The following is a 41,619-nucleotide window of genomic DNA, read 5'->3' as shown; positions in this document are numbered from 1 at the left end:
TGGTGCCATTGCGTGCAATCACATCCGGGCCTGCACTGCCAACCGGAATGACAATACCTAGGTCACCAATGATAATGTCGGTGCCATAGCCGGTCGAAATCGTATCCTGACCAATACCGCCCAGAATGATGTCATCGCCCGTGCTGCTACCGGTCGTGATGGTATCATCACCACCAACGCTTTCTTCAACCGTTTCGAAGCTGACAAGCTTGCCATCGGCATCACGTTTCAGTTCGGCAAGATCCCCCGAGATATAGTTGGTATTGCCTGCACCATTGCCGGTGCCTGTACCAATCGTGATCGTGTCATTGCCAGAACCACCCAGTACGATCTTGTTACCGTCACTTGTGGTAATGGTGTCGTTATTGGTCAAACCGATGGTGCCATTGCGGGCAATCACATCCGGGCCTGCACTGCCGATCGGAATGACAATACCGAGGTCACCAATGATAATGTCGGTGCCATAGCCGGTCGAAATCGTATCCTGACCAATCCCGCCCAGAATGATGTCATCGCCCGTGCTGCTACCGGTCGTGATGATATCATCACCACCAACGCTTTCTTCAACCGTTTCGAAGCTGACAAGCTTGCCATCGGCATCACGTTTCAGTTCGGCAAGATCGCCCGAGATATAGTTGGTATTGCCTGCACCATTGCCGGTGCCCGTACCAATCGTGATCGTGTCATCGCCGGAACCACCCAGCACGATCTTGTTACCGTCACTTGTGGTAATAGTATCGTTATTGGTCAAACCGATGGTGCCATTGCGGGCGATAACGTCGGCCCCAGCACTGCCAGCTGGAATGACAATCCCCAAATCACCAAGGATAATATCATTACCGTCGCCGCCGCTGATGGTATCCTGACCAATGCCGCCCAGAATAACGTCATTCCCGGCACCGGTTTCAATAATGTCGTTACCACCGGAAGATTCTTCGGCAGTTTCAAAAACCAGAACAGGATCTGCCGCCAGTTCACTTAACGGATCTTCAGAGCCCTCGGGCAAGGTAAATTCGCTGCGCGTGACTTTGGCATTATCACCTGCAATGTGGTTGTCGCCTTCACCACCATAAATGCTGTCATCGCCGCCACCGCCCAGCAGAATATCGTTACCTGCATTGCCATAAATGGTGTCGGCCGCGCCATTGGCAAAGTTATGCGCGATAATATCAGCATCGGTGCCATTAGCAGGGATCACGATACCAAGATCGCCCAAAATAACGTCAAGGCCATCATCACCAGTCAGGGTATCGGAACCGGTGCCGCCCATAATGACATCGTTGCCAAGCTTGCCATTGATAATGTCGTTGCCGCCAATATTTTCATTGGTGGTTTCGGCACGGGAAATACGGGTAACCTTGTCGCGAGTAACGGTGCCAATATCACCCAGCAGGGTATCATTACCTTCACCGCCATCAATGGTGTCGTTGCCGCCACCACCAATGACAACGTCAAACCCACTATCGGCATTAATCAGGTCGTTGCCACTATTGGTGCCATCTCGACCGGTGATGGTTGCACCAAGGCCGGTTGAAGGTTCGATAATGCCGTAGTCACCAAGGATAATGTCGGACCCGGTGCCACCCGTGATGAAATCACCAAACACGACAACATTGTCACCGCCATTACTGACCGACAGGGATTGTGTACCACCGCCGCCCAGCAACATATCGGTACCGGCACCACCATCGATAATATCGGAAGAGCCTTGCCCTTCATCGACGGTTTCAACCGAAATAACATCAAGGATCAAACTGGTCTGACTGCGCAGCAGACTGATATTATCGCCACCCACAACATCGCGGCCACTTTCGCCCGACAGGGTATCCGAGCCGAGGCCACCAATCAGGATATCGTTGCCGCTACCACCCTTGATTGTATCGTTACCCGTGGCACTGTTATTACCACGTACAAGATACTGACCCGATGTTGACCCCGCAGAACCCTGAACAAGGCCGGCATCACCAATCAGAATATCGTTATGATTGCCGCCCTCGATATAATCGTTGCCGATACCGCCAAAGATGATGTCTTCGTTATCACCACCATAAAGGGTGTCATTGCTGCCAATTCCCGGTGCGACATCCGTGTCGGCCGTAACCAGCATACCATTGGCATCAAAGGTGATGGTACCAGTATCGCCAAACAGAATATCGTTGCCATCACCGCCATTCAGCATATCGGTGCCAGCACCACCAAACATATAGTCATTACCATCATCGCCATACAGGGTATCATTACCCCCCTGAGATGATGAGGATTCCAGCGTAAGACTGGTGGCAGTAGAACCGGTTTCATCGCCAAACATGCGATCGACGCCGTCGCCACCATGCAACACGTCGTCACCCAAACCACCAACGATCAGATCGAAACCTTTGTCACCATAAAGGGTATCTTTGCCATCTTCGCCAAAGATGTCGTCGTTGCCCGAACCGCCATAAATAATGTCGTTACCCGCACCACCATGGATAATATCGTTACCCGACCCTGCATCGACATAATCATTCCCGGCCCCGGCATAAATGGTGTCGTTGCCGGTATCGCCGTAAATGCTGTCGTTGCCCGAGCCGCCATAAACCGTATCGTCGCCCTTACCTGCGCGAATAACAGCCGTGCCCGAACTCATGGTGCCGCCGCTGATCCCCTGACCATCAAGGCGAATAACGTCATTGCCCGCACCGCCATCAAGCACCATGCTTGATGTAATGCCGCTAAGAATGATCTTGTCGTCACCAGCGCCGCCAAAAGCGACAACCGATTTTACATGGTCAAATGTCTGGACAACATTATTAAACAGGGACGACCAAACCTCGATCTTTTCGTCACCGGCGGTGCCACCGACATGCTTGAGATAGAAGGTTTCGTCACCATCCTCGGTGTTATCAACCAGACGATCACCCGCATGGGTACCCATGTTAACTGTGAGCGTTCCGCTATCATCAAGATTAGCCAGAACAGGCGCACTTGGCGGATTCAAATCCCAGGTAAAGATGGTGGCCTTGAAAATGGTAATATCAAGTTCAAAAACCGTGACATTCGTAAAGAGCAGATGTGCCGTAACATCGGCAATTGCGGCAACCCTGATATAAAGTTCACCATGAATATCAAACAGATATTCAGGTGAAATTTCCATCAGGCCAAGGAACTCGGATGCGCGCAGTTTGCCATCATCGTTCGGATCGTTGATATCAAACGAAATCGTCGTACCAAGAGCCAGCTTCAAACCACCCGATGCTGAAATAATCCCGGCGTTCAATTTGACACTGGCAGAGCCGTAGATTTCACCATTCACGACAACTTCGGGAATATCCTTGCTGCCCTGATGCAGGTCCGAAATATAGAAACCGTCAAACAGGGAAATCGGATCGCCACTATCGACAAATTCGGCGAGGCCATGCAGGTCATAACCGCCTGCAAGGTCAAAGGTTACTTTAAAGTCAGTTCCAATACCGATCTCAAGCATCAAAAGCGGCGGATAAAGCGGATACGGCCAGCTTTTGTTCAGATTAAATTCGAGATCAAACTTCGGAAGATCAAAATGGAACAGTTCGACTGCATCAGTCTGGCCGGTTAACAGTTTAAGCGGCAGATTGTTGTCTGTCAGAATTGGTAATGAGAAAATGTTGACCCAGGTTTCCTTGGTCAAATCATCAAGTAACCCGCCAGAAACGCCCATTTGTGCTTTGACAGCATCAAAATTGCCGAATGCGTAATGATCGTAATCAATGGCATCGGCAAGATTGATACCTTCAACGCCATTCGGATTATTCAGAACCGCATTGCCATCATATTTAAAAGTACCAAATTCGGCACCAATAGCATTATCGCCACTGGCAGACTGGAACTTTTTAACCTGGTCAATAAGATCGATCAGGTTATCAAGCGTTGCAATAAATCCAAATACGCCACCGTTGGTCGCCCCGACAGAACGCGCCATGTCGAGAATGGACATGCTGCCAATAACCTCGGAAATACCGGGGATCGGCGAGGTCAGGAATTCAACAAGCGGACGCAACGGGTCCAGCATTTCATCGATGGTCTCGAAGATCGGCATCAGGATATCATTGATGATCCCGGCCAGATTCATCGTTACATCGCGATATTCCAAACTCCCATAATTGGCAACGGCTTCCGTGCCATCGCCAAACTTCTGATGGAAATCAAAATCGACATAAAGTTCATGCGAAATTTCGGGCAAACCGACACCGGAAGCAGCACCGGATGCGGAACTATGAACATTGAAGTCGAGCTGACCTTCAGCATCGAGTGTTGATGCAAACAAATGGTCAACACTGCGGACTTCCGCAAATGTCAGACGGCCATCCTGTGTCCGATCGTTGACATCAATATCGTTGCCAGTCGTGCTGCCCTGGTCCGGATTAATATCAAAAGTGACCGTACCGGCAAAGGCTGACGCCTTGTCGGTAATATCCGAGTTCAGAATGCCCTGACGGCCTTCTGCATCAAGCCCTGCGAAATCAAGATTAAACGACAGAACCAGTTCGTCAATGGCACCGGTTTCAACGAAGAAACCCTGAGCCGCATTGATACCGAAATCAAAATCAAAATCCATGCCCAGTTCAAGATTAACCATCCCGCTTGAGACATCCAGCCCAAGTCCGGCAATGCCCAAATCTTCGGCAAGGCTTATATCCTGATTATAGAAGTCCCAGTGAATGTCGGTTGAAAAGCGCACCTCGTCACTGTCAGCGTCGTAGGTGGCAATAACGTCGACATCCTTGTTATGATCCGAACCGTCAACAGCGCCGATCTGCTTGAGCATATTTTCCAGCGCGGTTTCAACGACCGTTGTGGTCGGCACAACAAGCCCCGGATTATCATCCTGGAAATCCTGAATGGCTTCCGATATTGCGTCGATCAGGCCTTCATGCAGATCTTCAAAATAATCAGCAGCCACGCCAAGCGCATCGCCAATAAAGGGCAGGTCAAGTTCAAGCAGACGACTTTCGAGCTGCCCTTCAAGCTGGCTTAGGAAATAATCAAGACCGTTAAGAAGCAAACCGGGGCTATTAAGAATGCTTTCAGCATTCAGGCTATCGGCAATATCGGCACTGGAAACCGAAATGGTTTTCCCGTCGCCAAAATAATCGCTGATTTCAACGCCGACACCCGGGTTAAATTCTACCCCGCCAATGGTTAGCGGCAAGTCGGCCTTTACGGCAACGTCAGAATCAACATTTACGATATTGGAAATATCGTTGCTATCAAGTTCACTGAAATACAAACGCTCATCGGCATCTGAACCGTTATATTGATCATTCAGCGAAAGTTTGAGATGCGCCGGGCCGGAAACGGCAAAACCGTCTTCACCCGCCACAGCACTGCCTGAAATCCCCCCCAGTGCGACCGATCCTCCCTCAACCTTGCCGGTAGTCGCCCCAAAATTGGTGTTGAATGTCAGGTTTTCGGCCGAAACTGAAATATCAAGGCTGACACCGGTATTAGAGGTATCGAGGAAGAAGCGCTCGTTGGTGCTATCGGCATAAAGGCGGGCGCCGGTCAATACACGTTGGCCATCCACCACAGTGGATTGCGTGCCAGCAATACCCAAATCTTCAGCAGCGGTTGAACCATTAATGGATTTAATGATCAGGCCCGGTTCGGCGCTGCTGGCCGCGACATCCGACAGTTGCAAAGTCGCCGATCCACCCAGAACATTGGTATCGGCACTAAAGGAAATATTATGGGAACCATCGATCGAAACCGAAACCAGATTGCCAAGTGCAGCATAAACCGGCACCGAGCCCTCAATCCCGGACATATCGCCGGTACTGACAAAGGTTTGAGCCAAGGCATTCTGGAGGGCCTTTTCAAAGGCGGCTTCGGTCGTGCGGGTTTCGTCGGCATCAAGATGCACAGTAACGGCCCCGGCACCGTTTACAGACACGGCAAACTCAAAGGCACCCGTTGTATCAAAATCATTGCCCAATGACCCTGAAATCACCGATGCAACATCATCACCATCCATGCCAAGCCCATCCAGCCCGGACGGAATAGAAGAGGCATCTGCCGTAGTCAGATCGGTAAAGACCAGACGGCCATTTTCGTCAATATCAATGGTCAGTTCACTGTCTGAAACACCGGCATCATTCGCCGCCTGCTTGATGCCGGCAAGAATGTCAGAAACCGTTGCGCCGGTTTTAACCAAAGCATCGAGGTCAACTTCAAACTTTTCGCCATTTGCCAACTTGACAGAAAGGTCGGTCTTACCGGATGCATTCGTGCCAATGCCCTGCCCGCCATTAATATTGTCAACAGCCGTGTTACCTGTGGCGGGGGTACTGTTTTCTGGCTGGCTTAAACGAAAACCAAGAGTCAGACCAACCGTTGCCGCCGCAGTTACGTCAACAAGGCCGGTTCCATTGACATCAACAATGTCGGAAAGCCCGCCCAGCAGGTCTTTAACTGCGTCGTCCCCGGCCTGATTGGCAAGGTCGCCGATGGCAAGATTTAAGGATTCCGAGCTGCTGACATTGGCTGGACTATAATTGATGTCGATCATCAATGCCGTGCCATCATCGGTCAGATGAACATCAATACCATTGCTGCTGGCATCCATGCCAAACGCTGTTTTAAGCGCTGTTTCAAGATCACCCAGCCCGGATGCCGGATTGTTTTTGAAAGCCAGAAGACGGGCTTCGATATCGCTTGCAAAATCCAGAAGATCTGTTGCACTCATACCAAGCAAGGGCAAATCTGCAGCCAGAATGGAACCAGCATACTGACCATTGATATATTCAAGCGCAGTTTGCAGACCTGCCAGGATATTATCGATGTTCAGATCGGTCAGGGCCGCAACGTTTTCATCTGCCAAACCACCCAGATTAACTGTTGGTGTCAGGTTTTGCAGATCACCAATGCTATCAAGATCGCCAAGCGTGATGGTGATATTACCCACATCAATATCATCAAGAACATCACCGGAAATGGCAATATTTGTGAGGGTTAGCTGGGCATACGGTTGATCACCATTACCCGAACTGTAATGAACATCGGCAATATTGGAAATGGCGCTGTCATCGCCACCATAGGCGGTTGTTAAAACATCCCGCGCCGTTGTGGTATGCGGTGTTTCTGAATCAGATTCAGCATAAGTATTATGCAGGGAAACAACCGAATTAAGCGAAACGGAACCACTGCCATCGGCTGTAAAATCGATCAGCCCGACACGACCGGTCGCATCAAGATTTGAAATGGTCAGCTCGACATTTACCGCGGCATTCAAGTCCTGAATGCCAAGATGGTTCGCGTAACTATCGCCATGCAAGGCAGAGCTGGTAATACGGGAAACAGTTTCAGCCGAGTTTGCCTGGTTACTGCCTTCAATACCCAGGTTAAGACCAACCAGCGAATTATTAATCGAGGTAACCGAAAGATCAACCGCATCCATCCGCAAGGTCGAATTCAACAGATTGCGTTCGCTGATTTTCTTGGTTGCTGCATCGATAACATTAGTGATGGTGGTCGCCACCTTCATCACCGACTTGCCATCGTCATCCCCAATGGTGACATGGACGATATCGCTATAGTGTTTATCGGCCACACCGAGTAAATCTTCGGGGACATCAATGGCCGCCAAAGCCGAATTAATGGCAGCGGCAAAGTCATCGGCAGTGGTTCGCAACCCATCAGCTGCGATATTAACAATGACCGGCGCAAATTTACCAACTTTCAAAATAAAGCTGGTCGCAGCGCCAAAATCGGCGTCATCGGCAATAACACCCGACAAAACAGCCGACGGGGTAGACGAAGTCGTATCGCTATAGGCGTTTGAATCCAAATTCAGGCCGTAATCGCCCGCATTATCACTGGTGCTTGAGGAAGAATCCTCGATGGTAATGCGGAAGGTATCGGTATCAAGCGACACATGAAGGTCGCTATCAAGCGCATCAAGATGACTGACAAGCTCGGCGACGGTCCAGGAAGCATCCACATCAACGGTATACTGGGTACCATCGCGCATGGTGATCTGAAGGTCATCCAGGCCATCTTCAGCAGTAACAACACCATTGCCATCAAACAGGCCCGACAGCGCGGGTGTGCTGTCGCTCCAGTCAACGCTACTGCCCAAGCCGTGCATATCAAACAGCAAAGTGGCGGAAACACCCATCACGGAATGCACCGACATGTCGGCACTGCCGGTCAGGTTATCAAGATCGCCAAGTGTTGTGCTGGCGTCAAAATTGATGTCGCCGCTATAGGTCTGGGTATCACCATAGGAAATATCCATGGCCAGGGAGCCATCGATAAAGCGCAAATCAAGCGCCTGGATCATCTCTGCCGCAGTACCGGTAAAGCCCAACAGCTCACCCGTTTGCTGCGAAAACTCGACAATATCGGTAAAGGAGGTTTTTCCTGCCAGGCTACCAACTTCCAGCGTCGCCGGGGTATCGGTGCCGGTTTTGGACGCAACAAAAACCAGTTTGCCATCTCGCTGGGAAACCGTAACCCGGTCTTTAACCGACGAGGTTGCCAGGGCCGCACCAATTGCCGTTGCCAGATCAGTGATATTGTTAATGGCATGTTCATCGCCATTAACCTCCGGATCGGGATCAACATTGCCCAGGGCAATGTTCACTTCTTCCCCATCCACGGTTAAAACAAATGTCAAACCATTATTGGGGAACGGGTTTTCGTCAAAATCAATAACGTCGCTGACCAGCTCAACCGACGAGTTTCCGTCATTGGCCGAGGCACTTTGATCTTCACTAAATCCGATCACCCCAACTTCCGACCCCAGTTGATCAATAATGTGCTGCATCTTTGCTGCAAGATCAATGGCATCGCCAATTGTCAGCCCGTCGGTAAAGGGCAAGCTAACGTCAAGAACGTCCCCTTGATCAATGCTGTCAACAACACTGACAAAGTTCGTCATGATCGACAGGAAATCCCTGGCATCAAAATTCGACAGAAGTTCCAGTTCCGAATTCATCGAAACACTGACTTCTTTATTCACCCCCACAACGTGCCCGGTCACAGTGATATCGGGGTTATCACCAACATCGATGCCTGCAATACCGGCAGCCGGGCCTTCAAGGGTCAGCGGCAGACTTGCCAGAACGGAATTATCGCTACCATTATTTTGCGCGCTGACCGTCAGAACGCTCGACAAATTGGAAATTGATGACAGCTGCGCCGTCGTAAGGTCATCAAGATGCCCGCTATCCGCTGCATTTAATGTAACAGAATAATTGATGCCGCCCTGAGTGGAATCATTTGCCACACCACCAACCGTCAGCGGAATAATGCCCAGGGTAAGTTTATGACCGGTCAGATCCTGATCAACACTACTTTGCAGGCTAAGGCTATCAAGACTGAAGGTTATTGCGGATGATTCATCAACGCTTTTATCAATCTTGATCGTGAAATTAATGTCGAAAGTCAGTTCCATCTCGCCATTGGTATCAAGCGAAATGTTGTAATCGTGGTTTGGGTCGTCCACGCCAATGGTAAATTCGCGATCAATCGTCTGCGACATCGATACGGCGTAAACTTCCTTTCCGTCGACTGTCGTATGGGTAATGTTTAGCGTGCTGTCGCCATCTGCATAATAACCGGAATCCTTAAAAAAGGTCTGCCAGTCAGTTTCAAGATTGGAAAGCTTATCATCCGGGTCACCCTGGCCGTCATATTGAATAATCTGGCTTAGCGGATCGATAATATTCTGTTTGAAAATATCACTCAGGTCCGCAAGGGCACCTGCACCCGAATTTTCATCCGTACCAAACACCATCGGCAACGGATCGGCAAACAGATCATGCCCTTCCAGATTATCCAGCAGGTTTTCAACCTGGGTCAGTGCATCGCTAATATCATCGGCGTATTTTGCTTCCAGCGGATCAGCTGACAGCAGGATACGGGGTTCAATCGGCTCCACATGCAGGCGCCGCGTATGGCGAACCGGTACGGCCATCAAGGCGGCATGGCTAACTTTCACGTCACGATCATGCTTACGCTTGTTCGAAACCCAGTCCCGGATTGTCCGCATAGAATGAAGCCTTTTCCCAAATAACACCGAGACCCCTGCATTCGCACCCCTGCGAACGTCACTATACCATAGTGGTGCCCCGTCTTTTTTGTACAATAATGCTATTGAAAACTGGACTCCAAAAATCTGACAAATACTGACAGATTTTCACGGTGGGTGCAGAATCTATGTGGCGTCGAAAAAACGGTGAACTCCACTTAATACATTGAAAAATATAATTTAATTTTTAGACATTATTGCTCTTCGTCAAAAAATCACACTCATAGCGGCAACACAAAAATTTTTACCATTAGGTATTAAGACAGCCGGAAACATACCTATACATACGGGGTGAAATGCCATACTTAACCATCATCCTGCATAGCATTTTCCCCTGAAAAAAGTGTCACCACCTATCTGAAAGTTAACGAAAATTATATCTATAGCGCGGGCTAACCTGAATTTATTGCCTGTTGCGTCGTTAAAAACACGACGCTATCGCAACCGCGCAAATATTCATGAACAGCACCCGGAATCACTTCACTGCCACCGCAACAAAAAATGGGGCACTCAAACGAGCGCCCCATTGATTGTTGTAATCCCGGATGATCTTAACGGTTAATCACGTACCACCAGCACCGAACAATTGGCATGTCGAACAACACGCGCTGCATTTGGCCCCAAAAGATAATCTTTCAGTTCCGGGCGGTGTGCGCCAATAACGATCAGATCACAGTTGGTTTTTTTGGCAATTTGTAAAATCACCTCATACACCGTGCCCTGGCCAACAATATGCTGCACCTTGATATCAGTCGGTACATGTTCGGAAACGAATTCGTGCAGGCGTTCGTTATAGGCGGCCAACACCTTTTTTTCATAACCTTTGGGAAAAAACTGCCCAACCATCGACATGCCAACCGTGGGAACAACGGTTAGAATATGCAACCGTGCCCCTTCATTTTTGGCTTCACGAATGGCTGCGGGCAGAGCCTTTTTCCATGACGAATCATGGTCGAGGTCGATGGTAACAAGGATATCCTTATACATCCTGATCCCTCCTTACGCTGTGCCGGTGGCGGTATGACGATGACGGCGGCGCTGAATGAAAATGATCAGCCCCAACAACAGAAATGCCGGCAAGAAGAAAACTTCCTTGGGCATTCGGTCAGCCTGCAGTTTGATCGCCGTGATTTCAAAGTCAAAATCAAGGCCAACCTTTTCCGCCGGGCCGCCAAATACCACGTCATCAATATAAATACGGCCATCTTCGTTACGCACCGCAATCCCGGCATTGTACAGGCGATCCTCGCCCGATGCCTGCGGCCCCAACGGTAGCATTACCGATTTTTTAACTTCATCACCTTCAAGGCTGGTTCCTTCAACATCAATGCGTAAATTGGCATTGGCTGGCAAGGTCGCAACCTTTTCGACGATTTCAGTCGGGTTTACGTTGTCATAGGCTGGTTCAACCATATCAAGCCAAAACCCGGGCCGGAAAAGGGTAAAGGCCACCAGCAACAACGCGGCACTTTCCCACAGACGTGACCGGGTAAAGAAATACCCCATCGTTGCTGCGGCAAAAACCAGCATCGCAATGATCGCCACCGCAATCACCCATATCGCCTCGAACACATGATCAATACCAATCATCAAAAGCTGGGTATTGAACAGGAACAGAAACGGCAATACCGCCGTACGCATGCTGTAGAAAAAGGCCACAAACCCGGTTTTCATCGGATCAGCCCCGGATATTGCGGCTGCGGCGAATGAAGCCAATCCCACCGGCGGTGTCACATCGGCCATAATGCCGAAATAGAACACAAACAGATGCACCGCGATCAACGGCACGATCAGTCCGTTCTGCGCACCCAATTCCACAATCACCGGCGCCATCAGGCTTGATACGACAATATAGTTCGCCGTAGTGGGCAAACCCATGCCCAAAATCAGGCTGATAAAGGCAGTCATGATCAAAATCAGCATCAGGTTACCACCCGATACGATTTCAACAAATTCCACCATCACCTGGCCGATCCCGGTAAGCGAAACTGTTCCGACAATAATGCCCGCCGCTGCGGTCGCAACACCGATGCCAATCATGTTACGCGCGCCGGTGGCAAAACCATCCACCACATCGACAAAACCATTGCGCAATTGCGCCATATAATCCGGCTGCTTACGAAAAAATGCCTTCACCGGCTTTTGCGTCAGCATGATGAAAATCATCAGGACTGTTGCCCAAAAGGCAGACAAACCAGGTGATTTCAATTCAATCATCAGGAACCAGACCAGGACCACAACCGGCAACAAATAATGCAAACCGGCTTTTGCCGTTTCACCCAGTGCTGGCAGTTCCACCACGGGCTGGTTGGGATCGTCCATTTCCAGATCCGGATATTTCGAGGCATAAAAAAGCCCGGCGAAATAGACCAGCGCACATTCCACGGCAACAATCCAGCCAACGCCATTGCCAAACAATTGTTGCTGCCATTCAAGCACGTAGTAAACCACACCCGACAAAATCACCAGCGAGCAGATAAAAATCAGCGAGCGCAGCAGGCTTTGTTTGAGGTTAGGTGCGTGACGACGCGGCAAGCCCTGCATGTTTGCTTTCAGGGCTTCAAGATGCACGATGTAAATCAGCGCGATATAGGAAATGGTCGCTGGCAGGAACGCATGTTTGATAACTTCGGGATAGGGAATACCGACATATTCCACCATCAAAAAGGCAGCTGCCCCCATCACGGGTGGCATAATTTGCCCGTTTACCGACGATGCCACTTCCACCGCGCCGGCTTTTTCACCTGAAAAACCAACCCGTTTCATCAGTGGAATGGTGAAAGTACCGGTAGTAACAACGTTGGCGATCGACGAACCTGAAATAAGGCCGGTCATTGCCGAGGACAAAACAGCAGCCTTTGCCGGGCCACCGCGCATATGCCCCAAGGCGGCGAAAGCAACCTTGATGAAATAGTTGCCCGCCCCGGCCTTATCAAGCAGAGAGCCAAACAGAACGAACAGAAAAACAAAGCTGGTGGAAACACCAAGGGCAATCCCGAACACACCTTCGGTGGTGAGCCACTGGTGCGACATTGCCTTGGAAAAACTGGCCCCGCGCCACTGCAAAACATCGGGTACCCAGGCGGCATTGCCAAAAAAGACATAGGCCAGAAAAATCAGAGCAACGCACATAAGAGGCGGGCCAAGGGCACGGCGGGTTGCTTCAAGCAACATGACAAGGCCGACACCTGCAACCACCAGGTCCATCGTTGTCGGCAAACCGGGGCGACCGGAAAGCTCGACATAGGCGATGTAAATATAAGCAGCACAATAGGCACCAACCAGCGCCTGAACCCAGTCAAGAACCGGGATATATGAACGTGGTGATGATTTTAATGCCGGATAAGCCATAAAGGCCAGAAAAACAGCAAAGGCCAGATGAATGGACCGTGCTTCGGTCGAATTAAAAACACCAGCGTGAAAAATGTAAGGCAAAGGTGATGCCAGCCATAGCTGAAACAACGACCATGCCACAGCAACATAAAGTAAAATTCTAGCTGTGATACCTGTTGGTTGGCGTGCGCCGGTATCGGTTTCGGCAATCAGGTCCTGAAGGTCCCGATCCTTTCCGTCATTGACGCTTTGTTCATTCGTCATGTTTTTTCCCCGGTCAAAACGGCTTGGCCGTTCCAAATTCACCCAGAAACTGCTTGATCCCCGCCAGTAAAGGCAAGGGACCATAAGCGGACATATTTTTGGTTTCTTGAAATTTTAACGTCCGCGCAGAATAGAACAGACAGACAAAACGGGAGACACAAGTGCCTCCCGCTTCCAGGTCGGCCTTACATCAGGCCAGCTTCCTTGTAGTATTTAACAGCGCCGTCATGCAGCGGAGCAGACAGACCGTCTTTGATCATTTCTTCTTTTTTCAGATTTGCAAAAGCCGGATGCAGCTTTTTGAAATCGTCAAAATTTTCAAAAACCGCTTTGACAACGTTGTAAACGATGTCGTCGTCGGTTTTGGTCGAGGAAACGAAGGTCGCGCCAACACCAAAGGTTTTAACGTCGTCCGGGTTACCGCGATACATGCCACCCGGGATGGTGGCGACACGATAATAGGGGTTGTCAGCAACCAGCTTGTCGATTTCCGGGCCGGAAACATCAACCAGAACCGAATCACAGGCAGTGGTTGCTTCCTGGATCGAACCCGCCGGGTGACCAACGGTGTAGATCATGGCATCGATTTTGTTGTCGCAAAGGGCCTGGGACTGTTCAGCCGGCTTGAGTTCGGATGCCAGCGCAAAGTCGTCAACCGACCAGCCTTTGGCCGCCATAACAACATCCATGGTGTCGCGCTGACCGGAACCCGGGTTACCGATATTGACGCGTTTGCCTTTCAGGTCATCAAAAGTTTTGATGCCGGAATCCGCACGGGCGACAACGGTGAACGGCTCGGGATGGATCGAGAAAACAGCGCGCAGTTCCTTGAACGGGCCCTGATCGGCGAATTTGCCGGTACCATTATAGGCATAATACTGAATGTCGGACTGTGCCACACCCATATCAAGTTCACCAGCACGGATGGTGTTGACGTTGTAGACCGAACCACCAGTAGATTCGACCGAACAACGGATACCATGATCCTTGCGGCCTTTATTAACCAGACGGCAAATCGCGCCGCCAGTCGGGTAATACACACCCGTAACACCACCGGTGCCAATGGTGATAAATTTCTGTTCAGCAGCCGAAGACTGGCCTGCAAACATCGAAATGCCCGCCAACGCAACCACGGCACTTGCAATAGCAACAAGTTTTTTCATCAGGATTGTCTCCCTTTACACCCTGTTGGAAATATTCAACTGCGCCAGAAGGCAGCAGAAGAATTTCGATGAGGCGGCTATCATTACTAATAGCCGCCCCGATTTTCGGGACTATATTTAAAGCTGTGGTATTATGAACCCAACAGCTGCGAAAGTGGCCCTAATTCACTTCCTAACTGTGAAGCCGATCACACTTTTTTTATATTTTCGCAATTACCACACCGGACGAAGCAACTTGCGCGCCATATCGGCATCTGCAACTTTACGTCCCAGCATGGCAACACCCTTTCGGGCCTGATCGATCAAGGCGGCATTATTCGGTGCCATTTCCCCGTTAACCATTTGAATATTATTTTCAAAACCGATGCGGGCATGCCCACCCAGGGCGACGGCAGCCATGGCACAGGCATTTTCAAACTGACCAAAGGCACACATCATCCAGTTTGACACCAAAGCGGGCTGTTCGCGCACAACAGAAGATGCCACAAACCCCAACAAATCGACCGGGCTGGATTTTTGCCCGACGGTATAACGCCCCAACACATAAAGCAGGGGAAACCCGGCACCCGGAATAATGCCACGCGCCACCAGATCAGCAAAACGGCTGATGTCTTCGGGGGCGTATAAAATGAATTGCGGTCGAATATCGGCATCCCGCGTAAAGGCAAAAAAATCAGCCAGGGCGCGTTCGTCGCCACCCTCAGGTGCAATTTCACGAATTGCCAATGACACCGCCTCAGGCACCAGTTCGCGGACCATCGCCATTTGCTGCTCAGCATTATAAATGCCAACCGCCTCGCTGGTGACCTGTATCAACAGGTCATCCCCGACAGTGTTACGGATTTCAGCAATTGCCTCGCGGTAACGTCCGGTATCAAGGCTATGCCCACCATTATCATCGCGCACATGCAAATGAATAACAGATGCCCCGGCATCGCAACATAAACGCGCCTCGCGCGCCAAATCTGCTGGCGTTATTGGCAAATTGGGAAAATCGACCGGTAATTTGCGCGCCCCGTTGGGGGCCACAGCAAGAATGGCAGGAATATCAGCATAACCGCTCATATCAACCCCTCGGCGGTAAATACCTGGTCTACCGTTTGTGAAAACAGATCAACAATGTCGCCAATCTGGTTTTGGGTAATGATATAAGGGGGCGCGAACAACACATGATCACCCCGCTGGCCGTCAATTGTGCCCCCCATCGGGTAACACATCAGACCATTTTCAAAGGCAGCCTTTTTGATTTTAGCGTGGATTTTGCGCGACGGTTCAAACGCCTCTTTTGTTGCACGATCTGCAACAAATTCGACCCCGCGAAACAGGCCGCGCCCGCGGATGTCGCCAATATAGGGATGGTTTCCCAACCGCGAGGCCAATGCCTTTTGCAAGTTTTCGCCCTGATCAACCACGTTTTCCAAAAGACTACGCCGGCGAATGGTCCGCTGGGTGGCAAGTGCTGCAGCACAGGCCGTTGCATGCCCCTGATAGGTGTGTCCATGCTGGAAAAAACCGGTGCCATTGGCGATGGCCTTATGAATTTTACCTGAAACAAGCACGGCACCAATCGGCTGATAACCTGCACCAAGGCCCTTGGCAATGGTTTGCAAATCGCCGGAAATGCCTTCCTGCTCAATCGCGTGAAGCGTTCCTGTACGCCCCATGCCACACATCACTTCGTCCAGGATCAACAACACGCCATAGCGATCACAAATTTCGCGAATGCGTTTAAAGTACCCCGGCACGGCGGCAACGGCGCCGGAAGTTGCTCCCACAACCGGTTCTGCGACAAAGGCAGCAACCCGGCCTGTCCCCAGTTGCAAGATGACCTCTTCCAATTCATTGGCAATACGCAGGCCGTAATCTTCGAGGGTTTCATCATCTCGCTGATCGCGATAGGCATAACAGGGCGATACGTGACTGGCATTAATCAACAAGGGTTCAAACTGGCGACGGCGCCACATATTGCCCCCGACAGAAAGCGCCCCCAGCGTATTGCCATGATAACTTTGCCGCCGGGCAATCACAAATTCGCGGTCCGGCTCGCCAATTTCCAAAAAATACTGCCGCGCCATTTTTAACGATGCTTCAACTGCTTCTGAACCACCGGAAACAAAATATACCCGTTCCATCCCGGCCGGGGCATGAGCAATCAGATCATCGGCCAGTTCTTCCATCGGATCGGATGAAAAGAAACCTGAATGGGCATAGGCCAGTTTCCCTACCTGATCAATAATAGCAGCCCGCACATCGGGGTCAGAATGGCCGAGACAGGAAACCGCAGCCCCACCTGATGCATCCAGATAACGTTTGCCATTCTCATCAATAATATAAATGCCATCGCCCGAAACCGCACGCGGCGGTTGAACCAAACTATTGCGGTGTAAAACATGTGACGTCATGATCGATTGTTCCGTTTGGGACCGGAGTCCTGCCAGTATGTATCAAAAACCGAGAGCTGTTTTTCAGCCACGGCAATTTGTTGCAGTGCCGCCTCGCCACCTCGTGCCACCAGCAACGTAACCAGTGCCTGCATGATGGAAACAGCGGCTGTAAAACTTTGAAAAAACGACGGGGACGCATCCGATACCACCAGATTAACACTGGCGTGACGCACAAGCGGTGAAACATCTGAATCGGTAACGCTGATTACGGTCGATTTTTGCGCCAAAGCATAGTCAACCATTTGCAGAGTATCGTTGGTATAAGGGCTAAGACATACTGCCAGCATTACATCGCGCCGCCCCATGCCGCGCAGTTGATCGCCAAATGTGCCTGCGGCACCATCCACCAATGTTAAATTATCGCCAAACAGGCGATAAGCATAAGCAAACTGAAATGCCGCAGGAAACGCTCCGCGCCGACCAAGGACAAAAACCCGGCGAGCGCCTTCGATACAGGTGCAAGCCGCGATCAGGGCTGCCCGCATTTCAGGGCCGTATGAGCGTGCAAGGTTGCCATGTTCCTGATCCAGGATTTCGTCAATCAGGGCATTTTCGCCGCCAGTAACGACATCACCATGGTTCATTGCCATTTCATCGGCAACCCCGCGATGCTGCAATTGCCGAGCCCGCCCCGCATAGCTGGCGGGCATGTCTCGCAACCGGTTTTGAAAACCAAGGCGAAATTCCTGATACCCCCCGACATCAATGGTTTTCATCAGACGAACGATCGTGCTGGGTGGAACATCCGCCGACTGGGCAAGGGCACGCATCGATTTCAGGGCCACATCATCGGGGTGATCAAGCATATAGCGCGCAGCCCGCTGTAATTGCGGGCTCATGGCACCATAGTGCGCAATCAGCCTTTCCCGAAAATCGGTATATGCCCTCATCAGCCCTTAAGCTCCCTGTCATTCTGGTAAAATTACGCCACAGAATACGGCGCGAAACAACAAATGTTTCAATCATGAACAAAATGAAACATTTGTTTCTATTATTGTTCCATTTTTTACATGTCTTATGTAATTAAAATTACATAAATTCATGCGCTTATTATCATTTTACCGGTTTTTATCATCCATTTGGAATGATCGTTTTTGTTTCATTTTCCAGTCAATTAATCGCGCCTTGATTGCCATAGCGGCGAATCGGATCTTAAATTCGCACCGTGCGTTCGGGGAAACGAAACCCTGTAGCGCATCGTCGGCCCCGACAAAAGAAATCCACAACGCACTTTGAAAAAACCTGTGCTATTTAACTGACAGCAACCTGTGTTGGTGCCACATATGTCCTGACAACAGCAGGACCCAAGAAATATTTTCAACCGCTTCCATCACAAAATCAAACCCGGGACCGGGTTTCTGCGGCACGGTAATCTGCTCGTCGCGGGCAATAACCGGGTTATCAATAAACTCGGCAAAATTCGCGATGTCACTGGTTGGAAAATATTCGACAAATCTGGCCGCAGGCCATGCCGCCACCAGATAAACATACAGGGTTTGCCATCCTGATAATCTGTCACGGAAGGTAGGGCGACCCATGGCATCAAGCATCAGGGTAGTGTTATCACCCATAAAACAACAGGCGGCTTTAACGCGGCTCAGGTCCTGGTTCCCGGCCAATTGTTGCTCTTCGCAACCGGGTTTTGGCCAGTTGCAGCAATATCCAGGCAACAAATTGAATGTAGTCGGCACATCGCGGACATTATCTGTCCGCGATGTGCTGATAGAATTGATTAGTCGCCAATAGCGAAAAATGTCATTTTACAGATAGTTACGCTGCCCTTGCACCAGATTGGCCAACAGGCGAAAGGCACCCGGCACACATTTATCAAGCTGATGATGCAATATCAGGCTGGTATGCGTATGACGCCCCTGCCCGATTTCGGCGGTAATCAGGCCTCCTCGCAACGGGGCTTCGCCTGCATCGGAAACCGAAATTAACGGCTGATAGGCATCATCCCATTCCGCGGCGAAATAAAGCCCGCGTTCCTTATCCCAACCTGCCCAGTCTTCGGCACCAATCTGATTTGGTCCGTTTAATAACGGATGATCCGGCAGCAGTATTTTAACCGGCGCGGCAGGGTTGGTCACCCGCCAACGCAGCGACGGCGAGCCGATTTTTACCGGGCGGGGTGGTGTCTTATTGATATCCCAGCCGTCCCCGGGGCGATGATAAAGGGTTAGCAAATGCCCGCCCTGCGCCACAAATTCATGTATTTGTGGAATTGCCAATGCCAGATCCTGACGCATTCCAAAGGCAAAAATACCAACGACCAACGTATCATATTGTGAAAGGTCACCGGCAAGATCACTAGCCGCAAGGTTGGTTACATTCAACCCCATACGCGCCATCCAGTGTCCGACATTATCGGCCCCGGCCCCGATATACCCAATCCGGGTGTTTTCAGGCAGGGTTAAATCCAGTGCCAAAACCCGTAATGGCTGACGGCAATGATAAATCAGTTTGCTGATATGGGGGTAATCAATGGCAGTTTTGGTTACCAGCGGCATGTTATCGCGCACAGGCAAAATATCATACAAACCCGCCGACATATCCGCCGGGGCCGCAACTTCAAATTCGTTACGGGCCGTTGCAGTAACCTTCCAGCCAGCCGGAACCTTAAAATCCAGTTCGTCGACTGTAACATTGTGATCCAGTGTCATCAGCCATGTACGTGTTGATGCAGCCAGAGGTGCAATGATTGCATCTTCTGCCCATTGACCTTCATAAGCTGGTACGATTTGCACTGTTTCAGCCAAATCAAAGTTACGTTCAATTATCTGGCCATTACAATTTGCCCGCATTTGCAAATAAAGCGGGCCATTGCCATGGGCAGCAAAAAACAACCGCGGATAAAGCGATCCTACCGGGGTGTTATTACCTGCCAAAACTGCCAACCGGATGTGCCCCGCCTCCTGCGTTAGCAATCGGGTTGCAACTCCATCACGAACAACAGGAACAATTTCGATATTTTTCAATTCATTATTAGATGAAAAACGAATATCGACTATCGTTTCTCCGTTTGGCTGCAAGAATGGGTTTTCGATACTGCTGTTGACTTTAACCTGCATTGTTTCAAACAGGGCAATTGCAATTTCCTGGTTTTTACGGGCCAGCCTATGTCCATGCCGGCTGGCGAAATCATTTGGCAGGATGGCCTTTGCCTGCACAAGCCCGGCGTAAGCGCCTAGCAAAAACACTTTAATTGCTGCACGGTCGGGAAAGGCCGCAATCGCACGGTCCAGTGCCGTTTGAACAGTATCCAACAATACCGCGACATCGGGCGTGCATGTGTCACATTGCGCTAGATCACGCAATGTTGCAGGCAGATTATCGGTAATATCGGCTTCTTTGCGGCCACCTTTCCGGTGTAAATCCCATCGGGATTCCGGTCGGTAAAGCCATTTACCCATACCCTGTGAATGATGACAGGCGCGCGACCATTGACCAATTTCATCATAGCTGACGCCGGTAACAACGTCGTCGTGATCAGCACAAAGCGAAACAGTCACCGGTGGTGGCGGGACTTCATCGTCATAGGCATCGCTTGCACCCGACCATGCCGGTAAATAAAATTTGGGCACCTTCCACGGTGCAAGTCCATCACAATCATAAACCGGGTCGGCGGCAAGGGCCACGGCGCGCTCGGCGGCCAATGTCATGGCGCGGTGATGGCCATGTTGCCCCGGTACATCAAGAAATGTTGGAATAACAATATCCGGCTTCTCACGGCGATAGGATCGGACCATTCGGTCGATCAGCAAATATTCACCCCAGCGTTCCAGGGTTTCTTCGCCATTTTTCGAAAAGCCAAAGTCATTTATCGGGTCGTCCGGCCCGTGCCCGACCCAGTAAATATCACAATCAAGTTCACGGGCAGCCTGCTCCATCTCACGGGTTCGAAGCGCGCCGAGCGCCCCCTGCCGTTCAGGCCCTAAAATATTCTGTCCACCCTCGCCACGTGTCGAACAGGTAACCACCACCCGCATGCCCCGACCATAACGCAAATACGCCACCATTCCGCTTTGCTCGTCATCGGGATGCGCACCGCTATGCATTACCGTAACAACCGATTTCAACCGCGATAGCGCACGATGTAAGCGAATAATCGCCGGGTCCGATTTCTGACGGGTCAGGCGTTCTCGATCATTAAGCAAGGCGGTTCTCCTGTCAGGCAACGGGGTGGTTCACTTTGGTATCAAGTTTCGGGGTCATGATTTCCCACAGGGGCAGCGTCGCGGCACCCAATGCCGCGGTCAGTTGCCCTGTATGACCCCGCATCAGGCGCGGCTGGGTACGAACAGCGCGGGTTGATACCGACATGGGCAAGGGATTGATACGTGCGATCAATTCGTCAACAATTTCGTCAGGCAAAGCCCCGCCCAGAATAATGGTTTCAGGGTCGAGGATATTTTCAAGCGTCGATAACATTGGTGCCAGATGCAGGCTGGCTTCGCCTAGCCATTCATCCATTACAGGGTCGTTATCGCGGTACAATGTTTTTAATCCGTCGAAATCGGGTCGCTCGCGCCCGGCGCGGCTCATTTTCTCGTACAGCGCATATAAGGATGCATACCGTTCCAGGCAGCCACGTTGCCCGCACGTACATTCACGCCCGCCTGGCAATGAAACCGCATGGCCAATTTCGCCCGCATTGCCATAAGCCCCGCGATATGGCCTTCCTTCATGGATAATGCCAAGACCCAGCCCCGCGCCGAAATAAACCAGCCCAAAAGATGAAATAGACTGGGCCGCCCCGAAAAACCGCTCGCCAACGGCGGCAGCCGAAGCATCATTTTCCAATACAACATCTTCGCCGGTGGCTGACGATAACAATGTGGCCGGGTTTTTCCCCTGCCAGCCCGGCAAGGTAGTCGGGCCCACAGATGTCATGCCGTCAATTTCAAACGGGCCAGGCATAACCAGGCCAATGCCCTGCAGGCGTTCGGGGGCAATGCCGGTTTGCCCGCGCAATTTGGCCAGTTCTTGCAAAATAATCGGAATAATGTGGTCCGGGTCGGTATTTTCAACCTGTATTACCCGTTCCGCCCGCAAAGTGCCGACCATATCAAGGGCAACCAGCACCAGATGGTCGGCCGCAATTTCAATGCCAACAGTAAAGGCACCATCGGGATTAACAGCAAACTGAATGGGCGGCTGCCCCCGACCGGACCGCAAACGCCCCTTTTCGATCAGCAAACCGTCGGCCACCAGTTCATCAACAATATTGGTTACCGCCTGGGGACTCAGATGGGCCAGCTTGGCAATTTGCGTGCGTCCCATCATCCCGTGGCTGCGAATGGCATCAAGCACCACGCGCCGATTGTGGCTACGGCTGCGTTCCGGGTTATTGCCAATCGGCAGGGGGGTATTTTCGGGAATATTGCGGGTTTTTGGCACGTTTGGTGTCCTCCTTGGGCTATCATTTGCGCCCCATTAAAATAAATCAAGTAAATTATCTTATTGACAGAGCCCGTCGATCAGGCTGAAGCTATAGAGGATCAGGGTTGCCCAAATCGGGGCTTATGCGCGTCAAAAAAGCCAAAATCAATGTTGGGGAACCTTTCAGGGGCTTTACATAACTGGAGACGACAATGCGTAAATATCTTGCACTGACTGCAATTGCAGCCGGTCTTTGGGGGGCAGGTGCATCACAGGCCCATGCTGTTGAAATTGAATATTGGCAGTATCTGTTTGATAGTCGCGTCACCGCCATGAACGAACTGATTGACCGGTTCGAGGAACTTAATCCTGATATCACGGTCAAGCAAACAACCTTCCCCTATGCCGATTACCAGACCCGCCTGGTCGCCGCGAAAGCCGCAGGCAAAAGCCCTGAAGTCATGCAGTTGTTTTACGGCTGGCTGGATAAATTTGCATCGGGCAAGCTGTTGCAACCGCTTTCCGAAGACATGTTTCCCAGTGCTGAAATCGAGAAAGACTTTTTCCCGATTGTGACGGCGATGAAACGCGATGGCAAATATTACGGTTTGCCTACCGCCGTTCGCTCGCTTGCATTGTTTTATAACAAAAAGCTGTTCAAGGAAGCGGGCCTCGACCCGGAAAATCCGCCGCAAAACCTTGATGAACTGGTAAAAGCAGCCCAAGCTACCGTTAAACAGGATGGTAGCGGCAATATGATTTCGGCAGGTATCACCCTTGATATGGCCGGACAGGACCAGCATTGGTGGCGTGAAGTTCTGGTACGTCAATTTGGCGGCGATCCGTACAAAAACGATTACACCCAGGTCAATTACAATGATGAGGCCGGCAAAAAGGCGCTTGAATTTTATACCGGCCTGCAAACGGACGAAAAAGTCGGCAAAGTCGGCTTTATGGATGAAGGACAGGCTGCGTTCCGTGCCGGCCTTGCTGCCATGACGATTGACGGCACCTTCCGCCTGGGATCATTTTCATCGATCAAGAATTTTGACTGGGGTGTTACCGAACTTCCCGCCAATGCAGATGGCCTTCGTTCCAATTACGCCAGCTATTTTGCCAATGGCATTGCCGCCGGTGTTGAAGGTGAAAAACTTGAAGCCGCTGAAAAATTCCTGAAATTTGTTTCTTCAAAAGAAGCAATGGATGTGTGGTTAAAAACCGTGGGTGAACTTCCGGCCCGCCGCGAAGCGGCCATGACCGATGAAAACCTGAAAGATCCGATCTATGGTCCGTTCCTGAAGGGCCTTGATTACGCGCATACCACTCTGTTTGTTGATGAATCAGCCCAGCGTCAGGTTTCGATCGACATGGTTAATCGCGTTCTGTTGCAGGACCAGGCCCCGGCTGAAAGCCTGAAGCAGGCGGCTGAAGCCGAACAAGCCATCATTGATCACAGCAAAAAATAAAAGATAGGGTCAACGCCATGACCTCGGCCAATAACACACAGGTTGCGCCCCCCGCGGGGCGCAGCCGGAAACGCCTGCGCATGCAAACCAAACGGGTTTTATGGGCATGGGGGTTTCTGGCACTGCCGATCATTTTCTATTCATGGATCCGTTTTTATCCAACACTGGATGCCTTCTGGCTGTCCTTTACCGACTGGGATTTGCTAAGCGAACCCAATTTCATCGGTCTGGACAATTACCGACATCTGTTTAACGATCCGCAATTCTGGCAGGTCTTTAAAAACACCTTCACCTACCTGCTGGTCGGCACACCGCTTAGTCTGTTCTTTGCTTTCATCATTGCCTATTTCCTTGACCGGGTGCGGTTTATGCAGGGCTTTATTCGTGCCCTGTATTTCCTGCCGTTCCTGACCACGGCATCGGCAATGGCCTGGGTCTGGCGCTGGTTCTATCAACCTGTTCCGATTGGCATTATCAACGGTTTTCTATCTGATTTCGGCATTGCCCAGCAACCGTTTATCCGGTCAGTTGACCAGGCATTGCCATCGGTGCTGGCAACGGCGATTTGGGCCGGTATTGGCTTTCAAATTGTCATTTTCATGGCCGGACTTCGTGCTATCCCGCAAACCTATTATGAAGCTGCGCGCATCGACGGGCTGGGTGAAATGGCAATCTTGCGCAAAATCACTCTCCCCCTTTTAAAACCGACCACTGTTTTTCTGGTGGTGTTTTCCTCGATCGGGTTTTTGCGAATTTTTGACCAGGTTTACAACATCACCACCAACGATCCCGGTGGGCCGTTAAATTCTACCAAACCACTGGTTCTGATGATTTATCAAAGCGCATTCTCGTCCTATCAAATGGGCTATGCCGCAGCACAGACAGTGGTTTTATTCACCATTTTGCTGGTTGTTTCGCTGATGCAGCTTTGGGTGATGAGGGAACGTTGAGATGAGCACGACAATTTCAGAAGGCCTGATGCAGGCCAAAGCCCACCCCGGACGCATCATAACCTGGGCTGTTCTTTTGATCGGCGGCCTGATCATGATCACCCCGATCCTGTTTATGTTTGGCACATCCTTTAAGGATGCCAGCCAGGTGTACGACATGCGCCTGTTTCCCGAATATCCCACACTGGATAACTATATTCAGGTCCTGTCGGACGGACGCTTTTTGCGCTGGTTTGGCAATTCACTGGGCATTGCCACCACCGTCACCCTGTCCAACGTCTTTTTTGACAGTCTGGTGGGCTATACCCTGGCGAAATTTGACTTTCGCGGACGCTATCTGATCTTTCTCGCCATTCTGTCAACATTGATGATCCCCACCGAAATGCTGGTGATCCCGTGGTATCTGATGGCAAGCAAGCTGGGCTGGATTGATACTTATTGGGGGGTAATGTTCCCCGGCATGATGACGGCCTTTGGCACGTTTTTAATGAAGCAGTTTTTTGAAACCGTCCCCAATGACTTTCTTGAAGCCGCACGCATTGACGGCCTGAATGAATTTCAGATCTGGTGGAAAATTGCCCTGCCACTGGTCACCCCTGCCCTGTCCGCCCTTGCCATTTTCACGTTTCTGGGTAACTGGACAGCCTTTTTCTGGCCGCTGATTGTGACAACCAGTCAGGAATTTTACACCCTGCCCGTTGGTCTCACCAGTTTTGCCATCGAGCAATCCATCCAGTGGGAAAAGATCATGACCGGTGCTGCCCTTGCCACCATTCCCACCCTGATTGTGTTTCTGGTTCTGCAACGCTTTATCGTGCGCGGCATCATGCTGGCCGGGTTGAAAGGATAAGACCGTGGCAAAAACACCTTACACCGATCACACCACATTTCCCGATCCCGTCTATAAAAACACGGTTCTGGGGCCGTTATTTGATGGCGCACGTGACCATTTCGCCCATGATTTTCAGCGCATAGACCGCGCCCATCTGGTGATGCTGCGCGAACAGAAAATTCTGGGCGACGATCAGGCTGGCAAAATTGCCAATGCCCTTTTGGCAATTGAACAGGAAATTGACCCGGCAACACTGGTTTATACCGGCGAGGTCGAAGATTTTTTCTTTTTGATTGAGAAGGAATTAAAAACCCGCCTTGGCGCGGATTTAGGCGGGCGCCTGCACACGGCCCGGTCCCGTAACGATATCGATCATACCCTGTTCAAATTGCAGCTCCGTTCCAAAATTACCGGGTTGCTGGGCAAAATCCTGACATTGCTTGAAACCGCCATTAACAAGGCCGAGGCCGAAAAAGATACCCTGATTGTGGCCTATACCCACGGTCAGCCGGCCCAACCCACCAGCTTTGGCCATTATCTTTCTGCCCTGATCGAAGTTTTGCTACGCGATGCAAAACGCCTGCTTGATGCGCTGGCGACAGTCAACCTGTCACCGATGGGGGCAGCGGCCATTACGACATCGGGTTTTAACATTGACCGGCACCGGATGGCCGAATTATTGGGGTTTGATGCCCCCTTGCGCAATTCATACAGCTGCATTGCCGCGATTGATTATGTCAGCGGCACTTATGGGGCGATCGAATTGCTGTTCCTTCATCTTGGCCGGCCAATACAGGATTTTCAATTCTGGTCCAGTTTCGAGGTCGGGCAGCTTTATGTACCCAATGCACTGGTGCAAATTTCGTCAATCATGCCGCAAAAACGCAACCCGGTGCCGATTGAACATATGCGCCTGCTGGCGAGCCAGACTTTTGCCCGTGCACGCGGCATGATCGAAATCATGCATAACACACCCTTTACCGACATGAATGACAGCGAAGGCGAAACCCAGGCATTTGGCTATCAGGCCTTTGCCACGGCAGGCCGTGTGATTGACCTTATGACCAGCTTTGTTTCCGCCGTTCAAATCAACGAAGACAAGGTTTCGGAAAACATTCGCAAATCCTGCATCACGATTACCGAACTGGCCGATGACCTGGTGCGCAATGAAGGTTTATCGTTCCGCGAGGCCCATGAAATTGCCGCCCATGTGGCCAAAACCATTGTGGCGGTGAACGGTGATTTAACAATTGATGGCTATGCCCCGTTCAAACAGGCCTTTGTCCAAAGCACCGGCCGGGAAACGAAAATGGATGCAGCGCGGTTTGCAACTGTGGTTTCGGCCCGCCATTTTGTCGCCGTGCGCGACCGTTTTGGCGGCCCCGGTGACACAGCCATAACCGAGGCACTTGCATGTTATCGCGATACCTTATCAAACCTTCGCGCTGGCCTTTCGGCTTATATCGAGCGCGCAAAAGATGCCGATAAACTGCTTCAATCAGAATTCAATGCCTTGCCGGGAGCCAGCGCATGACCGAAATTCAACTGGAAAAAATCACCAAAAAATATGGTGCCATTGAAACCATTCACGGCATTGACCTGACGGTTAAGGATGGCGAATTTGTTGTTCTTGTTGGCCCGTCGGGCTGTGGCAAATCAACCACATTGCGTATGATTGCGGGGCTGGAACCGATCACCGGTGGTGATTTGCGCATTGGCGGTGAAGTTGTAAACGAACACGAACCCAAAGAACGCAACATCGCCATGGTTTTTCAGAACTATGCGATTTATCCGCATATGTCTGTCCGCCAGAATATCGGCTTTGGGCTTTATACCGCCAAAATGTCAAAAGCCGATAAAAACAAACGCATCGAGGAAACAGCCGAAATGCTGGGTCTGGTTGAATTACTGGACCGTAAACCATCCGCCCTTTCGGGCGGGCAACGCCAGCGTGTTGCCATTGGCCGTGCCATGGTACGCAACCCGGTGGCGTTTTTGTTTGATGAGCCGCTTTCCAATCTCGATGCACAGTTACGCTCGCAAATGCGCATCGAAATCAAACGCCTGCATCAGCGGTTAAAAAGCACGATTGTTTATGTCACCCATGACCAGGTTGAAGCCATGACAATGGCAGACCGAATTGTTGTCATGCGAGATGGTTATATTTTGCAAAGTGGCTCGCCGACCGATCTTTATGAAAACCCGTCTGACATTTTCACAGCCCGGTTTATTGGCAACCCGTCGATGAACATGATTAGTGCAATTGCCACGCAAAACGGTCTGGTTGCACAAAACGCCAATGCTGTTTTGTCTGTTGCATCGCCCAAAGTAGCCGTAAACAGCAATGTTTCGGTGGGGGTACGGTCCCATGCCCTGACGGTTGGGGAACCTACTGATAAAACCGGTCTGACCCTTAACGGGGAAATACTGGTTCTGGAACCATTGGGGTCGGAAACGCTGGTGCATATTGATACGGCAGATGGTGTTATCATTGCATCGGCCCCTGCCCTTCATCAGCTGGCCGCGGGTCAAACTGTTTCTGTCACAGCTAATGTTGAAAGCCTGTATTTTTTTGACAGCGACAGTCAGAAGGCTTTGATGCGCCCATGAATACAAAAACATCTCCTCCCCCTGCCCCACACAATACCGGCGGCGTTTTGTGTATTGGCCGAACCTATTGTGACTTGCTGTTTACCGGTGTGGAAAATATGCCGGTTCTTGGCCGCGAGGTTTTTGCACAAAACCTCGCGATTGAGGCTGGCGGCGGTGCGTTTATCACGGCTGCACATTTACATCATTCAGGTCGCCCGGCAGCCCTGCTCAGCCGGGTTGGCACAGACCCGCTATCGGCTGTTTTAAGGGCAACACTGGAACAAAGTGGCATTGAGTTACAATTTTTGGAAATTTCCCCCGATGCCGGGCCACAGGTGACGGTTGTAACCATTCAGGACAATGACCGTGCCTTTTTGTCTCGCCGGGCCGGGGAAGCACGTCCGGCGACTTTATCAAAGGCCTGGCAATGGAAACAAGCCCGCCATTTGCATATTGCCGAATATGCAACATTACATGAAATCCCGGATCTGGTTGAACAGGCGCGTGACTGTGGATTGACCATATCTCTGGATCCAAGCTGGGATGAAACCCTCATTCACGGGAGCCAGATCCTTCAAAACGCGGCCGGGATTGATATTTTTATGCCCAATCTGGAAGAAGCCCGTGCGATAACCGGGCAGGAGAACGCTTTGTCTGCCTTAAAGGTGTTGGCTCGGTCTTTTCGTATTGTCACCTTAAAAATTGGTATGGGCGGGGCATATATTGCGGTAGAGGGCGATATTCTGCACCACCCAGCCCCGTCGGTACAGGTTGTGGATACAACCGGAGCTGGCGATGCCTTTAATGCGGGTTTTCTGGATTTCTGGTTAAAAAAATTACCCGCAATAGAGTGCCTGAAAGCAGGTATTGAAGCCGGTAGTAAAGCTGTGCAAATGGCCGGTGGAGCAAGCAACTTGTCATCCCGTCACCATGTCGTGGCTTAGACTTAGGTGCGTCGTTTAATCTTGACGTTTTTTTAAATTCGCATTGTCGGGCGCCATCACATGTTGACGGGTGCCCGGCTTGCTGTCCCATCTATGCTATAGGGCAATTATCCTGGCAAAATTCTGCCATTTGTAGTCATGCCTGCCTAAACTTTCTCATAGTCACTATATGGTGAAACATGCCTGTTTTATACGGGTGTGTTTTTTGTCATGATCAATTGGCAAGCATGCCAAAGCATTGCTAAAATGATAAAAATTCTTTTTTAATGAATTTCCCCAGCCTGCCAGGCTCATGCAGGTGCATGACCTTGGCGCAACACACAGGACACTGGCGTGGAAAAAAAGCAGTTTTTTGAAGATTACCGTATTGGCCACATCCGCCACAGTCCTGCGCGCACCATCACAGAAACCGATATTGTCGTACATGCAGGTCATACCGGTGATTTTTCCCCACATCATATGGATGCGGAATATGCCAAACATACACCGTTTGAACGCCGCATTGCTCATGGCACGATGGTTTTTGCATTTGGCATTGGTTTGGCAGCACAATCGGCCAACAACCCGGGCGCGTTTTCATCGGGTTACGACCGCATACGGTTTGTCCGCCCTGTTTTTATAGGCGATACACTTAAATCAAGGATCACGATTGGTGATTTGAAAACAATGGCAGATAACCCGGATTTCGGCGAAGTAATTGAACAAATTGATGTGGTAAACCAGAAAAACGAAACCGTTCTAACGGCAAGCCACGTTTTAATGGTTGAACGCCGTTAAGCCACTGCTTGATAAACCATTATAGCTGACTTGCATCAAATGATGGGCAAAGCTATTTTTTGGTTTTCAGCCAACGTTACGTGATCAATTTGTACATTATCGTCGTTGCATCAAATGTATCTGTAAAAGGATCCTTGGCATATTCGGGAATGGTTCCAACTGTTTGATAACCCAATGTGCGATATAAAGGTTCGGCATGGTCGCCTGTGCGCGTATCAAGGGTGATCAGGCGACGTTGATGCTGCCGGGCTGCATCTTCCAGGGCGATCATTAGCGCTCGTGCTATGCCTTTACGACGAAATGCAGGATGCACCAATAATTTGGCAACTTCGGCACGGTGAGGTTGATTGGGCGGTGTATTGCAATCAAGCTGAACGCAGCCGGCAAGCTGTCCTTCAATTTTGGCAATAAGTAAAATTCGGCTCCCGTCAAGAACGCCAGGCAACACCTTTTGATGCCAGAAGTCTTTGGCTGCATTAATTGTGAAGGGCTGAACAAAACTGATGCTGGCTCCACTTTGCACGCAGGCATGAAGCATTTTAGCAAGAGCGTCGATCTGTATTTGCAGCTGTGTCCCGTCATAGCTATCAATTTCAAGCGTGCTTATTTTCGTCATGTTTGTCTCACAGAATGAATAGCTGGTAACGGGCAATTTGATCTGGTGATGTTTGGAAACTGCTTGAGCCTGATAGCTGATAGCGCAGACAATCACCCTGGTTCAGTACATATTGTTTATCATCAAGTGTCAGGGTTAGTTTCCCCGCCTGCATGACAAGATGATGCTCCAGCCCCGTTTGCGGCGGCTGGGCGTATGTTATCGTGGTATCGGCTGGTATGATGCACTCCAGCACTTCACCTCTCAGACGCCCTGTAGGAGGTGATAGTGAACGGCGAATAAAGCCGGTGTCAGGATCAGTCCAGATTTCCTGATCGTTATTGAGGATCAGAGGCGCAAAATTATTTTCTTCGGCCATATAGATCAGCCGGGATAATGTAATTCCATATGTAGAGCATAACCTGGCGAGCAAGATGGTGGTGGCACTGACGTCCGCTTTTTCCAGCCGGGAAAGGGTTGATTTGCTGATACCGCTATTGTTTGCCAGAGTTTCAAGCGTCCAGCCGTGGTTTTGGCGCAGTACCCTGAGCTGGGTCGCTATTTTGATATCTAAGCTGTTTTCAGGCGTTTGTTCCATATGTGGGATTTATTCCCAAAAATGGAACAGCGCAAGCCTTTTTTTTATTGGCAAAACGTTTTGATGATAACGCGGACAATTGGGTAATTTCTGCCTTTGTGTTGCCCGTGATGTTTGCCAAGTCGTTTTATTCATTAACAAAATATTAATCAGAATATAACGTCCCTGCCCTTAGATTTGTTATATGAGTTAATAAAGAGTGTTAGAGTAAAGTTAGATAAGTTACGGATGGCAGAGACTCCTTTTTGTTTTCAGGAGTCCGGGGCAGTTAGACGTCCGCGATGTATCGATTAATTGTCCGCGATGTATCAAATATCACGTCCGCAAAAGCACGACCGCAAAGTATCGAACCTTTGTCCGCGATGTACCGATCTTTCGTCCGTGATGTGCTGTTGACTATCAAAACTTATCCACAGGACGGGTTACATATCGATACTGCGGTTGGCAACATACCGTTCGCAGAACGCCATGAAGGCCTTTTCAGGGTCCTTGATGACCAGCTGGTTTCTTTGGCTTGAACCTGCCCATTCGCGCTCCAGATGGTCTATGTCCCACTCTGGAAAGCGCTCACGGGCATTGTTGATGACGTGGATCGATAATGGCTTGGGGCGAAAGCGTGTATCGCCGATTTCAAACAGTTTATCGGGGCTTTCTTCGGCCGGATTGGCTGCTGCTTCGATCGGTTCGTCACTTTGCGGACGTATGGGGCGAACCTCCAGCATCCATTCCTTGGGGTTCCGGCTTTTGAAAGCACTGTCAAAATCGGCGGATTTGCCCATTTTAAGGCTATAATCGGGGATATTGGCATCAATGATAATTTTGCCGAGGTCAGCCCGGAATTTGCGTTCTTCGCGGTCTGATCCGCATTTTTCTTTAAGCGACGGAATGCTGATCAACCAGCTGCGCTGTTGTCCGCAATGTTTGCGAGCCAGTTCGTAAATGCGCCTTTCAAGGCCTTTTGACAGATCGAAATACCGTGGACTGATGGTCAGAACCCGGCGGTCAATGACGATGGCTTTGAACATCCATTCATTCAGGGTTACTTCCACCCCGGCCATCATGGACCGACCATTTTTTGTTTTGCGTTCAATGATGCGATAGCTTTCAATCCAGCCAAAACCGGAGCGGATTTTGTCATTGCCTGACTCAACGTTTGTTCGCACGCGTGTGCCGTCAAGTCGTTCCAGCATATCAAGAAAAAGCGTATAGCCGCGTTTGGATGTCTGGCGTTTTGTCGACCGCAAAAAGTCGTGCGCCGCGAAGGTTATCTTGCGATCGCTAACCTTCTCTCCGCGTTCCAGCTTTTCATTAATGATCGACCCCAGATACATCAGCAGGTCTTTGTCATAGATATTTGCCATGCCTTTGGCACCGGGCTCGATACGAATATCAACCCCGCCCCGGCTATAATGAAATGGGGTCCGGCGTGGCTGCTTGGTCAGGGAGAACCATGGATGTTCCATCAGCATCCGGTCGTCCTTGAACGGCGCACCGTCGACCAGCTGATCCAGAAAAAGATCTACCTGTTGAGAACTCGCCACCTGTAAACCCTTTTCCCTTTTGTCCGCGTTGTGACGAGTTTGGTCAAATCTGCCCGATATATCAATGTATTGATTCGTATTTGTCCGCGATGTACCGAACAAAAATGTCCGCGTTGTGACGAGAAAAACGAATGCTAGCGGCTTGAATATTCGGCATTTCACGGTCGTATTCATCAGGACCGTGTTTGGCCGATTTTTTTAAGGCCCTGTTTCATTCGTTTTGAGATGCAGTTTTACGGTTTTGTCCGCGTTGTGACGAGCAGGTTAAAGCGTGCCGGTTTACATTTTGGTAGTCAATTTTATTAAGTTGCTGATATTAAATGATTTTTGTTGTTAAACCGATGCTTTAAAAAGTATTTCCAAATGTTTAACGTCGATTTGTCCGCGTTATAACGAATCGTTTCCGGGTCGAATCGGTACATCGCGGACATGATAGAATGCAGCTAAAGACGAAGTGGACGACATTCTGAAGGCAATGTCGGGAAGGTATGAGGACATTTGGCGTAAAAATGGTCCGCGAAATGCCGAAGATGTACCGCAAGAATACCCTGCCCTGGAGGGGATAACGCGGATTTCGGGATTACTATCCGCCGTAAGGAGATTTCGGGTGTTTGAAGAAAACTTTAGGTCTTCAGAACCAGTTATCGGCATGGTTATCTGGCAGATTACGTCTTTAATATCGAAATCGGCCAATTTAGATGCAGGACGATATAGTGCGATTTTGGTTGGGGCGAGTTTAAGCGGAGGATTGTTAACCTACTCCGTTTTAATAAAAAAACGGCAGTTCTGTAGGAAAACCGCCGTTTTTAGGGTCGTTCGGAGATGGCATTGTGTTATGGAATTGTCCGCGATGTTACGAACTTTTAATCTTCTTCCATAACCTTGCGTTGAAGCTCGATTCGGTCGTCAAAATTGCTATCAAGGTCCCGACAGAAGCGGATTAACGCCTCGCGCATAAAATCGGCTCGGGTATATTCCTCACCTTCCGGTAACGGGTCGTTCTTCTGCAAGTTAGCTTTGCGTTTGCGAACCAGCATTCGTATGACGTGATCAACGGCCTCGTCCACTTTGGTTTCTATTCGCAGCAAACCGATATATTCCTTGCCGGAATGGATATCGCGGACATTTGCTGCGGCTGAGGCCGGCGCCGTGGCTGGTGTATTGAGAGGACCCGATGCTTCCTGGTCTGGTGCTGCCGCTTCTGTTGTTGCATGTTCCTGGGCGTCAGCGATGTCAGCAGCCGTTTCGTCCGGGCTCCAGATTTCGGCAAGGTCTTCAGGGCGCGGAGGAACTTTTTTAACGCGTTCACGGCGGGCGAGACGGGCGAAATTCGGTTTGGTCGCCATTACGCGTCCTCCTTGTTCAGACGGTTTAGCAGTTCAAGTAGAAAGGCATACATTTCATCGGCAGCATTGCCCCGCTGATAGCGCGTGATTGGCATGCCAACCGTTTGGGATTCCTGAAATGCTACCCGCTTGCCAAGCCTGGCTTCAAATATTTTGTCGCGAATTCCATAATAGAACTCGTCAGGGTCGACCCCCTCGCCCCGCATCAGTTCAATATAATCTTTTTTGATTTTGGAACTGTTATCGACGTCATTGAGGATGACACCGAGCAGGTTAAGGCCCGGATTATATTTGCGTTTGAACCGGGTAATGGTTTTAACCACATTTTTAATGGCATCAGACGAATATTCATCGGCATTGGCTGGGGACAATACATAGTCTGCCGCCATTGCTGCGGCCGTCACGTGGTTGCCTGGCGTTGGCGGGCAATCGATAATGATGACGTCATAATCGGTTTGTCGGGCGAGGTATTCGTCAAGTTCCAGCAACAGATCATGCTGGATGCCCATTAAGGCAACAAGGTTTGTATTACCGGTATTTAAAGCAAGGTTTTCGCTGACCGGCAGAGGTTTGACACGCTCATTGGCGTTTGAAAAAATGGTCATGGAGTTGGCGCGATCAACGTCGGTATCGTTAAAAACCCGATCATGTTGCAATTCGCCATAGCGTAAGGTTGTTTTGGTCAGGTTTCCTTGCGGATCAAGGTCAACCGCCAGAACTTTCAATCCTGCTTCAGCAAGATGGACACAAATCTGAAAAGTAAGGGTGGTTTTGCCGACACCGCCTTTTTCATTAAGGGTGGCGATTACCATGGGCCCTTTTGCCCGTACCTGTTCAATCAGATCCGACGGCAAGTCGTAATTATAGCGTGCCATTTGGTGTTCCTTGACCTCGTTGGTTCAGCTTCGGCCCTGGTTGGTAACCGGATTACGTATATCGATCTTTTGAAAGTCGATAATCGACATACGTAATCCGAAATGTGATTGGCGGGGATTCGATTTATGCGAATTCGTAGATACGAAAAACGCTTGATCGTGCCGCGGTTTTCGGTGTTGCGTTTCTTGCCTTTCCGAGATTGTCGTTTTCGTTTTTCGAAAATCGAATTATCGATAATGCACTTTTTGGTAATCGAGAAAGCATCCTTCGTTTTCCGGTCGTTTGATTTTTGAGTTACGGTTTCCCGAAAATCAAAACTCGATTACCCGATTCACGTAAAACTCAAATTCGAGTTTCGTACATTCATTTTCCGATATACGAGTATCGTTACTCGATCATCGAAAATCCATCTTACGAAAATCGTAACACGATAATTTGCTTTTCGATTCTTCCTAAATCGTTCCTCAATTTATCGATGATCGTATCACGACCAACCGATATTTGTAAATGTGAATTTCGTTTAAACGTATCACGATTATTCAATAAACGTTTTTCGAATATCGTTTAATCGGTTGTCGAAAATCGTGACGCGGCAATCAAGTTTTCGATTTACGTATATAGATTATCCGATATCCGTGTCACGGTTACACGGTTACACGGTTACACGGTTACACGGTTACACGGTTACACGGTTACACGGTTACACGGTTACACGGTTACACGGTTACGCAATAAACGGTCAATCATTTTTCGATTATTCCGTTTACGTTTATCGTCTCACGTAGAAACGATAAACGATAAACGATAAACGATATTCGTTTTTTTAGATTCAAGTAATTGTTTTTATTGATTTTATTGCTTCAAAATATGTTCTTTTGCCCGCGAAATAGGGTGCAAGCATACGGTAAAATCCGTTCGGTGTCATGCCGTTTAGCCTGATTACCTAAAATTTTGGGCCGTGCCTGTGGTGTGGGTGAGGGCGGCTGTGTCTAAAATGTTCCAGGTGGGTGTTGGCTTTGACACAAATTTCCACGCGAGTTGGTGTAGGGGACTATTTTACATGTTGTCGGTGACAGGTTGTTAAAATCACAACCAGGTCATCAAGTGCATATTGCTATAAAAGGGCGAGCTTACATTTGAAGTAACACGTCAAGAAAGTAATGACCGCCAAGCTTTCCCCGCGGCCCGGGGGATACAACACCAGCTTTCAACAGGCGTTTGATCTGATAATGGGCGGCTTGTGGCGTAATGTTACAGTCTTTAATTATGTCAGCAACACATATGCTGCCGGTTTGAAAAAGATGTGTGTTTATTTTGTCAAGGCTGGTGCCGCGCCCCTGTCGCGCCAGATGATCGGCATGACTCCATTTTTCGTTTATCAGCCGGTCTATGTCGGCAAGTTTAGTTAGTGATGCGGCAAGAATATTAACGGTGAACTGCCGTGCCACACGTGACGGTGCCTTTCTTGCCAGAAGTTCGGCAATTTTTGGCAGATGGCGGGTTAGTGCATCGCCTGTAATGACAGGTAGAAATAATCCCTGGCAGAAATGACTGATGAGAAAAGGGACCATGATACGAGCGATCCGATTCCAGTAAGCAGCCTGAGGATCGCTTATTTCGATCTGCAAATGCCGGGTCGATGTAGGAAGATTAAGGTCAAGGCTGTCAAGGCGGGCCTGATTCATCACATCAAGCACTATATATAATGCGTCGGCCGCGCCAATTAGCCCGGAATCTGGTGAAATTTCCATGATACGGCTGTGAAGTCGTTCGATAGTATTTTCGGGAACAGGGCTGGGAACGTGACGATCGGCAACAATTTGTCGCCATTTGTCCGTTTGTCCGGGCTCCAGCCAGTTACGCGAGCGTATGCTTGACCGTGTTGCAATATGGATAAGTAATTCAAGGCTTAAGGGTCTGTGTCCGGTGTTGTAACATGATAAAAGAGTTTCAAACACATCGGCGGCCCCGCTGAGGTTTTCAAAATGGGCGGATGTTTCGCCAAGATGAGCATAAAACTGCAGTAATCTGCGCGGAGTTGCGCCGCGTCCCTCGGCTGAAACAGCTTCACAGGCATCGGCAAGTGCTGCGCCAACGCCAACGCGCATTTTTCTATCAGGATTGCTCAGCCGTTCGGAAAGTTGGCCAAGAACTCGTTCAGCTTTCAGCGCTGTTCCCACATAATCAGACGTATCGAGATTTATATGAGCCGGGGGAGGGGCTGTTTCAACGGCTATGTCTCGGTATAGCTCGTCAGTCTCCATTGCAATCTTTTGCCTGTCGTCAGCCAGGTTCTGTCGCAGTTTGTCTAACGTCTGTTTGAACGAATTTTGCTCCAAATGATGTCCCTCTACCGCTCCCGATTTATGCTTTTAACACAAAACTTTAATAAGATATTTTAAAAATAACACGTCCCTTATTTTGATGATCTCAGTGGTTAAATGCAAATCATCTTTTTCGCAGGATCGATCCAGGTTATTTCAGGGTTTTGTACGGCCCTCTTTGGGCCTTGTTCGGAGCGCGATAGCCACTTGCGGTGTGCTAATTGCCCGAAATAGCAAGCCTGCCAGTAACGAACATAAAGCATATGGGCATTAGATTAATGTTTCGTATGTGCGGCATGTTCGCAGAGGGCGTTATCGCGAAATTCAGCATAGGGTAAAACAGTTACCGCTTTCTTGCGATAGAGTCGCAATGAGTGACCGGAGCATTTTCTTGCCCGGCTGTACCAGATGCCGGGGGTAAAGAAAGCACCGCCGGTTTCCGGTCTTCTTATGCTTGGTGTAGAGCCGGGAAATAGCCGACCGGATTTGCATGTCCTGCCTTGGGAGGCGAACGGGATAAGCATGCTGTAAAAAGCGTTCAGACTGCAAAATGCCAATAGGATAGGGGCGGTGAAAGTCAGAGTTGCCGAGATGCCGGAGGGCGTTTTGCGGAGGTGTTGAAAAATGTGGCCTCAATTTACTGGTCGAAACTGTTCGGTGTTTGACGGACATCACCATTATCGATTCGCCGGGAAAAATTACCCGATTTATTTTGATTAAGCTTTTGGACGGCGCTGATTCGAGGCGGCATTAATATTGAAGAAGAAAAATTTTGCGATCAATTCGCAAATGAAACCATCGATTTGCCGTCGTTTTCAGAGACTGTCCATAACGAGACGTGATCTTCAAATTCACATGTAAAATGAGTAAAACTATCCAAAAGTGTTACGGCGCAAGAGTTTGAGTATGGGCAAATTTTGGGCGAAAATTAGGGAAATTAATTCAATATTTAAACAAAAAACATTTGATCTTATAGGTTTGACCATAGACTCAAGTATGTGGCGAATTTGTCGGGTTACTCGCACGTAAAAAAAATGTACTGACTCTCTTATAGAGGGTATAGCCAGTTTATACCTATATGATAGTATGTATGTTGCTCTGCATTGGCTTAGCCATTTCGGAGAATACAACAGCGAAATGCCGTAAAAGGTTTTGGGGTTACATTAGGCGAAAAGCATCGCTTTTGGCCAACTACTTGGGTTCTTGGGGGAATCGCGTGAGAAAAAATAGCCTGGTCCTGTGCCGCCAAAGTGCGGTAGCCGCCACATGTGCGTTATTCGTATTGGGTATGGTTTCCGAAGTTTCGGCCCAAACCGTACCCTCGCAGCTACCGTCGGGGGCAGAGGCGGGGCGTGATCTTGCCAGGCCGGACCTGCCGAAGCCTTCAGATACGACAGGCAGCATTTCGGTGCCGGGTGCGTCAGCAGTTGAAGTTCCGGCCGGGGCGGAAAAAGCCAGCTTTGTTTTGCATTCCTTTGAAATTGAAGGTGCCACGGCCTTTACACCCGAAGAACTGGCACCGCTTTACCAGGACAGGATGGGGCAAACCATCACTGTGGCGGATGCCTTTCAGATCGCGGCCAATATCGAACTTAAATATCGTAATGCCGGTTATGTCATTTCGCGCGTGGTGGTCCCCCCCCAGGAAGTCACCAATGGCGATTTCAAAATCCGTGTTGTTGAAGGTTTTATTTCCGACATCGTCGTGCAGGAAGATGTCGGCCCGGTTAGCGAGGCGGTGAAACGATTGCTCGCACCCTTGATTGGCAAAACTCCGGTGACGGTTGATGAAATGGAACGGCGCCTGCTTTTGGCCAATGATCTGGCTGGAATGACCGTGCGCGCCACCTTGAAACCATCAGAAACCGCGCCTGGCGGTTCGGAAATGCTGGTCGAGGCGGATCGTGTTGCCCGTACGGCGACACTGTCGGCCGACAATCGCAATTCGCCTTATTCGGGGAATGCCGAGGGGTTGGCTGCGGTGCAGTTCAATTCCTTTGGTACCCATGCCGACCAACTGGCGATTCAGACCCAGCTTTCCTCACCGATTGAACGGTCTTGGTCGCTCAGCGCCAATTATCAGGGCCTGTATTCCGAAGATGGCCTGATGCTGGGGTTTAGTTCCAGCTATGGCCGTTCACGTCCGGGGAAAGAACTTGAAGCCCTGGAAGTCAACAGTGTGGTGATGGCCGAACGTGCGATTGCCACCTATCCGCTGATCCGTTCGCGGTTACAGAATTTGCGTATTTCGGGTGAATATGAATATCGCGCGATTGATACAGATATTCTTGATAATGAATTTAACCAGGACCGCCTGCATATTGCGCGCGCCGGGATCAGTTATGACTTAACCGACAGTTTCCAGGGTATTACCGCCGTGCGGGCCACCGTGCATCGCGGGCTGGATGTGTTTAATGCAACCGACAAGGATGACCCGCTGGGGTCACGCGCTGATGCCGGGGGCTCCTTTACCAAGGCGACCGTCGATTTAACCCGTGTGCAACAGGTAACAGACCGGGTCAGCATGCTTTTGACCGCAACCGGGCAATATGCGGTTAATCCTTTGCTGGCGAGCGAGGAAATGGCGTTGGGCGGGGCCAACTATGGCCGTGGTTTTGACAGCAACGAATTCTCGGGTGACGACGGCTGGGCGACATCGCTTGAAGTGCGGTATTCGCCCGATCTTCCTGAAATATTTCCTAACGGTGTCCAGTTTTACAGCTTTGTTGATAGCGGGCAGGTTTGGGATATCGACGACAATGTGTCCCATGAACGCACCAGCGCGTCGTCCTTTGGCGGCGGTATCCGGGTGAATGTTCTGGAAAATCTTTATGCATCGGCAGAAGTGGCCAAGGGGTTTCGAAAACCGACGGCGGATTCCTCCGCCAAGCCCCAAGCTTTCTTCACCATTTCAGCCAAATTTTAAGTGCGGGTCAAATTCATGAGCAAGAACAGCTTTTCCAATCCGTCACGTCGTCCTTTGAAATCAGCCCACAGCCGGTCATCTGCGGTGCGCGCAACGGGTGAGGCTCTGGCCCCCGCGCGCAAGCGTTCGGGTAAAGGGCTGACGCCGTTTAACATTCTGGCCGGTGCAACTGCGTTGGGTTCGTTCTTTTATGCAACGGCCCATCCGGCACAGGCCCAGTCGGCTTTGCCTCAGGGCGGAACGGTTGTGGGCGGGGATGTCAGCATTGCGCAGCCGTCTTCTGATACGCTCAATGTGGTGCAGGGGTCGAACTCGGCGATTGTAAACTGGCAAAGCTTTAACGTTGGCAGTGGCAATACGGTCAATTTCCAGCAGCCCGGCTCCAGCAGTGTGATTTTGAACCGCGTGGTCGGTAATGATCCTTCGGCTATTTTTGGCACCATTACCGCCAATGGCACGGTGATGCTGGTCAACCCCAACGGGGTGGTGTTTGGCAAGGGATCGCGTGTCGATGTGGGGGGGCTTGTTGCCACCACAGCCAATATCCGCGACGCCGACTTCATGAGCGGTAATTACAATTTTGACATTGCGTCGGCCAATCCGTCGGCCAGCATCGTCAATGCCGGGGATATCAGCATTCGCGATGCCGGTTTGGCCGCTCTTGTGGCGCCGAATGTGCAAAACGCGGGTGTGATTCATGCGCGCCTGGGCAAGGTCGCTCTTGGCGGGGCGAAAACCTTTTCGCTCGATTTCCATGGCGACGGGCTGCTTAGTTTTGGTGTGGGATCGGACGTCGATTCAGCCCCGGTTGGGACAGATGGCAATCCGGTTGACGCGCTGGTCAGCAATAGTGGTTCGATCATCGCCGATGGCGGCGTGGTGTCGATTTCTGCGCGTGCGGTCAAGGACGTTATTGATAACGTGATTAACACCAGCGGTGTGATCCAGGCCAACAGTGTTTCAAGTGCCAATGGCAGGATTATTCTGTCTGGTGGCGACAACGGCACCGTTGTCGCCAGCGGCAGCATCAAGGCGGCCGGCGATGATAGCGGCGAAACCGGCGGCAGCATTGTCGCCACCGGTGAAAAAATTGCGGTTGCCAGCGGCGCCAGCATGGACGCCTCGGGCGACGCAGGCGGTGGCCTTGTGGCGATTGGCAGCGAAGGCGACGGCGCCAAAGGCCGGGGCACGGGCGCGTGGTCCAACACGGTCAGCATT

At 50.3% G+C, this 41,619-nt stretch carries 25 protein-coding genes (1 of these 25 cut by a window edge); 9 read left to right on the top strand and 16 right to left on the bottom strand.

The genetic code is table 11. The features are described from left to right. The 10 genes from J4E05_RS23315 to J4E05_RS23270 all read right to left on the bottom strand — a co-directional run. Window positions 1–10,009, bottom strand: a 10,009-nt coding sequence (locus tag J4E05_RS23315) for an LEPR-XLL domain-containing protein (RefSeq protein WP_349600750.1), incomplete at its 3' end; no start/stop codon positions are given. Window positions 10,010–10,606: 597 nt separating this feature from the next. After that, entirely contained in the window at window positions 10,607–11,035 is a 429-nt protein-coding gene (locus J4E05_RS23310; protein WP_349600747.1) for a universal stress protein, read from the bottom strand. Between the two features lie 12 nt (window positions 11,036–11,047). Beyond that, the gene (locus tag J4E05_RS23305; protein WP_349600744.1) at window positions 11,048–13,645 is read right to left on the bottom strand and encodes a TRAP transporter permease; all 2,598 of its coding nucleotides are present in this window, start codon (window positions 13,643–13,645) and stop codon (window positions 11,048–11,050) included. A 185-nt stretch (window positions 13,646–13,830) separates the two neighbouring features. Continuing rightward, complete coding sequence (locus J4E05_RS23300) at window positions 13,831–14,808, bottom strand: TAXI family TRAP transporter solute-binding subunit (RefSeq protein WP_085591287.1); 978 nt, start codon at window positions 14,806–14,808, stop codon at window positions 13,831–13,833. Between the two features lie 213 nt (window positions 14,809–15,021). Continuing rightward, the gene (locus tag J4E05_RS23295; protein WP_349600741.1) at window positions 15,022–15,873 is read right to left on the bottom strand and encodes a beta-keto acid cleavage family enzyme; all 852 of its coding nucleotides are present in this window, start codon (window positions 15,871–15,873) and stop codon (window positions 15,022–15,024) included. Further along, a complete protein-coding gene (locus tag J4E05_RS23290; protein ID WP_349600739.1) occupies window positions 15,870–17,210 on the bottom strand; it encodes an aspartate aminotransferase family protein in 1,341 nt (446 codons plus the stop codon). The genes J4E05_RS23295 and J4E05_RS23290 overlap by 4 nt, the downstream gene beginning before the upstream one ends. Beyond that, window positions 17,207–18,142 carry a MurR/RpiR family transcriptional regulator gene (locus tag J4E05_RS23285; protein ID WP_349600737.1) on the bottom strand — a complete coding sequence of 312 codons (936 nt, stop codon included), beginning with the start codon at window positions 18,140–18,142 and terminating at the stop codon, window positions 17,207–17,209. Before J4E05_RS23285 ends, J4E05_RS23290 begins: the two co-directional genes overlap by 4 nt. A 357-nt stretch (window positions 18,143–18,499) precedes the next feature. Beyond that, window positions 18,500–18,823, bottom strand: a complete 324-nt coding sequence (locus J4E05_RS23280; protein WP_349600735.1) for a hypothetical protein — start codon at window positions 18,821–18,823, stop codon at window positions 18,500–18,502. A 189-nt stretch (window positions 18,824–19,012) separates the two neighbouring features. Beyond that, the gene (locus J4E05_RS23275; protein WP_349600733.1) at window positions 19,013–21,409 is read right to left on the bottom strand and encodes a PIG-L family deacetylase; all 2,397 of its coding nucleotides are present in this window, start codon (window positions 21,407–21,409) and stop codon (window positions 19,013–19,015) included. Window positions 21,410–21,422: 13 nt separating this feature from the next. Beyond that, complete coding sequence (locus J4E05_RS23270) at window positions 21,423–22,652, bottom strand: ROK family transcriptional regulator (RefSeq protein WP_349600730.1); 1,230 nt, start codon at window positions 22,650–22,652, stop codon at window positions 21,423–21,425. A gap of 194 nt (window positions 22,653–22,846) precedes the next feature. On the opposite strand from J4E05_RS23270, the gene J4E05_RS23265 reads away from it, so the two are divergent. From J4E05_RS23265 to J4E05_RS23235, 7 genes are all read left to right on the top strand, one after another. After that, window positions 22,847–24,100: a sugar ABC transporter substrate-binding protein gene (locus J4E05_RS23265; RefSeq protein ID WP_085591276.1), complete on the top strand. Its 1,254-nt coding sequence runs from the start codon at window positions 22,847–22,849 to the stop codon at window positions 24,098–24,100. Between the two features lie 17 nt (window positions 24,101–24,117). Then, window positions 24,118–25,050: a carbohydrate ABC transporter permease gene (locus J4E05_RS23260; protein WP_085591275.1), complete on the top strand. Its 933-nt coding sequence runs from the start codon at window positions 24,118–24,120 to the stop codon at window positions 25,048–25,050. A 1-nt stretch (window position 25,051) separates the two neighbouring features. After that, window positions 25,052–25,900, top strand: a complete 849-nt coding sequence (locus J4E05_RS23255) for a carbohydrate ABC transporter permease (RefSeq protein ID WP_349600725.1) — start codon at window positions 25,052–25,054, stop codon at window positions 25,898–25,900. 4 nt (window positions 25,901–25,904) lie between these two features. Then, entirely contained in the window at window positions 25,905–27,416 is a 1,512-nt protein-coding gene (gene argH, locus J4E05_RS23250) for an argininosuccinate lyase (protein ID WP_349600722.1), read from the top strand. Continuing rightward, a complete protein-coding gene (locus J4E05_RS23245; protein ID WP_349600719.1) occupies window positions 27,413–28,492 on the top strand; it encodes an ABC transporter ATP-binding protein in 1,080 nt (359 codons plus the stop codon). The genes argH and J4E05_RS23245 overlap by 4 nt, the downstream gene beginning before the upstream one ends. Beyond that, on the top strand, window positions 28,489–29,418 hold the full coding sequence (locus J4E05_RS23240) for a carbohydrate kinase family protein (RefSeq protein ID WP_349600718.1): 930 nt from the start codon (window positions 28,489–28,491) through the stop codon (window positions 29,416–29,418). Before J4E05_RS23245 ends, J4E05_RS23240 begins: the two co-directional genes overlap by 4 nt. A gap of 333 nt (window positions 29,419–29,751) precedes the next feature. Then, window positions 29,752–30,195 carry a MaoC family dehydratase gene (locus tag J4E05_RS23235; protein ID WP_349600715.1) on the top strand — a complete coding sequence of 148 codons (444 nt, stop codon included), beginning with the start codon at window positions 29,752–29,754 and terminating at the stop codon, window positions 30,193–30,195. A 76-nt stretch (window positions 30,196–30,271) separates the two neighbouring features. Here the strand turns inward: J4E05_RS23235 and J4E05_RS23230 are convergent, their stop codons facing one another. The 6 genes from J4E05_RS23230 to J4E05_RS23205 form a co-directional block, all read right to left on the bottom strand. After that, window positions 30,272–30,811: a GNAT family N-acetyltransferase gene (locus J4E05_RS23230; RefSeq protein WP_349600713.1), complete on the bottom strand. Its 540-nt coding sequence runs from the start codon at window positions 30,809–30,811 to the stop codon at window positions 30,272–30,274. A 7-nt stretch (window positions 30,812–30,818) separates the two neighbouring features. Further along, on the bottom strand, window positions 30,819–31,388 hold the full coding sequence (locus tag J4E05_RS23225; protein WP_349600710.1) for a helix-turn-helix domain-containing protein: 570 nt from the start codon (window positions 31,386–31,388) through the stop codon (window positions 30,819–30,821). A 422-nt stretch (window positions 31,389–31,810) separates the two neighbouring features. Continuing rightward, on the bottom strand, window positions 31,811–32,929 hold the full coding sequence (locus J4E05_RS23220) for a replication initiator protein A (protein ID WP_246832945.1): 1,119 nt from the start codon (window positions 32,927–32,929) through the stop codon (window positions 31,811–31,813). An 863-nt stretch (window positions 32,930–33,792) separates the two neighbouring features. Then, the gene (locus tag J4E05_RS23215; protein ID WP_349600707.1) at window positions 33,793–34,275 is read right to left on the bottom strand and encodes a hypothetical protein; all 483 of its coding nucleotides are present in this window, start codon (window positions 34,273–34,275) and stop codon (window positions 33,793–33,795) included. Beyond that, window positions 34,275–35,150, bottom strand: coding sequence for a ParA family protein (locus J4E05_RS23210; protein WP_349600704.1), 876 nt, complete (start codon window positions 35,148–35,150; stop codon window positions 34,275–34,277). The genes J4E05_RS23215 and J4E05_RS23210 overlap by 1 nt, the downstream gene beginning before the upstream one ends. Window positions 35,151–36,281: 1,131 nt before the next feature. Continuing rightward, window positions 36,282–37,490, bottom strand: coding sequence for a winged helix-turn-helix transcriptional regulator (locus tag J4E05_RS23205; RefSeq protein WP_349600702.1), 1,209 nt, complete (start codon window positions 37,488–37,490; stop codon window positions 36,282–36,284). 1,201 nt (window positions 37,491–38,691) lie between these two features. Between J4E05_RS23205 and J4E05_RS23200 the strand changes: the two genes are divergently transcribed. Both J4E05_RS23200 and J4E05_RS23195 read left to right on the top strand, forming a co-directional pair. Next, window positions 38,692–40,401: a ShlB/FhaC/HecB family hemolysin secretion/activation protein gene (locus J4E05_RS23200; RefSeq protein ID WP_349600699.1), complete on the top strand. Its 1,710-nt coding sequence runs from the start codon at window positions 38,692–38,694 to the stop codon at window positions 40,399–40,401. Window positions 40,402–40,416: 15 nt separating this feature from the next. Continuing rightward, on the top strand, window positions 40,417–41,619 hold the beginning of the coding sequence (locus J4E05_RS23195) for a filamentous hemagglutinin N-terminal domain-containing protein (protein ID WP_349600696.1). Its footprint extends 12,741 nt past the window's final position; 1,203 of the gene's 13,944 nt are visible here — the first part of the coding sequence; the start codon lies at window positions 40,417–40,419; its stop codon lies off the right edge, out of view.

This window comes from Thalassospira sp. NFXS8 (genome assembly GCF_040148805.1).
GTDB lineage: Bacteria > Pseudomonadota > Alphaproteobacteria > Rhodospirillales > Thalassospiraceae > Thalassospira.
This window is presented reverse-complemented; position numbering and strand designations above follow the sequence as displayed.

Excerpts from the sequence above, each read along its gene's own strand:
- J4E05_RS23230 (WP_349600713.1), bottom strand. The coding sequence starts at position 30,811 with ATGACGAAAATAAGCACGCTTGAAATTGATAGCTATGACGGGACACAG.
- J4E05_RS23295 (WP_349600741.1), bottom strand. The coding sequence starts at position 15,873 with ATGAGCGGTTATGCTGATATTCCTGCCATTCTTGCTGTGGCCCCCAAC.
- J4E05_RS23210 (WP_349600704.1), bottom strand. The coding sequence starts at position 35,150 with ATGGCACGCTATAATTACGACTTGCCGTCGGATCTGATTGAACAGGTA.
- J4E05_RS23255 (WP_349600725.1), top strand. The coding sequence starts at position 25,052 with ATGAGCACGACAATTTCAGAAGGCCTGATGCAGGCCAAAGCCCACCCC.
- J4E05_RS23300 (WP_085591287.1), bottom strand. The coding sequence starts at position 14,808 with ATGAAAAAACTTGTTGCTATTGCAAGTGCCGTGGTTGCGTTGGCGGGC.
- J4E05_RS23305 (WP_349600744.1), bottom strand. The coding sequence starts at position 13,645 with ATGACGAATGAACAAAGCGTCAATGACGGAAAGGATCGGGACCTTCAG.
- J4E05_RS23260 (WP_085591275.1), top strand. The coding sequence starts at position 24,118 with ATGACCTCGGCCAATAACACACAGGTTGCGCCCCCCGCGGGGCGCAGC.
- J4E05_RS23280 (WP_349600735.1), bottom strand. The coding sequence starts at position 18,823 with ATGGGTGATAACACTACCCTGATGCTTGATGCCATGGGTCGCCCTACC.
- J4E05_RS23245 (WP_349600719.1), top strand. The coding sequence starts at position 27,413 with ATGACCGAAATTCAACTGGAAAAAATCACCAAAAAATATGGTGCCATT.
- J4E05_RS23240 (WP_349600718.1), top strand. The coding sequence starts at position 28,489 with ATGAATACAAAAACATCTCCTCCCCCTGCCCCACACAATACCGGCGGC.
- J4E05_RS23265 (WP_085591276.1), top strand. The coding sequence starts at position 22,847 with ATGCGTAAATATCTTGCACTGACTGCAATTGCAGCCGGTCTTTGGGGG.
- J4E05_RS23310 (WP_349600747.1), bottom strand. The coding sequence starts at position 11,035 with ATGTATAAGGATATCCTTGTTACCATCGACCTCGACCATGATTCGTCA.
- J4E05_RS23215 (WP_349600707.1), bottom strand. The coding sequence starts at position 34,275 with ATGGCGACCAAACCGAATTTCGCCCGTCTCGCCCGCCGTGAACGCGTT.
- J4E05_RS23225 (WP_349600710.1), bottom strand. The coding sequence starts at position 31,388 with ATGGAACAAACGCCTGAAAACAGCTTAGATATCAAAATAGCGACCCAG.
- J4E05_RS23290 (WP_349600739.1), bottom strand. The coding sequence starts at position 17,210 with ATGACGTCACATGTTTTACACCGCAATAGTTTGGTTCAACCGCCGCGT.
- J4E05_RS23285 (WP_349600737.1), bottom strand. The coding sequence starts at position 18,142 with ATGAGGGCATATACCGATTTTCGGGAAAGGCTGATTGCGCACTATGGT.